The sequence below is a fragment of the Vibrio sp. 10N.239.311.G01 genome (assembly GCF_041465805.1).
GTDB classification, from domain to species: domain Bacteria; phylum Pseudomonadota; class Gammaproteobacteria; order Enterobacterales; family Vibrionaceae; genus Vibrio; species Vibrio crassostreae_C.
The window spans coordinates 1-57406 of the sequence record NZ_JBFSRM010000024.1 but is presented as its reverse complement, the minus strand read 5'-3'; the positions used below and the strand labels follow the sequence as shown (position 1 = coordinate 57406).

The window sequence follows — 57406 nt, the reverse complement described above, 5'->3', positions numbered from 1 at the left end:
ACTTCCAAATCGAAATCCATTACCGATAGCTGACGCTTGTAGTCGATGCGGCTCTTCATTGTGGTCACGCTGATCTTTTCATTCGAGAACAGTGAGGTGATGTCTTTCAACAAGCCATTACGTTCTAGCGCTTCAACACGCAGCGTTAGGATGTATGAACCGACAAAGCCATTACCCCAAACGGTATCAATGATACGTTCTGGCGCATGCACGCTTAGCTCGCCTAGCTGTTCACAGTCAGCGCGGTGCACTGAGATACCACGACCTTGAGTGATGTAACCTTTAATCACATCACCTGGGATTGGCTGACAGCAACGCGCTAGGTGCGTCATTAGGTTATCAACGCCCTCAACCACTACCGCATCTTTCTTCGGACGACTCTGTTGTGCCGGCTTGTTTTCCGACTCAAGCAGTTTCTCTAGCGCTTTCTTGTCTTCTTCTTCCGCCGTTGGCTTATTCACTAGCGCATTGATGTGATTAACCACTTGGTTAATACGCAAGTCGCCACTACCAATACCTGCATAGAGTTCGTCTGGCGTATTCACGTTAAAGCGTTTTAGTGCGTATTGATCAGCATCTTTTAGGGTTGCGCCTACTTTCGCTAGCTCAACTTCCAGGATATCACGACCCGCTTCTAGGTTTTTCTCACGGCTTTGTGCGCGGAACCAAGCGTTGATTTTCGCTCGAGCTCGACCAGAATGAACAAAACCTGTGGTTGGATTTAACCAGTCACGAGATGGGTTCGGCTCTTTCTGCGTGATGATCTCAACTTGATCGCCCATCGATAGTTTATGAGTGAACGGTACGATACGCCCCGCTACTTTGGCACCGATACAGCGGTGTCCGACCATCGAGTGGATGTGGTAGGCGAAATCCAACGGGGTTGCGCCCATTGGTAAGTCGACCACGTCACCACGTGGAGTAAATGCGTATACACGGTCATCGAAGACTTGGCTACGTACCTCATCCAGCATCTCGCCAGAGTCCGACATCTCTTCTTGCCAGTCGATAAGTTTACGCAACCAAGTGATTTTCTCATCGTAGCCACTACGGCCGCTTGAAGCTCCTTCTTTGTACTTCCAGTGCGCCGCCACACCAAGCTCAGAGTCTTCGTGCATTTGCTTAGTACGGATCTGAATCTCAATGGTCTTGCCTTCAGGGCCAAGTACTACGGTATGAATCGACTGGTAACCATTTGGCTTAGGGTTCGCCACATAGTCATCGAATTCACTTGGTAGATGTTTGTATTTGGTATGAACCACACCTAAGCCGGCATAGCAGTCTTGAAGCTGGTCGGCGATGATACGTACCGCTCGTACGTCAAAAAGCTCATCGAAGGCTAAGCCTTTCTTCTGCATTTTGCGCCAGATACTGTAGATGTGTTTTGGTCGACCGCTGACTTCAGCATTGATGCTTGAACGGTTCATTTCCGCCGTTAAGTCATCAACGAAGTCTTTAATGTATTGTTCACGTACGATACGACGTTCAGACAGCTGTTTCGCAATCTGCTTGTAGGTATCTGGTTGTTGGTAGCGGAATGCGTAATCTTCGATTTCCCACTTAAGTTGGCCGATACCTAAACGGTTAGCCAGTGGTGCATAGATGTTAGAACATTCTTTTGCTGCCGCACGACGCACAGCATCAGGTGCCTTTTTCACCTCAATAAGGTTACAGATTCGCTCCGCTAGCTTGATGACTACGCAACGGAAGTCATCAACCATTGCTAATAGCATGCGACGAACGTTATCGACTTGACCCGAGGCTGCACTGCCTTCAAGGGTCACGTTTAGCTGGCCCAAGGCCGCCATTTCTTCAACGCCGTCAATCAGCTTAACGATTTCTTTGCCGTAGCTTTCTTCGAAGGCTTCGCGTTCAAAAACACCACTTGATACCACTGGGAAGAGTTGTGCTGCGACTAATGTTGCACGATCCATCGACAGCGTGACCAAGATTTCAATCATCTCGCGTCCACGCCATAGCAAGAGTGATGCTTGCTCGTGATCTTTTAATAGCTCTTCACAGTGACGATAAACTTTGTTCAGTTTATTCGAGGTTTTTGCGTCTTGCTTTAATGACGCAATCCAACTTTCTAGCTCAAACTGTTCGCTTGGGTTTAAATGTGCGCTTCGTACCGCAACCATCGTGCCTTCCTAGTTATTCTGTTTTATACCCAATTCAATATGACTAACTGGTTCCAAGTTAGTTCGACCATATTGATATCAGCGCAGGTGTCCCTGCGCCTTTGTCATTCATTTTTAAGCCTTATTTACGGGCCTTTAAGCCTTGATAAAGAGAGCCATCGATTCTAGATGACTGGTGTGTGGGAACATGTCCAACATACCCAGTTTGGCTAATTGATAGCCTTGTTTTTCTAAGCTCTCAGAATCTCTAGCTAGAGTAGCAGGATTACACGAAACATAAACCACACGCTTCGCTCCTAACGCTGAAATTTGATCAACGATCCCACTCGCTCCCGCACGTGCCGGGTCAAGCAATACTTTATCGAATTTCTCTTTTGCCCAAGGCTGTGAAGATAAGTCTTCTTCAAGGTTAGCTTGGTAAAATTCTGTATTGCTTAACTGGTTTAACGCTGCATTAGATGCGGCTTGCTGAACCATTTCATCAACGCCTTCTACACCAACCACAAACGCCGATTGTTGCGCGATAGGCAGACTAAAGTTACCGAGACCACAAAACAGGTCTAGCACTCGCTCATCCGCTTGAGGCTCTAGCCACTCAATCGCTTGAGCCACCATCTGCTGATTCACTTTCTGGTTTACTTGGATAAAGTGGTTTGGCTCAAACGGTAACGTCACGCCAGTTTCGCTGTAAGAAGGTGTATCGCCGACTAAGCGAACCAACTTATCGGTTTCAGGCATCGAATACAGCGTAGCGCCTTCTTCTTTTGCTAACGCAATCAGCGCTTGCTCATCTTTTTCAACCAGAGGCTTAAGGTGACGTAGCACCATAACAGGGCCAGTATCGCCCAACACCAATTCAACGTGTCCTAAAGACGTAAGGCTGTTGAAAGTGTTCAGTAAATTTTTCAGTTTTGGCAGCAACACATTAAGGCGAGGATCAAGCACGGCACAGTCGGTGATGTTTTCAATCTGCTTACTCTGCTTCTTACGGAAACCGAATTGAAGCTGTTGTGTCTTCTTATCAACAAATAGGCTGATACGTGCGCGACGTCGATAACCGGTTTCATCACCGACAATAGGTTGTGCAACTTCAGTGTTCGCCGTTTGGTATTGGCTCATCAGGTGCGTCAGAGATTGCGATTTATGCTCAACCTGAGAAGAGTAACCTAGGTGTTGAAGGTGACAGCCACCACACTGATTAAAGTGCTTACAAAACGGCTTTAAACGCTGCTCGCTCGGCTTCAATAACTTGATGAGTTTAGCTCGCGAAAACTTACTTTTGCTCTCAGTAAGTTGAATAACCACCTGCTCACCGGGCAATGCGCCATCAATGAAAACCGGTTTATTCTTTTGATAAGCGATGCCAGCGCCATTGTGATCCATTCGTTCAACCAAAACCGATTGATGCTTGGTCTCGAGTTGAGTTTTCTTTTTTGGTTGGAAAAAACGTGCCATTGCTTGTGCCTAATGTATCTTTTAATAAGTAATTGGTATCCAGGACTCACTATTATGTCTTGGAATCATTGTCGAACGTCACGGCTTTGATTAAGCTTACCGTTCACTTAACCGCCATTGTGTGCGTTATTTTCCCATATCCAGACCTCGATGTAATTAAAGAACATGACCAGATATGGCTTAAGAGCCCGTGTAATTACCTTAACTCTAGCTCCAACCCTGATTATTGGGTTGCTATTGAGTGCATTTTTCTCATTTAACCGCTATCAAGACCTTGAAGGTCAAGTGGTTAACACTGGTACTAGCATCATTGAGCCACTTGCGATTGCGAGTGAATCAGGCATGAAGCTCGAAAGTCGAGAGTCTGTTCGTCAGCTTATTAGCTATGCGCATCGAAAGAATTCTAAGCTAGTGCGCAGTATCGCGGTGTTTGATGAGCGTCATGAGTTGTTTGTAACCTCAAACTTCCACCCCGATTTTGAAAGCCTGACCTACCCCAAAGATAAACCGATCCCGCATTTAAGCTCATCGAACCTTCTCGATAATACGCTGATCCTGCGGACACCTATCATCGCCGAAGGCCAGTACATCAATTCAGCCAACGGTCAGTCTCAAGCTAATCAAGCGATCGGCTACATTGCGATTGAATTAGATCTTTCATCACTTCGATTGCAGCAATATCAAGAAGTGTTCTCTGCATTCTTAGTGTTGATTCTCGGGCTTGGTTTATCGGGTGTGTTTGCGTTCCGCTTAATGCACGATGTCACTCAACCGATCACACACATGAAAAACATGGTCGACCGAATTCGTCGAGGTCACCTAGATGTGCGTATCGAAGGTAAGATGCATGGTGAGCTAGACTCGCTGAAAAACGGTATCAATGCGATGGCGGTATCGCTATCAGAGTATCACGTCGAGATGCAGCACAGTATCGACCAGGCCACATCAGATTTGCGTGAAACTCTTGAACAGCTTGAGATTCAAAACGTTGAGTTAGACATCGCGAAGAAACGCGCTCAAGAAGCGGCTCGTGTTAAGTCTGAGTTCTTAGCGAATATGTCTCACGAATTGAGAACGCCGCTGAACGGTGTGATTGGCTTTACTCGTCAAATGCTCAAGACTCACCTATCGAACAGTCAAACCGATTACCTGCAAACCATTGAACGCTCGGCAAACAACCTGCTTAGCATCATCAACGATATCTTGGACTTCTCGAAACTTGAAGCCGGTAAATTAGCCCTAGAGAACATCCCATTTGAATTCCAAGCTAGCCTTGAAGAGGTAGTAAACCTTCAAGCAACCAACGCTCATGAGAAAGGCCTAGAACTGACACTGAAGATCGACCCTAAAGTACCGCCAGGTGTGGTGGGCGATCCACTGCGTATTCAGCAGATCCTAACCAACCTTGTTGGTAACTCAATCAAGTTTACCGAACGCGGCAACATTGATATCAGCGTTGAGCTTCGCTCACAAAGTGAAGACAACATCGAGCTGCAATTCATGGTTCGCGATACGGGTATTGGTATTTCTGAGCGTCAACAAGCTCAGCTTTTCCAAGCTTTCAGCCAAGCCGATGCAAGTATCTCTCGTCGTTACGGCGGTACAGGCTTAGGTCTGGTTATCACCCAAAAACTGGTCAGCCAAATGGGCGGAGAGATCAGCCTAACCAGTCGTCTTCACCAAGGCTCTACCTTCTGGTTCACCTTGAGACTATCAACGACTGATATGCCGATGACAGAGCTGATTGAGACGCAGTGTCTGCAAGACAAACAACTGCTGCTTATCGAGCCAAACATGCAAGCGGCATCGATTACTCAGCAAATCCTAACCCAAGAAGGCTTAGTGGTAACGTATCGTTCGGTGATGCCAGATGAGACGACCTCGTATGACTACGTTCTGCTTAACCTAGCCGCCAACCAAGAGTATCAATTTGATACTGTGAGTGGTTGGGCGATCGGTGCGAAGAAGATTGCTCAAAACGTGATTATTGGTACACCAAGTACCGAGCTAGCGTTGGGTGAGCAACTAATGAAAGAGGTCGATGTTCAGTGCATCACCAAGCCTCTTTCTCGTAAGAAGTTGCTGCAAACTCTGGTATCGAATCAGGCACCTACCTTGATTGCACCAGCGATTGAAACGCATTCTGAAGAGAAGTTACCGCTTACTGTGATGGCAGTAGACGACAACCCAGCCAACCTTAAGTTGATTACCGCGCTGCTTAAAGAGCGTGTAGAAACCGTCATCAGTTGTACCAGTGGTCAGCAGGCGATAGACAAAGCGACAGAGACGCCATTTGATATCATCTTCATGGATATTCAAATGCCACAGATGGACGGTGTAACCGCTTGTCAGAACATCAAAAAACTGGCGAACAATGCGAATACACCTGTAATTGCCGTGACCGCACATGCAATGATTGGCGAACGAGATCGACTGCTTGAAGCGGGCATGGATGACTACCTAACCAAACCTATTGAAGAGCATGTTTTACAGCAGGTTCTGATTCATTGGAGCTCGACCTCTGAGGTTGAGCACATCGAAAAAATAGATCCAGACCACCCAGCGGTCTCTGCTGAAGTCGACAACGGTCCGGTGTCAGAAACTGAAGCCAGCGTGCACACAAACATCATCATTGATTGGCAAGCTGCGATGAAACAAGCCGCCAATAAAGAAGACCTCGCACGCGATATGCTGCAAATGCTCGTCGACTTTATTCCAGAGGTGTATGAGGCAGCAGACAAAGCGATAGAAGACAGTGACTATCCAGTTGAAGAGCTGATACACATCATTCACAAGATGCATGGCAGCAGCTCGTACAGCGGCGTACCAAGGCTAAAATCGGTATGTGCGACAATAGAGAAAGAGCTGCGTTCAGGTACTTCTGTTGAAGACATTGAACCTGAGCTTTTCGAGCTTCAGGATGAATTAGATAAGGTTCAAGCAACCGCGATTCACTACTTGAAACAGGCGAAGGCCTAGCGGGTACTTGTTACTCACTAGTATTCTTTAGAGGGTTTACCCGCCAATAAAAAAGCAGAGCTCATGAGCTCTGCTTTTTTCTGTCTAGAGCCAAGAGCACTAGATATAAAGTCGCGATAATCTGTTTACGATTCGAGTAACACCGTTGCCACAGCGTAGTGACGCTCATCCGAGATAGTCAGATGAATCGATGTTGTGCCATTCGCCTCTGCGATTTCACGCGCTTTCTTGTGTAAGCTCAATACTGGCTTACCATGCTCATCGTTTGAAATCTCAAAGTCGTGGAAGGTAACACCCAGCGCAATCCCCGTACCTAACGCCTTAGATGCAGCTTCTTTAGCAGCAAAACGTTTTGCAAGGTAACGGCCTTTTTGCTTCAACTGTTGGAATACTTCAAACTCAGAATCCGTCAAAATACGCTGAGCAAAAGCGTCGCCACTTCGCGACAGCGCCTTCTCGACACGTTCGATTTCTGCGATATCTGTACCTAATCCAACAACTGCCATGTTTCCTCTACTACTTAACTTCTGTCTAATGATTAACTGTACATCGCTTAGTGCCGACGACTTGCCGAACTAAGCGTTGTTACGTGCTGTTTCCATGATTGCTTTCATGTCTGCAACGGCTTTGTTTAAGCCATCAAACACTGCACGTCCCATGATCGAGTGACCGATGTTCAGCTCGTAGATCTCTGGAAGTGCCGCAATCGGTGCTACGTTGTGGTAAGTCAGACCATGACCCGCATTGACTGTGATACCTAAGTCATCTGCATAGCTTGCGCCTGCTGCGATCTTCTTAAGCTCGTCTTGTTGATCTTCTTCTGTCTTAGCATCAGCATAGTGACCCGTGTGCAGTTCAATGAACGGTGCGCCACACGCTTTTGCAGCATCGATTTGCTCACGGTCAGCATCGATAAACAGAGATACCTTGATACCTGCTGCAGACAGTTTTTGTGTCGCCGCTTTGATCTTCTCTAGTTGACCAACTACGTCCAAGCCACCTTCAGTGGTTAGCTCTTCACGTTTTTCAGGAACCAGACAAACAAACTCAGGATTAGTATCGAGTGCAATTTGAACCATCTCGTCCGTTACGGCCATCTCCAAGTTCATGCGAGTTTGAAGTGTTTCAGCCAGAATACGCACATCGCGATCAACGATGTGACGACGGTCTTCACGCAGGTGAATAGTAATGCCATCTGCACCAGCACGTTCAGCGATTTCAGCTGCGTGTACTGGATCTGGGTATTTAGTACCACGTGCATTACGTAGTGTTGCAATATGGTCGATATTAACGCCTAAAAGGATTGAGCTCATTTTCCAATACTCCGTGCTCTGGAGAGGGCTATTGTTGGCATAAATAGCTCTCTACTTTTTAATGGTTTGCCGCCAAGATACGGCTTTAAGGCTATGCGTGTAAAGCGTTTTGCCGCTTTTAACTGCTCTTTAGTGATAAACCTACGTTCGCTGATTGCAATAAGTTCATCGCCCATAAAAGTCAGGTTATCTCGACGTACTGAAGCGATGAAACCTATCTGCTCTCGATAGCGATAAGTCATGCTCGGATCAATCGCTTCGCCAGTGCCCGCGCAGTGTAAAAAGTCGACGCCGTAACCCATAGCAGATAATAGAGCCAGCTCAAAGCGACGCAGTGCTGGCTCAGGATTATCATTATGCGCCAGCTCTGTTAAAGCATGAAGATAGTCGTGAAAAAGTGCAGGCATCGGTACTTCCGCCATCAATACCCGACCGATAAGCTCGTTCACGTACATGCCTGAATACAGATTAATACCGGCGAGAGGGAGCCCCAAGCTGATGGGTTCAGCTTGGCGTAAGGTTTTCATCGAACCATTACCAGACCACTTAAGCAATAGCGGCGTAAAAGGTTGTAATGCACCTTTCAAATTGGAACGCTTGCTGCGAGCGCCTTTAGACATCAACGTCACCCGACCGAACTCTTCGCTGAAGACGTCCAAGATCAGGCTCGACTCACTGTATGGTCGACGGTGCAACACAAAGCATCGCTGTAACCCTTCGCTCAATCACTTACCCTTATTACAGATACAAAAAGAGAGAGTTCGCACTCTCTCTTGGATTTATCTTCAGTTCAACTTTCTTAATCTCAGAAAGTGACGTTCAATATATTATAGATCGTCGATGTAGCCTAACGAGCGAAGTGCACGCTCATCATCAGCCCAGCCAGATTTAACCTTGACCCAAGTCTCTAGGTAAACCTTACGGCCGAATAGCTCTTCCATATCGATACGTGCTTCACGACCAATCGTTTTGATCTTCTCGCCCGCTTTACCAATCACCATTTTCTTCTGGCCTGTACGCTCAACAAGAATCAGTGCATTGATGTGGAAGCCATCGTTATCTGGGTTGTAATCGAAACGTTCGATTTCAACCGTTACCGAGTAAGGTAGCTCGTCACCCGTAAAGCGCATCAGCTTTTCACGGATAATTTCAGAGGCCATAAAACGTTGCGAGCGATCAGTCACGTATTCTTCAGGGAAGTGGTGTGTCGCTTTAGGTAAATGTTCACGTACGTGCTTACGCAGTACATCAATATTTTTACCTTGCTTCGCTGAGATTGGCACTACATCAATGAAGTCCATCTTCTTAGAGACTTCCATCATGTGCTGCATCACGTTAGTACGGTCTTGAACGTTATCTACTTTGTTGATGCAAAGTACAACTGGGAAGTCAGTCTTCTTCAGTTTGTTCAGAACCATCTCATCGTCGTCAGTCCAGTGAGTACCATCGACAAGGAAGAATACTAGGTTTACATCACTCAATGAGCTGTTCGCCGCACGGTTCATCAAGCGGTTGATGGCACGCTTTTCTTCAATATGAAGTCCAGGAGTATCAACAAAGATCGCTTGGTAATCACCCTCAGTTTCAACGCCCATAATACGGTGACGTGTCGTCTGTGGTTTACGTGATGTAATAGAAATCTTCTGACCCAGAATATGGTTCAGAAGCGTCGACTTACCTACATTTGGGCGACCGACAATAGCGATGAAGCCACAGTGTTGGTTTTCCGGTAGGCCTGTTTTTTTGCTATCAGATGAAAAGAATGCATCGATATCGAAATCTTGGTTGTTATCAGACATTGCTTAGTTGCTCTAATGCTGTTTCAGCAGCCGCTTGTTCTGCCTTGCGGCGGCTAGTGCCTTTACCGATAACAGGTTTATCCACACCTGCCACTTCACACTCAACCGTAAACTCTTGGTTGTGTGCTTCACCTTTAATATTAGTCACTGTGTAGACAGGTAGAGGATTTCTTCGACCTTGCAAAAACTCTTGTAGGCGAGTTTTCGGATCTTTTTGAGATACTCCAGGCTGAATAGCATCTAGGCGAGATTGGTACCAGCTTAAAATAATGCCGCGAACCGTCTCGGTATCACTATCTAAATAGACAGCGCCGATGACCGCTTCAACCGCATCCGCTAGAATAGAATCACGACGGAAACCGCCACTCTTCAACTCACCTGGACCTAATTTTAAGTAATCTCCTAGTTCGAATTCACGACCTAGTTCTGCCAATGTATGACCACGTACTAATGTTGCGCGCATGCGGCTCATATCACCTTCGTTTACCTTAGGAAAACGGTGGTAAAGATCATCAGCGATAACAAAACTTAAAATTGAATCGCCCAGAAACTCAAGACGTTCGTTATGTTTACCTGCGGCGCTGCGGTGAGTCAGCGCCAAGTGGATAAGATCGGCATCATTAAACTGATAGCCAATCTTTCTCTCTAGTTTATCAATTGGAGAATTCATGCTCTCTCGATGTGTTATGTGATCGATTAATGAATCCCACCGATGCGATTAAAACGCACACCAGTAGGAATCCATGTTGGAAGTATACTGTCTGAACCGCGTTCGAATTCGAAGCTGATCCAAATAGCAACAGCCTTACCAACAAGGTTTGCTTCAGGGACAAAGCCCCAGTAACGGCTATCGGCACTGTTGTCACGGTTATCACCCATCACAAAGTACTGGCCTTCTGGAACGACCCATTCATTAACTCCATTGCGAGGCTGATATGCTTGCACACGATCACGACGTAATGGGTTAACTAAAATCTGGTGCTCTACGTCTCCAAGCTGTTCGTTCAGCTGAATCAGAGGCACACCATCTTGAATAAATTGACTTTCTTCAACGTTACTTAGTTTCACTGGTTCACAGCTACTTGTACCCTTCGCCTGAATACAGATCTCTTTACGACTGCTGTAGCGAATCGTATCACCTGGCATACCGACAACACGCTTAATGTAGTCAATGTTCGGCTGAGGTGGATACTTAAATACGATTGAGTCACCGCGTTCTGGCTTGCCTGTTTCTACCAATTGAGTGCGCCATACTGGGTCTTTTAGACCGTACGCGTACTTCTCTACCAAGATGAAATCACCAACCAAAAGGGTTGGCATCATCGAGCCAGAAGGGATTTGAAACGGTTCATAGATGAATGAACGCAAGATCAAAACAAATGCAATTACCGGGAAAATGGACACACTGTTCTCAACCCACCAAGGCTGAGCCGTAACTTTTGCGCTGGTTTCAGCGTCTAGGCCATTCGATTGTGCTTCAACGTCAGCAAGTTTTTGCTGGCGTTTCTTCGCCCACACAAACTTTTCCAACGCCCATACAATGCCGGTCACTAGAGTTACGATCACTAAAATAAGCGAAAATGTATTAGCCATTGATATCCCTTAAATTTCATTTCTTTAAAAATAACGAAAGTGAAAGAGTATAACCCTTTCACTCTGCTTAATATTTCTAATCTGTATCAATCATGCTGACTAAATGCTGGGGAGATTACGCAGGAAAAATCGTTTAGTTCGAGGCGCAAAGTGCAGTGACTAGCGGGCCTAATTGCAATCTTTGCAACAAAGAAATAAACGATTTTAACCAGTAATGTTCAGCAGATAGTTAGTGCGATTGATACCTAGTCTTTGCCAACATGAAGGATTGCAAGGAAAGCTTCTTGAGGCAGTTCAACGTTACCGATCTGCTTCATACGCTTCTTACCTTCTTTTTGTTTCTTAAGAAGTTTCTTCTTACGACTGATATCACCACCGTAACATTTTGCGATTACGTTCTTACGCAGTTGTTTCACTGTAGAACGAGCAATGATGTGGTTACCAATCGCTGCTTGAATCGCGATATCGAACATCTGACGAGGGATGAATTCTTTCATCTTCTCTACCAGTAGACGACCACGAGACTGAGCAATATCTTTGTGCGTAATGATAGCTAGTGCATCAACTGTTTCGCCATTCAGCAGTACGTCTACACGTACCATGTTTGATGGCTCGTAACGTTGGAAGTTGTAATCCAATGATGCATAGCCGCGAGACGTTGACTTCAGACGGTCGAAGAAGTCTAGAACTACTTCTGCCATAGGAAGATCGTACGTCACAGCAACTTGGTTACCGTGGTAGACCATGTCTACTTGTACGCCACGCTTCTCAACACACAGTGTGATTACGTTACCTAGGTAATCCGAAGGTACCAGAATATTACAGCGTGCAATTGGCTCACGAATTTCTTCTAGGTCATTAACCGCTGGCAGTTTAGCCGGGCTATCAACGTAAAGAACCGTTTTATCTGTTTTTACAACTTCATACACTACTGTTGGAGCAGTTGTGATTAGGTCTAGGTCGTATTCACGCTCTAGACGCTCTTGGATGATCTCCATGTGAAGCATTCCTAAGAAGCCACAACGGAAACCAAAACCAAGTGCTGCTGAACTTTCTGGTTCAAAGAACAGTGATGCATCGTTCAGGCTTAATTTGCCTAACGCGTCACGGAAGTTTTCGTAGTCATCAGATGATACAGGGAATAGACCAGCGTATACCTGAGGCTTCACTTTTTGGAAACCAGGTAGACGTTCAGTGCTGCCGCCTTTTGCAAGCGTCAACGTATCACCAACTGGTGCACCTAGGATGTCTTTAATACCACAAACAACCCAACCTACTTCGCCAGTATTTAGCTCTGTAGTATCGATTTGCTTAGGCGTGAAGATACCTAGACGGTCAACACCCCATACTTGGTCTGTCGACATTACTTTGATCTTATCGTTCTTCTTCAGCTTACCGTTTTTGATACGAACCAAAGAAACTACGCCAAGGTAGTTATCGAACCAAGAGTCAATGATCAACGCTTGTAGAGGCGCTTCAGGATCACCTTCCGGTGGCGGGATTGCCGTCACGATGTTTTCTAGAACATCATCAACACCCAAACCTGTTTTCGCAGAACAGCGAGTCGCTTCCATCGCATCGATGCCAACGATCTCTTCGATTTCTTCAGCAACACGTTCTGGTTCAGCAGCTGGTAGGTCAATCTTGTTCAAGATTGGCACTACTTCCAGTTCCATTTCGATTGCTGTGTAACAGTTTGCTAGAGTTTGTGCTTCAACCCCTTGGCCAGCATCCACTACAAGTAGTGCGCCTTCACAAGCCGCTAGAGAACGAGATACTTCGTAAGAGAAGTCTACGTGTCCAGGAGTGTCGATAAAGTTAAGTTGGTAAGTTTCACCATCTTTAGCTTTGTAATCTAAAGTCACACTCTGCGCTTTAATTGTAATACCACGCTCGCGTTCTATATCCATAGAATCGAGGACTTGAGCTGCCATCTCACGTTCACTTAATCCTCCACAAACTTGGATTAAGCGGTCAGAAAGGGTCGACTTACCGTGGTCGATGTGGGCGATAATCGAAAAATTACGAATGTGCTTCATAGGCTTGGTGTGACTAAACTCTTTGAATAGGGATAATAAGAAAGCCGCGACGCGTCCAATCTACAGTCAGCATTGGTGGCGGCATTTCAATCAAGTTGGCAGATTCTACCCAATTTAAGGGCAAGAAGCATCATAAATTAGACGAGAGACTCACCTAGGATTCGAATCAAGACGACTTCTTGCTTGGATTTGTCTTCCATGGGTTTGGCTAACCGCTTCGCTAAGGCAATCCCACCAGCAGTAAACAGTGCTGCACTTAAGATAACAATGCCCTCGCCGCCCTGGAGTAAGGGTTGTAACAAGAGTTGCCCAAAACCAGCACCAATCATCAACATAAAAAGTGGGATGAGATAAACAATCGCCGCCGACTGAAGTAGGCTTTTTTCTGGAAAGCCAATTTCTACGATTTGTCCAGCTTTGACTAAGCTTTTGGTTTTAAGCTGCCAAAACAAAGATTTATTGCCAACAGCCTTGGTCACAATACCCGTACCGCAGTTTTTTTGAGAAGAACAGCTGCTACAACTGGTTTGTTGTTCGCAGCTCAATTGAACAAAGTATTGCTTACCTTTTTGTTCAACCGAGCTAACGGTCGCCAGCGCGGTCATCATTGCGCTTGTACCGATTTATTAAATGTAACTGACTGAGCAATACGTTTTGCAGTTGCCGGCGGAATGTCACCAACCACAGAGATCTCTTTATCGCCAATCACTAAGCTGTGCAAGGTTCTACGCCCTTGACGCACCAGCTGCCCTTTCAATGAATGCTCATCTTTTTCCGCGATATAAACCGAAAAGTTAAACAGTCCATCACTGAAAAGCTGACTTTCAACCATTTTATCGGTCGCAGCCATTTGATAGCGGCTAAGCTCTTTTGATTTAAACCCTTCAGGAATCCACGACGCTTGCCAGTTAGTTTCACTCACTAAGCCTTCCGGTAATGATAAAACTTTCGGCAATTGAGCTTGGCTCAAGCCACCCATAGCCTCAGCAATCTTATCGTTCACCACGTAAGAGATAGTGCGGTACTGTTCAAGCACTTCGCCATCACGATCCAAAAGGTCGGCACGCAAAGGAAGATTCGTTTTTTCGTCTACCCAAACCACGTAAGAGTAGCGAAGGCCATCTTTCGGCACGACACGCAGCACTTGAGTGGTGCTACCTGCTTCACGAGAGCGACCAACTTTCACAAAGTCGTAGTACTGATTCAGAGATTCGATATCTCGATTAATCATCGGAATAACAGGCGCAACCATGCTGCCTGACTGAATCGTAAATGGCTCTGTACCCGGCTCGATGTAGCTAACTTCGTTGCCACGTCGAATGACTTCACGAACAGGGCCGCTTAGATAAACAAGGTGTGCAAGTTGTTGGTCGTCGTTAACCGCATGGCGATAAACAAGAGGCTCAATACTGCTCTTCTTTATCAAAATGTAGGAGAGTTCGTAATTTAGATGCTGACTGGCCTCGTTCATTTGATGCAACAAGTCCTTTGCAGTGGTTTCCTCTGCAAAGGCTGTTGGAGACATCAAGCTGAACAGTGTCAGTGCACTGACCAGGATTTTCTTCATTCAATGTCCGATTCTAGATGTGCATCTTGCATTGGCGATGCATCACTGTTTAATCTTAGCTGCAGCTCATAATCTTCTAACAATGCATGAACGCGTTTGCGCTGCTCTTGCAAGTTAGCTTCAGATGCTGGTTTCTCAACAGAGTCACGCGTTAAACTTACTGGTTCCGCAGAACCGGCAAATGGAATCGTCTGGAGTACAGGCAACTGCTCTGGTGCTGCAGGGTCGCTACCACCATATTGTTGAACACCTAATACAACGGCTAATGAAACACACGCTGCCACGGCAACTTGTCCAAACTGTTGTAACCACGCCGGAAGCTGACGCTTCGCTTGCTGAGGTTTAGGTTGCTCTTCAATTGGAGCAACAGTAGGTTCAACATTCACTTGGTGCAGGTTCGACATTGAACCATGTGCAGGCTCGTTCTCAAGCGCTGCCGCTACACTATTAGCAATGTTCCACTCTGGAGTTTCTGGCGAATCCCCACGCATAACATCACCAATTAAATGGTAACTCTGCCAAGTATCCATGCTTTCTTGATCAGATTCTAGATCTACAATGAGAGCTTTATCGATCGTTTCACCATCCATGAGTGCCGAAAGCTTTTCTTTATCAGCCATTATTTTCACCATAATTATTACAAGTTCTAGCGTTGCAAAAGAGGTTTGATTTTCTTTTCCACCGCTTCACGAGCTCGGAAAATACGCGAACGTACGGTTCCTACAGGGCAATCCATTACTTCTGCAATCTCTTCGTAGCTCAAACCTTCGAGCTCTCGCAACGTCATTGCAGTTTTTAAGTCTTCTGGTAGCGCTTCAATCGCTCCAAAAACAACTTGTTTCAATTCTTTAGACAGCGTTAAGTTCTCAGGGTTCGATATTTCTTTTAACGCGCTGCCTGTTTCGTAATATTCTGCATCTTCTGCATCTACATCGGTTGCTGGCGGCCTACGGCTTTGGGCAACGATATGATTTTTAGCGGTGTTCACGGCAATTCGGTATAACCATGTATAGAAGGCACTCTCGCCACGAAAGTTAGGTATCGCGCGGTAAGCTTTAATAAAAGCTTCTTGTGCTACATCAGGTACATCACCGGAATTATTCACGTATCGAGAGATAAGATTACAAACTTTGTTTTGATACTTAACCACTAGTAAGTTAAATGCCTGCTTATCTCCACTCTGAACTCGCTCAATCAACACTTGATCGGTTAGCTGCTCGTTCATTCGAGCGGGTACTCCTATTGTTATAACCCTCACCTTCACAGATATGGGTACTAATTATGCGAAATGTAGTATTGACACCACCGTCTACAAGAGCACTATTGTGACTAAGCCAAATACCGAAAGTTCCAACTTTCTTAAAATTATTTGCCATTATTGTTTCACAATGTGATGTAATAAAAATAGCTATCCCTATCAATTTGGGGAAACTTGAGCAAAAGCAATGGTATTGAGCAATTAAATATTTCTAGATAGCTGTCTATATATTGATTTTGCATAGCGTTTAAGGATGACTCTGGAGAGATTATAACAGTCTTAGCCAAACTCCTAAAACAAGACAAAGTCAATTGAGAGTGGACAACTCGACTATAGCCCGGGATTTAATAAGTTTTATGAACGCAAACCGTGAACATCAGTGTGATGTATTAGTGGTAGGAAGTGGTGCGGCAGGCTTGTCATTAGCCTTACGCGTAGCAGAACATGCAAAAGTAATTGTATTAAGCAAAGGACCACGCAGCGAAGGATCGACGTATTACGCACAAGGTGGTATCGCCGCGGTGTTCGATGAGTCGGACAGTATTGAGTCTCATGTAGAGGATACTCAAATCGCTGGGGCTGGGTTATGCGAAGAAGATACAGTTCAATTCATTGCTGAAAATGCGAAAGAGTGTGTGCAATGGCTGATTGATGGTGGTGTTCCATTTGATAAAGATGAGAACAGCACAGAAGGCCAACCAAAATATCACCTCACTCGTGAGGGTGGCCACAGTCACCGCAGAATTCTGCACGCTGCCGATGCAACTGGCATGGCGATGCAAACCTCACTACAAGATAACGTCAACAACCACCCAAATATCGAGATCTTCGAGCGCCACAATGCGCTGGATTTGATCACGGAAGATAAGATTGGTGGTTCAAAAGACAAGGTGATCGGTGCCTACATTTGGAACCGTAACCAAGAACATGTTGAAACCGTGCGCGCTAAGTTTGTTGTATTAGCAACAGGCGGCGCTTCAAAGGTTTACCAATACACCTCTAACCCAGATGTTTCTTCAGGTGATGGTATTGCTATCGCTTGGCGTGCGGGTTGTCGTGTGGCAAACCTTGAGTTCAACCAGTTCCACCCAACTTGTTTATTCCACCCAGAAGCGCGTAACTTCCTACTAACGGAAGCACTGCGTGGTGAAGGTGCTTACTTGCGTCGTCCAGATGGTTCTCGCTTTATGAAGGACTTCGATGAGCGCGGTGAACTGGCGCCACGTGATGTGGTTGCTCGTGCAATTGACTTCGAAATGAAGCGCTTGGGTGCCGACTGTATGTATGTTGATATCAGCCACAAGCCTGAAGAATTCATCACAGCGCACTTCCCGATGATCCATACTCGCTTGATGGACTTGGGCATCGACATGACCAAAGAGCCGATCCCTATCGTACCAGCCGCTCACTACACGTGTGGTGGTGTCATGGTGAATAAGCAGGGTCAAACCGACCTAACGAACTTGTATGCGATTGGCGAAGTGAGCTACACCGGCTTACACGGTGCAAACCGAATGGCTTCTAACTCACTGCTTGAGTGTGTGGTTTACGCATGGGCAGCAGCAAAAGATATCGTTGAGAACATCGACCAATCTCAACTGTGCGCTGAACTGCCAGCATGGGATGAAAGCCAGGTCACCAACAGTGATGAAGAAGTTATCATTCAACACAACTGGCACGAACTGCGCCTATTCATGTGGGATTACATGGGCATTGTTCGAACGGATAAACGACTAGAGCGAGCATTGCGTCGCATTCAGATGCTGCAACAAGAAACTCATGAGTACTACAGCTACTTCAAGGTTTCGAATAACCTATTAGAACTGCGTAACTTGCTACAAGTGGCAGAACTAATGGTTCGTTGTGCAATGCAACGTAAAGAGAGCCGCGGCCTCCACTACACGTTGGATTACCCTGAACTTGCAGAAGACAGTGGCCCAACGATTCTGACGCCAGAGAAACGCCAATCATAATAATTGGTTAAACGTGCTTAGCGAATTAGCCGTCAGCGGAAAATGATTAAACGAAAGGGAGCCGAGTGCTCCCTTTTCTTTTGTCTAACGCTTTCTTTTATCTAATACTTTCTTTCATCGAATAGTTTGGCTTCTCTAGCGCGCTCGTTGTAAGTTCGCCAGAAAATGGCGATATTCTCGCTCGCAACAGCTGTCCCGCCAAAGCAGTACCGAGTGCCCACATTCAAACTGCAATTTAACGAAGAACTGCGCCCAGATCTTATCAACGGACTTGAGTCGGTAAGTTCGGTCATTGAGTCGAATATCACCATCCTCTCTGTAATCAAAACGCCCATAGACACTATTTAGAATCACATGATTGTTTCTGAACAAGCGGATCATTAAAGCTAAGCAATAAAGGCTGGCGGCAAGTGGAATAGAAGACAGGACGATGAAAAACAAAAGGCACCCAAAAATAGTGCCTTTTGCAAATAATGCGGAATACGAAGGGTTAAGCTGAAGCTTAACGAACCTTGCTGAGGTTGTGTGCGACAATTTTATCAACCATTGATGCATGGCCTAGGTTTTCACTGCGTCCGTGGCCCATTACCCAAGTAAACAAATCTGGATCATCACACTCTAATAGAGAAACAAACTCGCGCTGTTCCTGCTCTTGCAATGAATCAAAACACTCTTCGAAAAATGGCATGATGACTACATCAAGTTCTAACATGCCGCGACGGCAACCCCATTTAATTCGTGCTTTCTGCTCTGCAGTGTACATTGGCTATCCTCACCTATAATTTTTCTTTCTCGGAGTGTAACAAGTCATACGCCCTGCAACTACTATGTGAGTCACAGTCCCTATCTAAGCTCACAAAAAAACCTAGGCTGACAAAGAAACAGAACCGGATTAACATAGAGCCAAATAAAATTCTTAGGAAAGATAAAATGGATTGGAAAAACATATTTCAGCCACTCGCTCATACGCAAAATGAATCGCTTCCAGAACTGATGATGACACACGTATCAGACTGGAGTGCAATTACCATGATAGGCGATGACAAAAAGTCGTACCTACAGGGTCAAGTAACGTGCGATGTCGTCACTCTTCCTAATGATGAATCCACATTAGGCGCGCACTGTGATGCAAAAGGAAAGGTATGGAGTATCTTTCGTTTGTTCCACCACAACGGTGGCTACGCACTCATGCAACCTAAATCAGCGATTGAAGTCGAGCTCGTTGAAATCAAGAAGTACGCGGTGTTCTCTAAGGTCGATATCGAGCAAACGTCTGACGTTGTTATCGGTGTGATGGGTTCGTCAGCTAATCAATACATTGATTCTATTTCAGAAAGCCAAGGTAATGTGCGTGCTATCTCTGGTGGTACAGCGGTTCAAGTTGCAGATAACCGCTGGGCTCTACTTGTGACAGAAGAAGCCGCTGAAGCCTTGGTATCAAACAGCGCTGCGGAGAAAGTATCAGAAACACTTTGGCAATATCATGAAATTCTTGATGCTCAGCCTAACCTATCGAAAGCAGAGCAAAACGAGCACATCCCTCAAGCGCTTAACCTGCAAGCGATTGGCGGTATCAGCTTTTCAAAAGGCTGTTACACAGGTCAAGAAACGGTTGCTCGTGCTAAGTACCGTGGCATGAACAAGCGTGAGATGCGCATTGTGTCGGGCACAACTGCGGACGTGCTGTCGTTAGAAAACCCTATTGAACTGGAACGTAGTGTGGGTGAGAACTGGCGTGGCGCAGGCCGACTATTAAACGTCTATCAATTTGCTGATAACCGAGCGATTGGTTTGATGGTACTGCCAAACAACCTTGATGACGATGTTCAGCTGCGACTGACCGCGCAGCCTGATCAAACATGGAATATCCTGCCACTGCCGTACAGCCTTGACGACGAGTAACCACGTGGAAACGCAGATTACACAATGGCTGGATCAACAGCAGGTGAATTATCGCCTGCTGATGCAAAGCAAGCCAACCACCAGCATTGAAGAAACTGCACAAGAGCGAGGCATCGACGCCTCTCAAATGGTGAAGTGCATCCTGCTCAAGGATATGGGCAACCAGTATGCGTTAGCCTGTACTGCTGGCGATCGCTCTGTCGACCCCAAGAAAGTACGCTCGGTACTGAATTGCCGTCGAATGACCTGCGTGTCGCTCGCTGATGTTGAAGCGATCACCGGTTTTAAAGTGGGTTGTGTTGGTCCGCTCGCTCTCAAGAGACACATGCCGATCATTTTTGATCCTTCCATTCAAAACAACTCGACCGTAACCATTAGCTCCGGCGACCGAATGGCTGGCGTTGCGCTGGATCTCAATGATCTTATGGCGCTATGTGCACCGACCGTCGCGGACATCAGTCGATGATCGTTTAGATCATGCTTCGCAAACTTCATTTTAATATTTCATTGAGTACATTTTTAGTGTGAACCTCGTCATAAGAAGAACACACCATCAATAAATAGTTACTCAAAATAAAAGCATAAGTAGTCACAAAGTTAAATTTGCGTTATTGTAAATTTACTGACTAGCTATTAAGCAAATCAGTGCAAGTGAATCCACTGAGTAACATCAGTATCCACTTTTGTGTAATGCATCTGTGACTATTCGCCCGTTTTAGACGGGCTTTTTTTTGTCCGAAATTTACAATTTGATTACACAAACAAAAAAATCCCGCCTATTCTTATACTTGTAACATTATCACTGCTTAATACTGAACAGAAAAGTTCACGGCAGTTCACTACTCAGTATTATTTTGGGGAGGAGCTCACGTAAAAATAGATATTTACTGAAGAAAGTGCTTAGAACAGCACAAATATCTAATTAACGTCAACGCTACTGCATATAACTCCATGCTTATCACAATTATTATCTCGGAGTTTTTCTATAATATGCAGGCTAGGTAAATATAAGGATAATTAAGAATGAGACTGTTTAAGCGCTATACACCGAGTATGATTGCTAAACATGTAAGTCGACTTTTCAAAGGACGAATCTACATTTACGGCGTAGGAAAATTTGAGTTTGATAACGGTAAGCTAGTGCTACCAGACCGAGCAGAAAAACGTCACTTTCAAACAGTGAAAGAAATAAATAGTGAAATCATGAAACTGCGCTGCGCGTACGCATGACCTGATTATCTACAGAATTAAAAACAAAAAGGGTTGGCATTATGCCAACCCTTTTTTCGTACCAATTTTCGTATCAATGATGATTCGATATACCACCAGAACACTATGTCATTATCGATAAGTCACTGGACGCTTAGCTAAGTCAGGAAGATTGCCAGACAAACCCAGTGCGCGCTTCATGATCTCATCTTTCGCACCCGGTAATTGGCCCGCAAGCTTCATACCAATGCCACGAATCAGCTTCTTAGCTGGGTTATCGCCTTCAAACAGATCTTTAAAGCCCTGCATTGAAGCAATCATTTTCGCCGCCTCTGCTTTTCTCCAGCGCTCGTAGCCGCGAAGATTACGCTTGGTGCCAATGTCTTCACCCGCAGACCATAGCTTTAACAGCTCTTGCGCTAGGCTTGCTGCGTCTAATAGGCCAAGGTTCACGCCCTGCCCTGCTAATGGGTGAATGGTATGAGCAGCATCACCAACCAAAGCCACACGCTCTACCGCAAAGTCACGCGCATAACGCATGCGCAGTGGGAAGGCAAAACGGTCACCAACCACTTCACATAAGCCCAGCTTTGCATCGAACTCAGCTGTTAACTGCTTGTTGAATTCAGCATCCGACATTGATACGAGGTTCTCGGCACGATTTGGTTCCGTAGACCAAACAATCGAGCTCATGTTGCTTGGTTGCATTGGTAGGAATGCCAATGGGCCTTGAGGCGTGAAGATTTGACGAGCAACGCTGTGGTGCGGCTCTGTGGTTTTGATGTTCGCGACAATCGCACTGTGTCCGTAATCCCAATGTGTTAATGGGATATCTTGCTGCTTACGAACCCAAGAGTTTGCGCCGTCTGCTCCAACAACTAACTTAGCTGTCAGTGCTTGACCATTGTCCAATGTTAACCAAGCTTCACTTTCACCAATCGCCATCGTTTTACACGTTGCGGGCATATACAGGCTGACGTTGTCTTGTTTCTTAACCTGATCAAGCAGCGCTAATTGAATCACACGGTTTTCAACGATATGACCAAGATTAGGCTGAGCCAAGCGTGTCGAGTCAAACTCAATACGAGCGAAACTGTCTTGTTCCCACACTTCCATCGCTTGATACGGTGCAGCGCGTCTTTGTTCGATACCTTGCCATGCACCTAGGTTACGAAGAATCACTTCACTAGAACGACTCAACGCGGATACACGCACATCAGGCAACTCACTCAGCCCTTCACTAGGCGCTCTGCCTTCAATGACAGCGATTCTTAGGTCACTGTCTTTTAGGGCAGCAGCAAGCGCTAGGCCAACCATGCCACCACCAACAATCGCGATATCAACACTTTGCATCATTATTTATTACCTTATCTTTCTACTAGGCCAAGCGTATGACGCAAAAGTGGACCTTTAAGTGGTGGAAGGTTATCTATTACGGCTAACCCAAGATTACGCCCAATGCGAGCGGTCATATAATCGTTTGAGAACAGGTGAACTAGGCTTGAAGTCAACGTGATCGTTGCGTCTCGGTCTTGTTCTCTACGCTTTCTAAAGTTAACAAGACCGGTATAACGACCCACGTCATCCAATTGAGAACACAGCTCTTCAGCTAATGAAGCGACGTCACGAATACCGAGGTTAAAACCTTGCCCGGCAATCGGGTGAAGAGTTTGAGCTGCATTACCTATAATCGCGAATCGATGAGAAATATTTTGTTGGCGGTGGCGAAGAATCAATGGGTAGTTAGCACGCTTGCCTACCTTCTTTAATCGGCCAAGTCGCCAACCAAAGTCATTCTGCAACTGCTCAAGAAATTCGTCATCGTTTAAAGCCATAACTTGATGTGCTTGTTCCGGTGACAAACACCAAACCAGCGACAAACGGTTGTCATTCATCGGTAATAGAGCGACGGGCCCATGATGAGTAAAACGCTCAAATGCTCGACCTTGATGGGGTTCACTCGCCACAATATTAGCAATCACAGCGACTTGCTCAAAGTCATGTTCACTCAATGGTATATTCAGTTGCTGGCAACAGGTTGAGATAGCACCATCAGCAGCAACCAATAATTTGGTTGTGACTGTCTTTCCACTTGTCAGTTCAATGGTAGTTAGTGCTTCATCACGTACCACGTTACTGACAGACTCAGGGCAAAGCATCGTAATTGTGGCTTCTGATTCAAGCTTTTGCTGATAGATTCGCCCCACATCCGCCAATTCAACCACATAGCCAAGTGCATCTACCGCAAGCTCTTCACTGTAGATATCTGTCATTCCGGCATGCCCGCGATCCGAAACATGGATATCTTTAATCGGGGTCGCGACCGGAGCGATAGATTGCCATAAGCGCAAAGAATCCAGGATCTGCACTGTGCCATAGGACAAAGCAATCGAACGAGAATCAAACCCTGGATGAGCTTGATGGTTAACCTGATAAGGCTCCACTACCGCAATCGACAAGGAACCTTGACTTAATTGGTTCAGAGCAAGAGCTAACGTAGCCCCTGCCATTGCACCACCAGCAATTACAACATCATACTGAGCCATCATAACCTCAAACCGACAAACGGATTAATGAATGGTTGGAGCCACATCTTCAGATGGGCGAGCACCGAATTCAGCATGAATTGTCAATGCACACGCTTTTACGTGCTCAATAACATGCTCTAGCAACTGTGCTTGCTCTTCTAGATCATCTTCTTCGTCGATACCGAGCTTTGCCATCTCTTCAAGATCAGCTAATGCTTCTTTAGTACCGTCAGACGCTTTGTTTAATTGAGCGCCAACCAGACCTAAACCAGAAATAAAGTGGTTAATCCAGTCAGAAACGCCATCCGCCAAATCAAACAAGCTTGCACTTGCATCTTCATCAGGCAGCAACATAGATAGTTCCATACCTGAACCTGTGATTTCACTGGTCGTTACTTTTAGTGTCGCTTCCGCTAATGTCAAAGCACGATCTGGCCATCCCATACCTTCGTTGGTGTAATCAAAGATAAGTGGTTGCCAGCTTTTATCTGTTAGGTTTAAGCCTCCGCTCAACATACCCGTTAATAAACCATGCATCTCAGCAGGGGTTACGGCTAGACTTGCCGATTGAAGTTCAGTCGCAACCGTTAGGTAGTCAGGTAAAGTAGTTTCGCTCATCAGATAGCTCGCTCAGTTATTCTTTATATCGATAGTTTAATCGTACCACTTCACCCCAATTCTGGTAAGCATCGATCCTGAGCAATTGAAGGATGACTGACTACCAATTGTTCAATTTGCTGAATTACTGTGTGCTCAAGCTCTCATTTACAAACAGTCACTCTGAAAAGCTTGAATCTTAATAGCGGTTTACCTATAGTTTCTCCCTCAGAGGAGATTGCTTCCTCATCGGTACTTGCACTTTTTCTTTTAAAAAAAATGATAAAGAGCAGCAGCCTTAAAAATAGCGCGTTAAAGAGTTCATCCATCATGAGTAATCAAGCGGTAGACGTTGAAATATTAGGAAAACTGACTCGAGTGAATTGTCCCCCAGGGCAAGAAGAGTCATTGATTGCAGCGGCGGCCGATCTTGATAATCGATTGAAAGAGATGGCTGAACGTACTAAGGTAACCAATGAAGTGAAGCTGCTGACTATCGCAGCTCTGAATATTTGCTACGAATTACAAACCAAGAAGTTTGAAGCAAATGATGAACAAAACGCACTGACCGAGCGAATGGAACAGCTCACGACATCACTTTCAGATGTCCTCAGTAAAGTTAAGCACGGACAGCAATAGCGTACACAAAATTTACCCTGGAGTGTTTGTCAGAGGATTCACGTCCCCGAGCCGATAAGCAATCCCTAAGGGTTAGTACTTGAGTGCTATTGAGCATGCTCGGCCCGACCGAGAAGCCTACGGTAATCATTGCTGATCCGCCTTGAACTCGCTGGTTCAAGGGCCATCTATTCTCAACGGCACTTTGGGGTATCCCTTCTTATGAAGACGCTCACACGCAGCGAATTTCGCAAACAGATCCGTATCAAACGCAATGCCTTATCTGGCGACCAACAAACTCAATCCGGTATCGACTTAGTTAAGCAGTGCATGCAGCTTGATGAAATTCAGTCTGCTCAGCATATTGCCCTCTATATCTCTATCGATGGCGAACTCGATACTCAGCCTTTAATCGAATGGTTATGGGCGCAAGGTAAGCAAACTTATTTACCAGTATTGCACCCCTTCTCTGCCGGGCACCTGCTGTTTTTACACTACTCGCCAACCACACCGACGGTCTTGAATAAGTACGGTATTGTCGAACCTCAGCTCAATCAAATGCTGGTTAAACCTTGTCAGCAACTCGACCTTATTCTTACGCCCCTTGTCGGCTTTGACTCCCATGGCCATCGTTTAGGTATGGGCGGCGGATATTACGATCGCACCTTGGCAAAGTGGTTCGAGACGGGCGAAGGTGCAGCTCCTATTGGTTTGGCTCATGATTGCCAACATGTTGATACGCTACCGATTGAAGAATGGGACATTCCGTTACCTAAAATCGTGACTCCGAGTAAAACTTGGCAATGGGAAAACAACCATTAAAGCGCTATAATCGCGCCGCAAACGTTAACCTCGATATATAAACGTTAACTTCAATACGCGAACGATTAATTCAAAGCGCAAGACCTTATTCAGGAGAATGGCATGACTCAAGATGAAATGAAAAAAGCAGCTGGCTGGGCAGCACTTCAATATGTTGAAGAAGGCAGCATTGTAGGTGTAGGTACTGGCTCTACAGTAAATCACTTCATCGACGCACTTGGCACAATGAAAGACAAAATCAAAGGTGCGGTTTCAAGCTCTGTAGCCTCTACTGAAAAACTAGAAGCACTAGAAATCAAAGTATTTGAGTGCAACGACGTATTCAAACTAGACATCTATGTTGATGGCGCAGACGAGATTAACGCTTCACGCGATATGATCAAAGGCGGCGGCGCTGCTTTGACTCGTGAAAAAATCGTAGCGGCTATCTCTGATAAGTTTGTGTGTATTGTTGACGGCACTAAAGCAGTTGATGTGTTGGGTAAATTCCCACTGCCTGTTGAAGTAATCCCAATGGCACGTTCATACGTGGCACGTGAGTTGGTTAAGCTTGGTGGTGACCCAGTTTACCGCGAAGGCTGCACAACCGATAACGGCAACGTGATCCTAGATGTGTACGGCATGGCGATCGAAAACCCGAAACAACTAGAAGATATCATCAATGGTATAGCTGGTGTGGTGACGGTTGGTCTGTTCGCTCACCGTGGTGCTGATGTGGTTATCACCGGCACGCCTGAAGGTGCAAAAATCGAAGAATAAATAATAGAAGATTGAGTTTTTCTGTTACTTCATTACATACGGTGCCCTAGGGCGCCGTTTTTTTTGCTTTATTGCTGTAAAATTATGTCTTATTCCGTAATTTTCTTACCCAAAACATTTTTTTTTTGTTACTTTATTGTTCAGAAGACGCACAGGGAAAACGTTTGTCTCCTAACAAAGTGGTGAATTTGTTCCCCTTTCAGCCATTTTGTAGCACGTGCGCCGCATTTGCCCAACCTTTCCATTTTAAGGACGAGAACAATGGCCAAAGTTTCACTGGAAAAAGAAAAAATTAAAATTCTACTTCTAGAAGGTCTTCACCCTTCTTCTGTAGAAGTACTGCAAGCCGCTGGTTACACAAACATTGAGTACCACAAAGGCTCGCTACCGGAAGATGAACTTCTTGAAGCAGTAAAAGATGCTCATTTCATTGGTATTCGTTCTCGCACTAATATCTCCCAAGAAGTTATTGATGCAGCTGAAAAGCTGGTTGCCGTCGGTTGTTTCTGTATTGGTACTAACCAAGTCAACCTTCAAGCAGCAGCAAAACGCGGTATCCCTGTGTTCAACGCACCGTTCTCAAACACTCGAAGCGTTGCTGAGCTCGTTCTTGGTCAGGTTCTATTGCTACTACGTGGCATTCCAGAAAAGAACGCGCTTGCACACCGTGGCATCTGGAAAAAGAGTGCCGACAACTCTTACGAAGCCCGTGGTAAGCGTTTAGGTATTATTGGCTACGGTCACATCGGTACTCAACTGGGTATTATTGCTGAAAACCTTGGCATGCGTGTTTACTTCTACGACATTGAAAACAAACTGTCTCTGGGTAACGCAACGCAAGTTCATACCATGACGGAATTACTGAACAAGTGTGACGTAATCTCTTTGCATGTACCTGAAACCAACGAAACAAAAGACATGATGGGTAAAGAAGAGTTCGAGCGCATGAAGCCTGGTTCTATCTTTATCAACGCAGCTCGTGGCACGGTAGTCGATATTCCTGCTCTGTGTGGCGCTCTGGAGTCTGGACACCTTGCAGGTGCGGCTATTGATGTTTTCCCAACAGAACCAAAAACCAATGCAGACCCGTTTGAGTCTCCATTAATGCAGTTCGATAACGTGATCCTAACGCCTCACGTGGGTGGTTCAACTCAAGAAGCACAAGAGAACATTGGTGTTGAAGTTGCTGGTAAGCTAGCGAAATACTCTGATAACGGCTCTACGCTATCAAGTGTTAACTTCCCTGAGGTATCACTACCACTGCATACTGGAACGTCTCGTTTATTACACATTCACGAAAACCGCCCAGGCATCCTAACTCAGATCAACACCATCTTCGCTGAGGAAGGGATCAACATCGCGGGTCAATACCTACAGACTGCGGCTGATATGGGTTATGTCGTTATCGATGTAGAAGCCGATCGCTCTGAAGAAGCACTGCTTAAACTGAAAGAGATCGAAGGCACAATCCGTGCTCGTCTTCTTCACTAATCATCGCACTCAAAATGCATAAAAAAGGCTCTCATCATGAGAGCCTTTTTAGCATTTGGCCTATCGTAGGTAATTAGGTCGTCATGATCCAAAACCTTCTATAGCACTGTCATTACTCTTCGATCTGGTAGATCACATTCACGCGATCACGAATGGTGATTGTTGAGTCTTCATAAGAGTTCGATTCTGTTCTTGCATCCATCGCCATTGAACGCATGAGTACTGGCTGAGAAGATTGGGCGTTGTAATCCACGCGCCATACATCACCTAACTCGCGCTCAAAACCACTCGCCAATGATTTAGCTTTTGATGTCGCATCTTTAATGGCTTCTAAGCGCGCTTGCTCTTGATACTTAGCTTGGTCGCGAACTTGCAGTTGGATGTTGTCGATCTGATTAATGCCTTCTCCAATCGCAATATCCATGTACTCATTAAGATTAGCTAGCTCAGTCACTTGAACGGTCACATTACGTGAGGCGCGGTAGCCAACCAGTTCCGGTTTGCCATCTTTCGGGTAATGATATTGAGGAGATAAATACAGGTTAGAGCTGTGTACACTCGCCTCATCAACACCAGCTTGATGTAGCTTGTTTAGAAAGCCTGTCACGACTTTATCAACGGTATTTTTAGCCTGTTCAGCAGTCATCGTCGATTCCACGACTCTCACAGAGAATGTCGCCATATCAGGTGTAGCGATCACTTCACCATAGCCTGTCGTTGAAATATGAGGAAAGGATGGAGAGTCAGCCAATGATGGAAAACTCACAGCACTCAACGCCGCAGTAAGAGTAAGAGACGTTGCTAACATCTTTGGTACAAGCTTCATTAGGTATGACCTATGCTAAACAAATGTCCTTTCATCATAGAGCAATTTATCGTTTAGCCAATCCAGAGCACACACTTCTAACAGAACTTTGACGCTGAAAAAACCAACAGTTTACTGAGGTAAGTGATTGTGAGCAAAACTCAATATTGCTTGGGATACCTCTTTTAATACTCCGCTCTCAAGCTGCCAATGGTGCCAATAGATGCGATAAGAGAGCAGAGAGCCAGGGGTAATATCAATCAGAGCACCAGACTCGAGCTCATCGATAATCTGTAATCGGGGGATCAAGCAATAGGCTACACCCGATAATGCCAAGCGCACAAATGCTTCTGAACTGCCGACTGTATGATTGATCACACTGTCTCTCGGGACGTTAAAATGATCATGCAGAAACTTCTTATGCAGATCATCGTATTGATCATAGGAAACCGCAGGTGCTTTGCTTAAGGTGGCGTAGTTTACGCCCTCTGCAAAGTAACGCTGATGAAAGTCAGGGCTAGCCACGCACACATAATCCATCCTACCGAGATAGTCAGCACTGCAGCCAGGAATCGCTTGAGACTCCAAACTGATTGCACCGGCCACCTCGCCACTTTTAATCTTTTCAATGGTTCTCGACTCACCATGAATCGCGAGGTTCAACTCGACTTGGCGAGACTTAATCACATCCGACAAAGCTGGTAGCAACCATGTCGCCAAACTATCAGCGTTGGTGGCTATGGATATCGATAGTGGTTGATTACCCTCTTCATTCATCAACTCAGGCACAAGCTCGTGCTCTAACAAACGAACACGGCGATATAAGCCCAGTAGTTTTTTACCCGCAGGCGTTGGCCTAGGCGGGCTTTCTCTCACCAAGGCTGGCTGAGCCAACCACTTTTCCAGCTGTTTGATGCGTTGAGATACCGCCGACTGGGAGATATATAACTGCTCAGCAGCCCTTTCGAAACTACGTTGTTTTACTACAGCATCCAGTGCTTCAATCCATTTATAATCCAATCCGCGCATCAATTTGCTTCCTTTTTAAGCTAACTCATCACCACATTAGCAACTCTAATAATGGATTAAAATCATTAATTATACTTATTTAAAGGGTCAGAGTATCTTCGCCATATAGCACGTAAATATCGTTAAATAAGTGGAGGTTAAAATGAGTTTTTGGGTTTTATTACAAGGTTTTGGTCTAGGGGCAAGTATGATTATCCCTATTGGCGCTCAGAATGCGTACGTCCTAAATCAAGGGATAAAACGCAATCATCATTTAACGACAGCAACGATTTGTAGCCTGCTCGATACTCTGTTTATCTCATTAGGCATTTTTGGCGGCGGAGCGATCTTGTCGCAAAATGAATTACTGCTTACCTCAGTGACACTAGGTGGCATCGCTTTTCTGACTGTGTATGGTTTGCTCTCACTACGCAGTGCATTCAAAGTGCGCACCAGTGATGAGTCGAAAGGTGAGATATTAGCGCGTGGCAAGCGCACCGTTATTTTAGGGGCATTGGCAGTAACAGTATTAAACCCACATCTCTATTTGGATACCGTGGTAATTCTTGGATCCATTGGTGGGCAATTTGAAGGCAACGACAGAATTGCATTTGCTATGGGGACTATATTGGCTTCGTTCGTCTGGTTCTATTCTTTGTCATTAGGCGCTGCAAAACTAGGCCCGACGCTATCTAAACCTAAGGTTAAGAAAGGCATTGATATCGCAGTCGCAACCATGATGTTCGCCATAGCAACGGTGCTTACCGATGGACTTATTGAGCAATACTGGTAAATCTATTTAGCTTCATGAAACCAACAAAAAAGGCGGATAACCTAAGTTATCCGCCTTTCCTTATAAAAGCTTATAGTTATAAAAACTAACTAGGAATTAAGCTTCTACTTTATTCATGTGTACATCCATTTGCGGGAATGGAATTTCGATACCCTCGTTATCCAAGCCTTCTTTGATTGCTTGCATCAGGTCGAAATAAACATTCCAGTAGTCAGCAGTGCTAACCCATGGACGAACAACGAAGTTAACTGAAGAATCAGCAAGCGTATGAACACCAACTTGAACGCCAGGTTCTTTCAGTACACGCTCATCAGATTCACAGATCTTAGTCAGTAGCGCTTTTGCCTTCTGAAGATCAGCGTTGTAAGAAACACCAATCATTAGATCAATACGGCGCGTCGCATGACGAGAATAGTTTGTGATTGGGCTGCCGATAACGCTACCGTTAGGTACTACAACCATTTTGTTGTCTGGCGTTGTTAGAACCGTTTGGAAGATTTGAATAGAATCAACTGAACCTGCCACACCACCAATTTCCACATAGTCACCAGACTTAAATGGACGGAATGCAACGATAAGTACACCAGCAGCAAAGTTAGATAGTGAGCCTTGTAGTGCAAGACCAACGGCTAAACCAGCCGCACCAATAACAGCAACTACAGATGCCGTTTGAACACCTAAACGACCAAGTGCAGCAATTAAAACAATCACAAACAACAAGTAACGAACTAAACCATGGACGAACTCCACAACTGCTTGGTCCATTTTCTTCTTCTGAAGAACCTTAGACACGCTATTCGCTACTGCTTTAACAATAAGGTTACCAATAAATAGAATTATCAGTGCTGAAATGATATTTACGCCATATTGGATAAATAAATCTGAATTATTTGTTAACCACTGCTCTGCTTGAGACAAACCATCCACAAGTGGAGTCTCAATCGCTGTCGAACTATCAGCCATAATGTGCATCCTCTATATAATATGCTATGGGCTAAACTGCCTTAAGCCTCATTTACTCTGCAATATAATAAACAGTGTAATTACCGTTAAGTCATTGTGTTAAAAGTAAATTAAAGCCAAGTCCTTTTTATAAACTGAACCAAGTTCAGTTTTTCGGCACGATATCCTATCTTTGACAGATTGCAAAGTCATATTTATGTAAGCTTTTGAATTATTAAAACTTACCGATAAACACAAATACCGATAACTAAAAGACTACGAAATTTATTCACCGCACGCTAGGTTTTTCACATATTTAGTACAAGTTTTTATCAGATATAAAAAAACCCGCTCAATGAGCGGGTTTTTAAAACTTAAAGAGTACTTAATTCAAAGAATTATAGTACGTCTACAGCGTTAAGGTCAGCAAATGCTTTCTCTAGACGAGCAACCATTGAAGCTTGACCAGCACGTAGCCATACGCGTGGATCGTAGTACTTCTTGTTTGGAGCAGCTTCGCCAGTTGGGTTGCCGATTTGACCTTGTAGGAAATCGAAGTTGTCAGCAGAGTACTGACGGATACCGTCCCAAGTTGCCCACTGTGTATCAGTATCGATGTTCATTTTGATAACACCGTAGCCGATAGACTCTTGGATTTCTGCTTCAGAAGAACCAGAACCACCGTGGAATACGAAGTTTAGAGCGTTAGGTGCGATACCGAACTTCTCTGCACAGTATGCTTGAGAGTCACGTAGGATAGTTGGAGTAAGTACAACGTTACCAGCTTGGTAAACACCGTGTACGTTACCGAAAGATGCAGCGATAGTGAAACGTGGGCTAACAGCCATTAGTTTCTCGTAAGCGTATGCTACGTCTTCTGGAGAAGTGTAAAGCTCAGATGCGTCCATATCAGAGTTATCAACGCCGTCTTCTTCACCACCAGTACAACCAAGTTCGATCTCGATTGTCATGTTCATTTTAGCCATGCGCTCTAGGTACTTAGCACATGTTTCGATGTTCTCTTCTAGAGACTCTTCAGAAAGGTCTAGCATGTGAGAAGAGAATAGAGGCTTACCAGTTTGTGCGAAGAACTCTTCACCAGCGTCTAGTAGACCGTCGATCCATGGAAGAAGTTTCTTAGCAGCGTGGTCAGTGTGCAGGATAACTGGAACACCGTAAGCTTCAGCTACAGCGTGTACGTATTTTGCACCAGCTACAGCGCCAAGAACTTGTGCGCCTTGACCTTCAAGTTTAACGCCTTTACCTGCGAAGAATGCAGCGCCGCCGTTAGAGAACTGAACAACTACTGGAGCTTTAACTTTAGCAGCTGCTTCTAGTACTGCGTTTACAGAGTCAGTACCAACAACGTTTACAGCAGGAAGAGCAAATTTGTTTTCTTTTGCTACTTCAAATACTTTCTGTACGTCATCGCCAGAAATCACACCAGGTTTTACAAAATCGAAGATCTTAGACATGGAAATAGTCCTATTTATTCTATCGTTTTAAGATTAAAAAACTTAAGTTTAAAAACTTGCAATCGTTTGCTCACAACTTATGCCATTCTAGCAAAAAAGTGTGATATGCAGCAAACGTTAAAAGGCGAGATTCACATCTCGCCTTTCTAAATCAATTATGCTTTAGCACGCTCTTCAAGCATTGCTACTGCAGGAAGTACTTTACCTTCAACGAATTCAAGGAAAGCGCCACCGCCAGTAGAGATGTAAGAAACGTCAGCTTTGATACCGAACTTATCGATAGCTGCTAGCGTGTCACCACCACCTGCTACAGAGAAACCTGCAGACTCAGCGATTGCTTTAGAGATACCAGCTGTACCCGCTTCGAAGTTCTTGAATTCGAATACGCCTACAGGGCCGTTCCAAAGGATTGTTTTCGCGTTGCCGATGATTTCAGCTAGTGCCGCAGTTGAATCTGGACCAAGGTCGAAGATCATGTCGTCGTCTTGAACTTCAGAAACGTGCTTGATTTCAGCTTCTGCGTTTTCGTCGAATGCTTTAGCACATGCAACGTCAGTTGCTACTGGGATAGCACACTCTTTCATTAGCTTTTGAGCCGTTTCAACTAGGTCAGCTTCGTATAGAGACTTACCTACGTTGTGGCCTTCAGCAGCGATGAATGTGTTCGCGATACCACCACCAACAACAAGCTGGTCAGCAATTTTAGAAAGAGATTCTAGAACGGTTAGTTTAGTAGAAACTTTAGAACCACCAACGATAGCCACTAGTGGGCGAGCTGGGTTGTCCATTGCTTTACCAAGCGCTTCAAGCTCAGCAGCTAGAAGAGGGCCAGCACATGCTACAGGAGCGTAAGTACCAACGCCGTGTGTAGAAGCTTGAGCACGGTGAGCTGTACCGAATGCATCCATTACAAAGATGTCACATAGTGCAGCGTATTGCTTAGAAAGTGCTTCTTCGTTCTTCTTCTCGCCTTTGTTGAAACGAACGTTTTCAAGAACAACAAGTTCACCAGCGTTTAGCTCTAGGCCGTTTACGTAATCTTTAGCTAGTTTAACTTCGCAGTCTAGTGCGTCGTTTAGGTAGTTAACTACAGGAGCTAGAGAGAACTCTTCGTTGTATTCGCCTTCAGTAGGACGACCAAGGTGAGAAGTAACCATTACCTTTGCGCCAGCTTCTAGGCAAAGTTTGATAGTTGGTAGAGATGCAAGGATACGTGCATCTGAAGTTACTTTACCGTCTTTTACTGGTACGTTTAGGTCAGCACGGATAAATACGCGTTTACCTGCAAGTTCCAGGTCAGTCATCTTGATCACAGACATGATTTGTCCTCTCAAATTTAAATAAATATAAAGTTTTGGAAACTCAGCAACCCTGCTAAGCCTATAAATTATTCAACTGGTAATTCTTTCACTACTAATAATATGTGGACTCTTAGTATTTATTTCAAGCTAAAAAATAAATAATCCGCACATTTGCTTCTAGGTCTTACTTCTTGCCTTCAGAAGCTTGCATTGCAAGAACCGTATCCAGCATTCGGTTCGCAAAGCCCCATTCATTGTCACACCACACTAGCATTTTAACTAAGTGGCCGTTGCTCACTCGAGTTTGTGAACCATCAACGATTGCGCTATGGGGATCGTGATTAAAGTCGATGGAAACCAGCGGCGCTTCAGTATAGTCAACTATATTGTGTAATGTACACTGGGATGCATTAACAATGGTTTGATTTACGTCATTAACTTTCACATTTGCATTAATTGTGACACTTAAATCCATCGCTGTTACGTTTACCGTCGGCACACGCACAGATATAGCTTCAAATTTGTTGGAAAATTTCGGGAAGATTCTTTCAATACCTTTATGCAACTTGGTATCGACAGGAATGATCGATTGGCTTGCCGCTCGAGTACGACGCAAATCGCTGTGGTACGCATCGATAACTTGTTGATCATTCATTGAAGAGTGAATAGTTGTAATAGTACCGGACTCAATGCCAAAGGCGTCATCAAGAACCTTAATGATAGGAACAATACAGTTGGTGGTGCATGAACCATTGGAAACGATTCGGTGGCCCGCTTCAATGGTATCGTGATTCACACCATAGATAATGGTGTTATCGAGGTCATTGGCACCAGGGTGAGAAAACAGTACCTTTTTTGCCCCAGCAGCAATGTGCGCTAGGCCGTCATCTCGGCAACCATAAACACCGGTACAGTCGAGAACAATATCCACTTCTAGGTCACGCCAAGGCAACAGCTCAATATCAGCAAGATGTAAGATACGAATGGTATCGAACTCACCTTTATCTTCCGCACCAATGCCGTGATGGACATAGATGTGCTCTTGATCGTTGGAGATTTTCTTGCCGAAGCGGCCGTGACTAGTGTCGTACTGCAATAGATGAGCCATAGCGTCAGGCTGAGCAAGCTCATTAACAGCTACTACTTTGATTTGTTGGCTTTTGCCACTTTCATAGACAGCGCGTAATACATTACGCCCTATTCTTCCAAATCCGTTTATCGCGACTTTTAGCATATTTCCGTACATCTAACCAAAATTTCGTGCAACAGATGATAACTGAATCCTACCCAAAAGGCATTACTTGAATAACCCCGTTTAGTTAGGACAGGTTAATCTGTTGCTTGTAGAGATAAGCCTAGAAGAAACAAATCCCAGATACAAAAAACCGAGCTCAGCGCTCGGTTTTTCCTTCATTTAACTGTTAGCACAGGCCATCAGTCAATGATTAAGCAAGAAGCTCTTTCGCTGTGTTTACTACGTTTTCAGTAGTGAAACCGAACATCTTGAATAGCTCACCTGCTGGTGCAGATTCGCCGAACGTTGTCATACCGATGATCTTGCCACCGAAGCCAACGTATTTGTACCAGAAGTCAGCGATGCCAGCTTCTACTGCGATACGCGCTGTAACATCAGATGGAAGTACAGACTCACGGTATTCAGCGTCTTGCTTGTCGAATGCGTCAGTTGCAGGCATAGATACTACGCGTACAGCTTTACCTTCAGCGGTTAGTTGTGCAGCAGCTTCAACTGCAAGCTCAACTTCAGAACCAGTTGCAATGATGATTAGCTCTGGCTTGCCTTCACAATCTTTCAGGATGTAACCACCCTTAGCGATGTTAGCAACTTGCTCAGCATTACGATCTTGTTGTGCAAGGTTTTGACGAGAGAAGATTAGAGATGAAGGACCATCTTTACGCTCAATAGCCAGTTTCCAAGCCACTGCAGATTCAACTTGGTCACATGGACGCCATGTGCTCATGTTTGGAGTCAGACGTAGAGAAGCGATCTGCTCAACCGGTTGGTGAGTAGGGCCATCTTCGCCTAAGCCGATAGAATCGTGCGTGTAAACTTGGATGTTCTGAACTTTCATCAGAGCAGCCATACGCATTGCGTTACGCGCGTATTCCATGAACATTAGGAACGTTGCGCCGTATGGCACGAAACCACCGTGCAGAGCGATACCGTTCATGATAGCCGTCATACCGAATTCACGTACACCGTAATGGATGTAGTTACCAGAAAAGTCAGTTGCTTCAAGAGACTTAGAACCAGACCACATAGTCAGGTTAGAAGGCGCAAGGTCAGCAGAGCCGCCCATGAATTCTGGAAGCATTTGACCAAACGCTTCTAGTGCGTTTTGAGATGCTTTACGTGAAGCGATGTTTGCTGGGTTAGCTTGAAGATCAGCAATGATTGCGTTTGCTTTCTCTTCCCACTCAGCGGGTAGCTCGCCGTTAGTACGACGTTTGAATTCAGCTGCTAGCTCTGGGTAAGCCGCTGCGTATGCGTCAAACTTCGCGTTCCACGCTGCTTCTTTCGCTGCGCCTGCTTCTTTCGCATTCCACTCAGCTGCGATATCTGCTGGGATTTCGAAAGGACCGTGTTCCCAACCCAATGCTGCTTTAGTTGCTGTGATTTCATCAGCGCCTAGTGGAGCACCGTGACAGTCATGCGTACCCGCTTTGTTTGGAGAACCAAAACCGATGATAGTTTTAGTACAGATAAGCGTTGGACGAGGATCCGCTTTAGCCGCTTCAATCGCTGCGTTGATAGCATCAGAGTCGTGACCATCTACTGCTGGGATTACGTGCCAACCGTATGCTTCAAAACGCTTAGGTGTATCGTCAGAGAACCAACCTTCAACTTCACCATCGATAGAGATGCCGTTGTCATCCCAGAAAGCAACCAGCTTACCAAGACCTAGCGTACCTGCTAGAGAACATGCTTCGTGAGAGATACCTTCCATCAGACAGCCATCACCCATGAATGCATAAGTGTAGTGGTCTACGATGTCGTGGCCTTCTTTGTTGAACTGTGCCGCCAGTGCTTTCTCAGCCATTGCCATACCAACAGCGTTAGTGATGCCTTGACCTAGAGGACCAGTCGTTGTTTCGATACCAGGAGCGTAACCGTACTCAGGGTGACCTGGAGTCTTAGAGTGCAGTTGACGGAAGTTTTTCAGGTCTTCAATTGAAAGCTCGTAACCTGCAAGGTGAAGCAGAGAATAAATCAACATTGAACCATGGCCGTTAGACAGGATAAAACGGTCGCGGTCAGCCCATTCTGGGTTTGCTGGGTTGTGGTTCAAGTGGCCACGCCAAAGAACCTCAGCGATGTCAGCCATGCCCATAGGTGCGCCTGGGTGGCCTGAATTTGCTTGTTGAACACCGTCCATGCTAAGTGCGCGGATTGCATTGGCTAGATCTTTACGAGAAGGCATGTCTGCTCCTGGATACATAAGCGATTTAAAAAAGAGATAATTGCTAAAGTTTTCATTTTTATTAGCGCGGGTATTCTCTCAAACGACTATTGCGACTGCAAACGTTTTACTGGCATTTTAACGGTCATTTTTCGCAATTTTCGAACATTTACATCACTTGGCAGTGGCTTATCTCGATCGATACGCAAACGATTAGTTATGACATATCATAAAAAAGAGCTTGTAATTCGACCGCTGGAATTTAGAATAGCCGTCTAGATGTAGAAACACCTACAAAATATACTGTATTTAATGGCGGCGCTTCCTAGCTTGCGACGCCATAAACTATTTACACCAAAAACTAAAAGTGGAGCTCTCATGGCTAAGCACCTATTCACTTCTGAATCTGTTTCAGAAGGCCATCCAGATAAAATTGCAGACCAAATCTCTGATGCTGTTCTTGATGCCATCTTGGAACAAGATCCAAAAGCACGTGTTGCTTGTGAGACTTACGTTAAAACCGGCATGGTTATGGTTGGCGGTGAAGTAACAACGTCTGCATGGGTTGATATCGAAGAAATCACTCGTGAAACAGTACGTGAAATTGGTTACGTTCATTCTGACATGGGCTTTGACGCTGACTCTTGTGCTGTTTTAAACACAATTGGTAAGCAGTCTCCAGACATCAACCAAGGTGTTGATAAAGAAGACCCTAAAGAGCAAGGCGCAGGCGACCAAGGCATCATGTTTGGTTACGCGACTAACGAAACTACTATCCTAATGCCAGCTCCAATTACTTACTCTCACCTTCTTGTTAAGAAGCAAGCTGAAGTACGTAAGAGCGGTAAGCTTGACTTCCTTCGCCCAGATGCGAAATCTCAAGTTACTTTCCAATACGACCAAGGTAAGATCGTTGGTATCGATGCTGTTGTTCTTTCTACTCAACACTGTGATTCAGTAACAACGCCTGACCTACGCGAAGCAGTAATGGAAGAGATCATCAAGCCAGTACTTCCTGCTGAGTGGATCAACAAAGATACTAACTTCTTCATCAACCCAACAGGCCGTTTCGTAATCGGTGGCCCAATGGGTGACTGTGGTTTAACTGGTCGTAAGATCATCGTTGATACCTACGGCGGCGCAGCTCGTCACGGTGGCGGTGCATTCTCAGGTAAAGATCCATCAAAAGTTGACCGTTCTGCAGCTTACGCAGCACGTTACGTTGCGAAAAACATCGTTGCTGCTGGTATGGCTGACCGTTGTGAGATTCAACTGTCTTACGCTATCGGTGTTGCTGATCCAACATCTATCATGGTTGAAACGTTTGGTACTGAAAAAGTAGCTCACGAAATTATCATTGAAGCAGTTCGTCAAAACTTCGACCTACGTCCATACGGTCTTCAAGAGATGTTGAACCTTCTTCAGCCTATCTACAAGCAGACTGCTGCATACGGCCACTTCGGTCGTGAAGAGTTCCCTTGGGAAGCGACTGACAAAGCAGCAATCCTTGCGGACTTCGCTGGCCTAAAATAATTTAGCCACTGCGATTTGTTTCTTTAAAGCCCTTACTTCTTAGTAAGGGCTTTATTTTTATGTACTTACCTTACTTTCACTCGCCATTCTCTTCTCTAATGCCCTTCTTTACCGTTAACCACTTAGTATAAAAAACCGCTGATAATTTGTGTTTTCTAACACTACTGACAATAGTTAAGGTAACTCCTAAGAGATCAAGCTCACATTTAACTTAAATTAATTCAGCCTGATAACGCTCGTTAAATGCACGCTAGAACAAAAACTGGGATGACAAAGAGCAATTTAGCTCAACACCATAACTCTCACACAAGCCACATCGATGAGCCTTATGGAATTATAACTAGGACGTTATTTAACTAGGGGGATCTATGCCTCGTACCGCGCACCCATCCGAACTGAACGATAAAAAACACAAGGTCAGCGATAAGGATTACGCTCGCACCATTCCTTGTAACCAAATCAGTATTTCCGCACCCTTTCATTGGTTGTCGCTTGCTCTGCATGACTTAGTAAGAATGCCATTAATCAGCGCATTCTACGGTTTGTGCTTTATGGGAGCGGCAATCGCCATTGTTCAGCTTGTCCAATGGCAAGGAACACACTTGGTCGTAATGCCAAGCCTGATCGTGTACATGCTAATAGGGCCGTTTCTTGCTCTGGGCTTGTATGACGCAGCTTGGGAAAGAGAAAAAGGCCACAACGCAAGCCTACTGCACTCGATGAAAGCCATCACTCGCAACTCCACCCACCAATGGGCCTTTGCGATCGTATTGATGGTTGCGATGATATTCTGGATGCGTATCGCTGCGTTATTGCACGCGCTCTACCCTTCAGTGCAAGGCGCACCACTGGCTGAGTTCGCTCCCTTCTTAATTACGGGTTCTGTGATTGGTTTTGTTATCGCAAGCCTCATATTTAGCATCTCAGCATTTTCAATTCCGTTAATGATGGAGAGACGCGTTGATGTGATGAGTGCGATTTTCACTAGCTTTAATGCCGTGAAATCGAACATCCCTGCAATGGTGGTTTGGGCGAGTATTATTTGTGCCGGTATTTTGGTGGGTTTTGCCACCTACGGCATCGGAATGATCGTCACCATGCCGCTACTTGGCTATGCTACATGGCACGCTTATCACGAGATCATTAAGAAAAAACATCACGTGTAAAGCATCGCTAGATCAACAAGCAATGTTATGATTAGGCCTTGGTTTAAACGCTGAGGCCTTTTATTTGGAGTTAACAACGTTTGTCTTACACCCCGCAACAACACCGAGCAAATAAGAAATTGGCCGAATGCCTAGCTATCGCAAATCAACATTTCTCTCGTGAATTTCCACACCCAACTATCACCTTCAAGTTAAGAGGCAAAGCGGCGGGAAAGGCCTACCTTCAGCTCAACGAAATTAAGCTCAACCACGTACTATTTTCTGAAAATGAAGATGCCTTCATCAACGAGGTTGTGCCACATGAACTCGCACACCTGATCACGCATCAGGTTTTCGGACGTGTTAGGCCTCACGGAAACGAGTGGAAATACGTGATGGAAAAAGTATTCAACGTGCCAGCCAGAACAACTCACAGCTTTGAAATCGCGTCAGTTCAAGGGAAAACCTTTGAATATCGATGTGAGTGCACCACTTACCCATTATCAATCAGACGACACAACAAAGTACTTCGGAATCAATCGACCTACCGCTGCCAATTGTGCCAGCAAACCTTAGCTTTCACGGGAACTCAACTAAGCTAGTGACAGGTTGATTTACTCGGTAGAACAAATCTAATAGAGAGATCTAACATTTGAGTGCTAGACTGATGTTTATCATACTTTTATCAGTCTTTTTCTATGCAAAAACTCACCTTCAAAGCATTTGGCCTACCTGTATCTTTTTACTTAACAATAGTATTTGGCCTACTGGTAACCCAAAGCGTTCTCGCCGCACCACCGAGCTCATTTTCCAAAGCAAAAAGAGAAGCGGTGAAGATTTACCTCGACCATCCGACTTCATTTTATTGCGGCTGTGACATTACTTGGAAGGACAAAAAGAAAGGCATTCCCGACCTTGATGGCTGTGGCTATCAAGTCCGAAAACAACAAAAGCGGGCGAGTCGAATTGAGTGGGAACACGTGGTTCCAGCTTGGCAATTCGGCCACCAGCGTCAGTGCTGGCAAGATGGCGGGCGCAAGAACTGCACTCGCAATGACAAAGTATTCAAGTCCATGGAAGCCGATCTCCACAACCTAACGCCAGCTATCGGTGAAGTAAATGGTGACCGTTCGAACTACAACTTCAGCCAGTGGAATGGAATGGATGGCGTGAGCTATGGTCAGTGCGAAATGCAGGTCAACTTCAAGCAGCGTAAAGTTATGCCGCCAGACAGAGCAAAAGGCTCTATCGCGCGTACTTACCTTTACATGAGCCAAGAGTATGGTTTCAAACTATCTAAGCAACAAACCAACCTAATGATGGCGTGGAACAAGCAATTTCCTGTCGACAAGTGGGAATGTACTCGTGATGAGCGAATCTATGCCATCCAAGGTAATCACAACCCATTTGTTTACCCTGCTTGTAAATAACGTCGCTCGTACAATCAACATTCCTAACTATCTCAAACAAGAGTTTCAGAATTGCCCCTGAAACTCTTGCTCTACCCTTGTTTTTTCAACTAAAAGCATCCATGTTAGGCAGAGACAAAATACCCAAATGAACATATTTATAGGTTTACCAGCATGAGAATCCCTCGTATTCATCACCCAGAACGCATTCATCAGTTAGGTTCACTCGCTTTAGGCGAAGATGCCGCGGGTCATGTTGGTCGTGTCCTTCGCATGAAAGAAGGCCAAGAAGTCCTTCTATTTGATGGCAGTGGCGCTGAATTCCCTGCGACGATAGCCGAAGTATCAAAGAAAAATGTCACCGTTAATGTTTCTGAACGCATCGAACGCAGCAGCGAATCTCCGTTAGACTTACATTTAGGCCAAGTGATTTCACGTGGCGACAAAATGGAGTTCACGATTCAGAAATCGGTTGAGCTTGGTGTGAACACCATTACCCCTTTAATTTCAGAGCGCTGTGGCGTTAAGCTTGATACAAAACGCTTCGAGAAAAAACTCGCACAGTGGCAAAAGATTGCTATCGCGGCGTGTGAACAGTGTGGCCGCAATACGGTTCCAGTCATTCGCCCTATCATGCAACTTGAAGAGTGGTGTAGCGAACCGAGTGAAGCATTAAAGCTGAACTTACACCCTCGTGCAAAATACTCAATTAATACCCTTCCAGAACCTATCAGTAAGGTACGCCTATTGATCGGCCCTGAAGGTGGCTTGTCGGCTGAAGAAATCGGCATGACAGAACAATACAAATTTGAAGAGACGCTACTCGGCCCACGTGTACTTCGTACCGAAACAGCAGCTCTAACCGCAATTACTGCCTTACAAGTCCGTTTTGGCGATCTAGGCTAGGAGAAAAAAATGATCAAACTTGGCATCGTAATGGATCCAATTTCATCCATTAACATCAAAAAAGACTCTAGCTTTGCCATGATGCTTGAAGCTCAGCGTCGTGGTTACGAAATCCATTACATGGAAATGGATGATCTACATTTAGATCAAGGCGTAGCCATTGCTGACACTAAGGTTGTTGAACTAAAAGAAGATCCAAACGGTTGGTACGAGTTCAAATCAGAACAGACTATCGCGCTATCCGATTTAGATGCGGTACTGATGCGTAAAGATCCTCCGTTTGATACTGAGTACATCTACGCGACTTACATTCTTGAGCGTGCTGAAGAGAACGGTGCACTGATCGTCAACAAACCACAAAGCCTACGTGACTGTAACGAGAAGCTGTTCACAGCATGGTTCCCTGAACTGACGCCAATCACCATCGTGACTCGTAAAGCTGAAAAGATTAAAGCGTTCCGAGAAGAACACGGTGACGTGATTCTAAAACCACTTGATGGTATGGGCGGCGCGTCTATCTTCCGAGTGAAAGAGGGCGATCCAAACGTATCAGTGATCATTGAAACACTGACTAACCACGGCCAAAACTACGCAATGGCACAAACCTTTGTTCCGGACATCAGCAATGGTGATAAGCGTATTCTTGTGGTTGACGGTGAACCAATGCCTTACTGTCTAGCGCGTATTCCTGCAAAAGGGGAAACTCGAGGTAACCTTGCTGCTGGCGGTACAGGTGAAGCTCGTCCTCTAAGTGAAACAGACTGGGCTATCGCAAGAGCAGTTGCTCCTGCACTGAAAGAGAAAGGCTTAATCTTTGTTGGGCTTGATGTTATCGGCGACAAGCTGACTGAAATTAACGTGACTAGCCCTACTTGTATCCGTGAAATTGAAGCCGCTTTTGATATTTCAGTTACAGGTAAATTAATGGATGCAATTGAGCGTCGCGTTAACGCTAAATAGCCTAAACTAAAGAAAGCCTTAGCTATTCGAAAACACAGAAATATCTAGGCAAAGAACAATGAGCGGCTTTACGCCGCTCTTTTTCCTTTACTGGGAACACACTGGCAGGAGGCTCTATGAATTTAACGAACCACTTTCTGGTTGCTATGCCCGGAATGAAAGACCCATACTTTCAAAATTCGGTGATTTACCTTTGTGAGCACAATGACGAAGGCGCGATGGGTTTGATGATCAACGCCCCTATTGATGTCACTGTCGGTAGCATGCTTAAGCAAGTTGAGGTTGATTCTGATCAGCCAAAACCCAACCAAGCAAGTCTTGATAAGCCTGTATTGAATGGTGGACCGGTCGCAGAAGACCGTGGGTTTATTTTGCACAAACCTAAAGGCAGCTATCAATCCAGTATCAGCATGACGGATCAAATCTCAGTGACAACCTCAAAAGATATCTTGATGGTGTTAGGTACAGAAGATGAACCGATGAATTATCTAGTCGCACTTGGTTATGCAGGGTGGGAACCCGGGCAACTGGAAACCGAACTGACCGAGAACTCATGGTTAACTGTTGAAGCCGATCCGAAGGTCATCTTCGATACACCGATTTCTGACCGCTGGAAAGTCGCCGTGCAGATGTTAGGCATTAATGCGGCTCAGCTTTCAGCAGACGCTGGCCACGCCTAGCCCGACTCAGATCAATAAAATAAACAGACACTCTCAAACACAGATTAATTTGGAAACCCCATGTCACGAACAATTATGGCATTTGACTACGGTACAAAAAGTATCGGCAGTGCGATAGGACAAGAAATCACAGGTACAGCTAGCCCTTTAAAAGCCTTTAAGGCGAAAGATGGCATCCCGAACTGGGATGACATCGAAAAGCAAATCAAGGAGTGGCAGCCGAATCTTATCGTGGTTGGTCTTCCTACCGACCTTCATGGTAAAGATCTAGCCGCGATTACACCAAGGGCGAAGAAGTTTGCCAATCGCCTAAAAGGGCGCTTTGGTGTCGATGTTGAACTGCATGATGAAAGACTTTCTACGACAGAAGCAAGGGCCGACCTTTTTGAAATGGGCGGCTATAAAGCACTAAGCAAAGGTAATGTCGATAACCAATCCGCAGTTGTGATTCTAGAAAGTTGGTTTGAAGCACAATATTCTTAGTTAAAACTAAGTGATTAACATTTGAGCTAATTTATGATCCCACACGAATTTCACGCCGTAGTGTCAGTGCAATTCATAATAAGGACGTGGGAGTTCATATGAAAATTTTTCTAGTCATCTTCGCTTCTCTAGCAATCACAGCATGTAGCTCTATGAGCGGAGGCTCAGCAGGTTATACCGGTGAACAATATCCGACAAAAATCAAATTAGAGAAGGAACGAGGATATTCTGGTAACAACAATAGTTACGGCAACCACTAATATATCCAGACCAAAAAAAACCGCCTTCACAGCGGTTTTTTAGTATTCAGCATCAATCTAACCCATATCAATCTTCACGCCAGCCAAAGCACCGGTTCCGTAGTCATCATCACCACGTCTGGTTTTTAGCATTAAGCGTAAGTCATTCGCGGAATCGGCACTGTGGAATGCGTCTTCTTCACTGATCTTGCCTGCAAGCACCAAGTCATACAACGCTTGGTCAAAGGTCTGCATACCTATCTCTTTCGATTTAGCCATGGTTGCTTTCAGTTCGTGCAGTTCACCACGACGAATCAAGTCAGAAACACGAGGGCTATTCAGCAGAATCTCGAATACACCATGACGCCCGCTGCCATTCTTGTCGCGAATGAGTTGCTGAGCGACGACACCACGCAGGTTCATCGATAGGTCAAACAAGAACTGTTCTTTCTGCTCTTTCGGCACCAAATGAAGAATACGCTCTAGCGCTTGGTTAGCGTTATTGGCGTGCAAGGTTGCCATACACAAGTGACCTGTTTCAGCAAAGGTCATCGCGTATTCCATGGTCTCACGGCTACGGATTTCGCCAATCAAGATCATGTCTGGTGCTTGGCGTAGCGAGTTCTTAAGCGCGACTTCGTAACTCTCGGTGTCGAGCCCGACCTCACGCTGCGTCACGATGCACTTTTTATGTTCGTGCACAAATTCAATAGGGTCTTCAACCGTCAAGATATGTCCCGAGCGATTGGTGTTGCGATAGCCTGTCATTGCAGCCATTGAGGTCGATTTACCAGAGCCTGTCGCACCAACCACCAGCACAAGTCCGCGCTTAGCTATTGATAGGTCCTGTAGTACATCAGGAAGCTTTAGTTGCTCAAAGGTTGGGATGTTAGTCTCGATACGTCGAATGACCGCTCCAGGTAGCTCTCGCTGAAAGAATGCACTGACACGAAAACGACCAAAGTCACGCACAATCGCAAAATTAGCCTCACGCGTTTGCTGATATTCATCACGTCGGTCTTGTTCCATCATCGCATCAAGTAATTGAGCAACTTGAGCCGCATTCAGCTTCTCTCCTTGAGGGCGTAATTCACCATCCACACGAAAAAGGATTGGCGCATAAACCGTGATATAAAGATCCGATGCCTTTTGAGAAAGCATTCCCTCAAGGATTTGATTCAATTCCATTGTGTCCACCTTGATTAAAACATTGAGGTTTCAATTTCGATCTTTTTCTCGACCTCTTCCGAATCAACCAAGCCCTGCGCCATCAGCTGCTTCGCATTTTGTTCCATGGTCTGCATGCCGTGCGCTGCGCCCGTTTGAATGATCGAGTACATCTGCGCAACCTTATCTTCACGAATCAAGTTTCTGATCGCAGGTGTTGCCATCATGATTTCATGACACGCCACACGACCACCACCAACACGCTTTAGCAGCTTCTGGGCTATCACCGAGCGCAGTGATTCAGACAACATCGAACGAACCATATCTTTATCGCTACCTGGGAACACATCGATAATACGGTCGATCGTTTTAGCCGCAGAACTGGTGTGCAGAGTACCAAAGACCAAGTGACCCGTTTCTGCTGCGGTTAACGCTAAGCTAATCGTCTCTTGGTCACGAAGTTCACCAACCAGAATCACGTCTGGGTCTTCACGTAAGGCACTGCGCAGTGCCGCTTTAAAACTGTGGGTATCACGGTGAACTTCACGCTGGTTGACTAGGCATTTATTATTGGTGTGAACGAATTCAATCGGGTCTTCAATCGTCAGAATATGCTTATTGTGGTTGCGATTTACGTAATCAACCATCGCCGCAAGAGTCGTTGATTTACCAGAGCCAGTTGGACCAGTGACGAGCACTAACCCTTTTTCGTAGTTAGCAATCCTTTCGAAGATCTCAGGTGCACCTAACTGATCTAAAGTCGGGATTTCGACAGGGATAGTTCGAAAGACAGCTGAGCAGCCACGGGCTTGGTTAAACGCATTAACACGAAAGCGACCAACATTGGGTAATTCAAAAGAGAAGTCGACTTCCAGTTTTTCTTCAAACTCGCCGCGTTGTGAATCGCTCATGATCTCAAAAACCAAACGATGCACATCAGCATGACTCAAAGCTGGGATTCCAAGCTTCCTTACTTCACCATCTATACGTACCATTGGAGATACACCCGCAGAAAGATGTAGATCTGACGCGTTATGCTTTACACTAAAATCTAGTAACTCAGTGATATCCATTTATTTTCCCTTAAGTAAAGTCAGCTATGAGTAGTATTCAACAAAATATCGAACAAATCACCTCACAGATTCGTAGTGCTGAGCAAAAGTGCGGACGAGCTCCAGAGTCCGTGCAACTTTTAGCCGTCAGCAAAACTAAACCTATTGATGCGATTCTAGAAGCCGCACTCGGAGGCCAAGTTGCCTTTGGTGAAAACTATGTTCAAGAAGGTGTAGATAAAGTAAAACACTTTTCAGAACAACATTCTAACCTAAATTTAGAGTGGCATTTTATTGGTCCAATTCAATCCAATAAAACCCGCCCAATCGCGGAAAGCTTTCAATGGGTGCATTCCGTCGATCGCGATAAGATCGCACAAAGGCTTAATGATCAACGACCAAGCGAACTTCCACCTTTGCAAGTGTTGATTCAGGTAAACACCAGTGGTGAAGAGTCCAAATCTGGAACCTCAGAAGAGACAGTTTTTGCACTCGCGGAGTTGATTTCATCGCTCCCCAACCTCACCTTAAGAGGATTGATGTCGATTCCTGCAAACGTATCTGACTATCAATCTCAGCTTAATGCATTTTCTCAACTGGCAGAGCTTAAAGACAAGCTAGCCGCGAAGTATTCAGACATTGATACCCTTTCGATGGGGATGAGTGGTGATATGGATGCAGCAGTTGAGGCTGGCAGCACCATGGTTCGTATTGGAACAGCTATTTTCGGCGCTCGTGATTACGCGAAATAGCCGTAGTAAGTAACGACAAGTACAAGTATTGATACCGCTTCGCCTTATCCGCGCAGCGACACGCTCAGGATTTTATATATGGTACATAAGAACATCGCCTTTATTGGGGCGGGAAACATGGTTCGCTCAATTGTAGCTGGCTTAGTTGCTAGTGGTTACCCAGCGCAAAAGATTACTGCGACAGCACCTTCAGAAACCAGAAGGCTGCCGTTAGAACAAGAATACGGCATCAATACCACCAGCGATAATATTGCAGCAGCAGAGCAAGCAGACGTTGTTGTGTTATCCGTGAAGCCACAAATGATGGCTGATGTATGTAAACCCTTACAAGATATCGACTTCAGCAACAAACTGGTTATCTCAATTGCCGCGGGTATTAATGCGAATCGACTTAATGAGATGTTAAACTGCCAACTGAACCTTGTTCGTGTGATGCCAAACACGCCATCACTGCTTGGTAAAGGGATGAGTGGTCTTTATGCCGATGCAACTGTCAGCCAAGATGATAAAGACTTTGCTTCTCAGCTGATGCAAGCTGTTGGTGAAGTAAGTTGGGTTGAACAAGAGTCTGGAATCAACAACATCATTGCGGCGGCGGGGAGTGCTCCAGCTTACTTCTTCCTGTTTATGGAAGCGATGCAAGTTGAGGCAATCAACCAAGGCTTCGACCAAGAAACCGCTCGTAAATTAGTGCAACAGTCTGCATTAGGCGCGGCAGAGATGGTGGTAGCGAATCCAAATACTGAATTATCGACACTGCGTGAACAAGTGACTTCAAAAGGCGGAACAACTGCAGAAGCATTGCGCACGTTCAATGAACATCAACTATCAGACATCGTAGCCAAAGCCATGCAAGCGGCGGTCGCTCGAGCTGAAGAGATGGAAAAACTGTTTTAAGCATTTTGTCGCTCGGGTTATATCTAAGCGGCAAGTAAATCCGAAAAAGGAAACAATATGAACTCGATGAGCTTTCTGATCTCGACCGTTTTTGATCTTTACATCATGGTTGTGATCTTGCGTATCTGGCTACAAGCATCACGTGCAGATTTCTACAACCCATTCTCACAATTCATCGTAAAAGCGACACAACCAGTTGTTGCCCCACTGCGCCGAGTTATTCCATCAATCGGCAGCCTAGATCTTGCGACGGTTATTTTTGCTTATGTGCTATGTGTGCTTAAGTTCGTTGCTCTCAACCTGATTATCTCTGGCGGCGCAGCTGTATTCGATATCAGCTTCCTGATCTTTGGTGCACTATCTCTGCTAAAAGCGGCGGGTGGTTTGATCTTCTGGGTTCTGCTAATCCGTGCAATCCTTAGCTGGGTTAGCCAAGGCCGTAGCCCAATCGAGTACGTGTTCCATCAACTGACTGAGCCAATGCTAATGCCTATCCGCCGTATCCTTCCGGACATGGGTGGTTTCGACCTAAGCGTACTGGTTCTGTTCATTGTTCTGCAATTTGCGAACTTCCTAGTGGGCGACATGATTGGCCCTATTTGGTATCAGCTATAATTCAAGTACAAACATCAGGTACTTTGACGATGCCAAAAGCGGTTTGGGCCGAGGAAAACGATATTCTTCTTAGGCTCTATATCCAACCCAAAGCAAGCCGAGACAAAATTGTCGGCTTGCACGGTCAGGAACTGAAAATTGCCATTACTGCACCACCGGTTGATGGCAAAGCCAATGCCCATTTAGCGAAATACCTTGCGAAACAGTTTAAGGTCGCAAAAGGGCAAATTAAGATAGAAAAGGGAGCTCTCGGTAGGCACAAGCAAGTTCGAATATGCTCGCCAAGCCAAATCCCAACTGAAGTCAAAGCCATCCTATGATGGCTTTTTGCTATTTATTGGAGTCATTATGCGTTTATGGATAACAGCACTACTCACCGCTCTTGTTGCCTTACCAAGCTCAGCAGGGCAATTTAAGAACATTAAGGATGTCGAGGTTCATTACTCGGCTTTTAATTCCACGTTCTTAACTTCGCAAGTCGCTAAGCAATACAAACTTAAGCGAAATGGATACTCAGCAATCCTCAACATCAGCGTGTTAGACAAGGCTTCTCTAGGCAAGCCTGCGACAACGGCTAAAATTACGGGAACAGCGAAGAACCTCGTTGGAAACACCCGTACTTTGAAGTTTCGAGAAATCAAAGAAGGCGATGCGATTTATTACCTTGCTGAGTTCCCCGTAACTCACGAAGAAAACATCACCTTCGACATCGATGTGAACGCAGGCCTAAAAGGCACTGGTCCACTGCGTTTCACACAGAAATTCTATATAGAAGAGTAAGCTCAAACCTTACTTTTCATTTATTAACTTATTTAGAGCTACATTCCCATGAGTAAGATTGTTTTAGCAACAGGCAACCAAGGTAAAGTTCGCGAGATGGCAGATATTCTGTCTGAGTTTGGTTTTGACGTTGTCGCGCAAAGTGAATTTAACGTTTCAGAAGTCGCTGAAACAGGAACGACTTTCATTGAAAATGCCATCATCAAAGCTCGCCACGCAGCGAAAGAAACAGGGCTGCCAGCCATTGCTGACGACTCAGGTTTAGAGGTTGATTACTTAAATGGTGCGCCAGGTATCTATTCAGCGCGTTACTCAGGTGAAGGGGCAACCGATAAGCAGAACATCAAAAAACTATTAGATGCGATGCAAGGTGTCGAAACTGAAAAGCGTACTGCGCGTTTCCACTGTGTGTTGGTGCTAATGCGTCACGAGAATGATCCAACACCTCTAGTGTGTCACGGTAAATGGGAAGGTCGTATTCTTACTGAAGAACACGGTGAGAATGGCTTTGGCTACGATCCTGTGTTCTTTGTACCAGAAGATAACTGCGCCTCAGCAGAGCTTGAATCTTCGCGTAAGAAACAACTATCACACCGTGGTAAAGCGCTTGCGTCACTATTCAAGACTCTCAAGGAGCAAGCTCTGTAATGCACAATGCAGCGCTAATACCACCCGCACTTAGCCTCTATGTACACATCCCATGGTGTGTACAAAAGTGTCCGTATTGTGATTTTAACTCTCACGCTCTGAAAGCCGAGATCCCTGAAAAAGAGTACATCGATGCACTGCTTGAAGATCTCGATACTGATATCGAAAAATATCAGCTCAATGGTATGCCTCGCCCACTGCATTCGATCTTTATTGGTGGCGGTACCCCAAGCCTGTTTTCTCCTGAAGGAATTGGCCGATTGTTACAAGGCATTGAACAGCGCATCCCGTTCAAACCTGAAATAGAAATCACCATGGAAGCCAACCCGGGAACTATCGAAGCTGAGCGTTTTGCAGGTTACCAAAAGGCAGGCATTACTCGAATCTCGGTGGGTGTGCAAAGTTTTGAGCAAGAGAAACTGGAAAGACTTGGGCGTATTCATGGTCAAGATGAAGCGGTAAATGCTGCTCATTTAGCGCATAAGATTGGATTGAATAGTTTCAATTTAGACTTAATGCACGGCTTACCCGAACAGAGTATTGAACAAGCGTTGGCTGATTTGGATAAAGCGATAGAACTCGACCCTCCGCACTTATCTTGGTATCAGCTAACAATAGAACCTAACACCATGTTCTATTACAAAACACCAACGCTGCCTGATGATGATGACCTTTGGGATATCTTCGACCTAGGCCATAAGAAGCTCGCAGACGCAGGGTATGTGCAGTACGAAATTTCAGGCTACAGCAAGCCGGGATATCAGTGCCAACATAACCTCAACTACTGGCGCTTTGGTGACTATCTAGGTATTGGCTGTGGCTCTCATGGCAAGCTGAGCTTTACAGATGGACGCATTGTTCGTACCACTAAGGTTAAGCACCCTAGAGGCTATCTAGCTGCGTACCAAAACATGGTAAAACCTTATCTATCAGATGAATTTGAAGTGCCGAATGAAGACCGCCCTTTTGAATTTTTCATGAACCGCTTTAGGTTAATGGAAGCATGTCCAAAGCAGGATTTCATTGATACGACAGGGCTTGGTTTTGACTCGATTCAAAAAACGATTGAATGGGCAAAAGAGCTAGGCTACTTGAAGGAAACCGACACTCACTGGCAGATCACTGAAAAAGGAAAGCTGTTTCTCAATGATCTGTTAGAAGCCTTTATGGCAGAAGAAGACGAGTAGTTCGAGATTCGAGATTCGAGATTCGAGATTCGAGATTCGAGATTCGAGAAGCATTGCGTAAGGGTTGGCTTTAGGGTCAACCCTTTTTGTTTTATAGCCCTCTCTCGGTGCGAAGCGTTCTATAGGACAACGTCCGTGCTCGAATCTTTCTCTTAGAAAATAGAACGACCAATTCGCTCTGAAAGCAACTCTAGAGCCTTAGTACCTGCGAGCGAGTTGCCAGAAGGATCAAGCTCTGGAGACCACACCGCAATCGTCATTTCGCCAGGAACGATAGCAATAATACCGCCACCAACGCCCGATTTTCCTGGCATACCAACACGGTAGGCAAACTCACCAGCCCCATCGTACAAGCCACACGTCGCAAGCAAAGCATTCAACTGCTTGGTTTGAACTGGCGTGATGATCTCTTTCTTGGTTTGAACCGACACGCCTTTGTTTGCTAAATAGCTAAAGGTTTTTGCCAAATCCACACACGTCATTTTAAGCGCACAAGCGTGGAAGTAGTTATTCAGAACTGGGATAACATCATTCTCAAAATTACCAAATGAACGCATCAAATAAGCAATGGCAGCATTACGATCGCTGTGCATCATTTCTGAAGCCGCTACCACCTTGTCATACACAATATGAGTATCACCCGATAACTGACGCACAAACTCTAACAAGCGGTGCCTAGGCGCAGACAAGCGGCTTTGTAGTAGGTCTGCAACGACAATTGCCCCCGCATTGATGAACGGGTTGCGGGGAATACCATACTCCATCTCAAGCTGAATCATCGAGTTAAAGGCTTGACCAGAAGGCTCTTTGCCTACTCTTTGCCAAATCTCTTCAGGCTTATATAGCACCATAGCTAGCGTCAGGCTCAAGGCTTTAGAAATAGATTGCACAGAAAATGCTTCTTCAGCATCGCCTGCTTTAATCACCTCACCTTCATTGGTGTATACCGCGATCGCCAGTTTCTGGTTCGATACGCGAGCCAGTGCAGGGATATAATCAGCGACCTTTCCCTGTCCAATTAAAGGACGAACTTCGTCTAAGATCTCGGCCAAAATAGCTTGAGTTGGTTTCATGTGCGCTTACTTCTATATTGTTATTTTTGTAGGGGTGTAACATATACCAATCGTAGTAAATAACTGTTCACTCTAGCTTGTTAAAATGCTCGATAACTGCGTTAGAATTTTTGATTGTAGAGTAACTACTTATCGAAAAATGCTGCCTTGTTCTCAAGCCTTTTTCCTACGCTATTTCTGATCACTTACTTACTGTGATTGGTATTACTTTCTGTCGTTAAGCCTTTACTGAAATAAAAGCCTAAGGACAAAAAAGCCAACATTACAATAATGTTGGCTTTAATCAATCCCATAAAGTGTAGGGGTTAAACCCTAAGTCGGATTACCCTTCACTTAATTTGATTCGAAGTTACTTAGTACGCTTGAACTTAATGTCCCAAACACCATGACCTAAACGGTGGCCACGAGCTTCAAACTTAGTTAGCGGGCGCTCATCCGGACGAGGGATGTAATCACCATCTTCGGCGATGTTTTCGAAGCCTGGAGCTACGTTCATCACTTCAATCATATGTTCTGCGTAGTTTTCCCAGTCTGTTGCCATGTGGAAAACACCAGTATCAAGTTGAAGCTTGCCGCGAACCATCTCTGCAAACTCAGCCTTAACGATACGACGTTTATGGTGACGAGCTTTGTGCCATGGGTCAGGGAAGAACAGTTGCAGAGTATGCAGGCTGCTATCTGGGATCATGTGTTCAAATACTTCTACAGCATCGTGACACATTACACGCAGGTTAGTTACGCCAGCATCGCGAGCTGTACCTAAACACGCACCAACACCCGGGCTATGAACTTCAATACCTAAGAAGTTTTTCTCAGGTGCGTTCTTTGCCATTTCAACCAGTGATGCACCCATACCGAAGCCAATCTCTAGTACAACCGGGTTATCGTTGCCAAATACTTCTTTCCAGTTAAGAAGCTCTGGGTTGTAGTCGATACCCATTGTTGGCCAACATTCATTCATCGCGTTCTCTTGGCCTTTTGTTAAGCGGCCTTCGCGGCGAACAAAACTACGGATCTTACGAACCAGTTTGCCGTCTTCAGTATATTCGTTAGTGGTCACTTCACTCATTGATTTTTGCCTGCACATTGATTAATCAAAGCGGGGATTATCCAAAGAATTGCCTTCGGTGCAAGTCTTTCCGTGGATAAATTCCCACACAATTTGTCTGTTTTACATCCAACGTTAAGTGTGGTGCAATTTCGCTTCTAATAATAGCAAAGCATAGAGCATGTCGTGACTCCTTTCGCAACCGCCATATTAAAGTGGTATGACGCCTACGGGCGTAAAGAATTACCTTGGCAACAAAACAAAACCGCCTACACCGTTTGGCTATCTGAAATCATGCTTCAGCAGACTCAGGTCACCACGGTGATTCCATACTACCAACGCTTCTTGGAACGTTTTCCAACAGTTATCGATCTAGCGAACGCCGAACAAGATGAGGTACTCCACTTATGGACAGGGCTTGGTTATTACGCACGAGCTCGCAATCTACATAAAGCAGCCAAGATCGTTGCTGAGCAATATGGTGGTGAATTTCCGCTGTCTATCGAAGAGATGAACGCGCTACCGGGGATTGGTCGCTCAACAGCAGCAGCCGTCTTATCATCGGTTCATAAACTTCCTCATGCGATTCTTGATGGCAATGTAAAACGAACGCTTGCGAGAAGTTTTGCCGTTGAAGGTTGGCCGGGGCAAAAGAAAGTCGAAAACCAGCTTTGGGAACACGCCGAAGCACATACTCCGAACAAAGATGTCGATAAGTACAACCAAGCAATGATGGACATGGGTGCCATGGTTTGTACCCGTAGCAAGCCTAAGTGCACCTTGTGCCCGATTGAAAGCATGTGTGAGGCCAAGAAGCTCGATAGACAGCTCGACTTCCCTGGCAAAAAGCCTAAGAAAGAAAAGCCAGTAAAAGACACATGGTTTGTGATTCTGTATCACGACAACCAAGTGTGGCTCGAACAGCGCCCTCAATCTGGTATCTGGGGCGGATTGTTTTGTTTCCCTCAAAATGAAAACGCAGAGATCGAACATCAACTAGATCTTCGTTCGATCAAAGACACTCAAACCAATTCGATCAAGACCATGATTGCGTTTAGACACACTTTCAGCCACTACCACTTAGATATCACGCCAGTATTAGTGAAATTAGATAAACAACCAGATTTGATAATGGAAGGGGCTAAAGGTCTCTGGTATAACTTATCAAAACCGGAAGAAATTGGCCTAGCCGCTCCTGTAAAGCAGCTTATTGAGAGCCTACCCTTTGAACTGAACGACGACGTTTGAATCAACGAACGCGATAAGAGGAACCACTATGAGCCGCACTGTATTTTGTGCTCGCCTTCAAAAAGATGCTGAAGGCCTAGATTTTCAACTTTACCCAGGTGACTTAGGTAAGCGTATCTTTGACAACGTGTCTAAAGAAGCTTGGGGACAATGGCAAAGCAAGCAAACTATGCTTATCAATGAAAAGAAGCTAAACATGATGGATCCTGAGCATCGTAAACTTCTTGAAACTGAGATGGTTAACTTCCTTTTTGAAGGTAAAGATGTCGTAATTGATGGCTATACTCCACCAAGCGAATAAGACATTTATTTAAGCAATTTTTAATGACATCATGGTTAACGCTGCGATGTCATTTTTGTATGAGGAACTATGAAAAAGCTAAGTTACTTCCTAACAGCCATGTTATTAACTGGCTGCAGCCGTGAATTTGTCGAAAGCATTTATGATGTCAATTACGAGCCAACCAACCGGTTTGTGAAGAATTTAGCTGAGCTACCCGGACAATTTGAAAAAGATACCGGGGCGCTAGATTCATTAATAGATAGCTTTTCAGGCAACATTCAAAAACGTTGGGGTAGCAGTGAAATCAAGATAGCAGGTAAGAGTAACTATGTGAAATACATAGATAATTACTTAAGTCGTTCAGAAGTGAATTTTAGCCAAGGCCTGATAACGGTGGAAACGGTTTCCTCTACCGAACCGAAAAAACACCTCAAAAATGCGATCATGACGACCCTTTTGACGCCAGATGATCCGGCGCATGTCGATCTATTCTCTTCTAAAAGCATCAAGCTAGAAGGCAAACCTTTCCTCTATAATCAGGTCGTAGACCAAGAAAAAAAGCCCATTCAATGGACTTGGCGAGCGAACCAGTTTGCGGATTACCTGATCGCGAATAACCTAAAAACCAAAGAAGTCGACTTTAAAAAAGCCTACTACGTTGAAATCCCAATGGTGGCCGACCACGCTAGCCAGCGTAGTTATCAATATGCCGACATCGTTCGACGAGCGTCTCAGCGTTATGACATCCCTGAAGATTTAATCTACGCTATCATCAAGACAGAGAGTAGCTTCAACCCGTACGCCGTAAGCTGGGCTAATGCTTATGGTCTTATGCAGGTGGTACCTAAAACCGCTGGTCGAGATGTATTTGAACACGTCAAAAAGAAACCTGGTGAACCAAGCCCTGAGTACTTATTCAATCCAGAAAACAACATTGATGCTGGCACCGCATACTTTTACATCCTTAAAAATCGTTATTTGAAAGACGTAAAAAACCCATTAACGCTTGAATACAGTATGATTTCAGCCTATAACGGCGGTACTGGTGGCGTACTCAATACCTTCAGTAAGGACAGAAAGCGAGCAATGCAAGACTTAAACTCGCTGCAACCGAGCCAAGCCTACTGGGCGCTTACCAAGAAGCATCCAAATAAAGAGTCGCGCCGATACCTCGAAAAAGTAACGCAATTCAAAAAAGAATTTAACCAAGGTAAAACATAACCCTCACTTTTGAATAAAAAAACAACGAACGAACGGTTTTTTTAGTTATTTTCAAAAAAGGAGTTGACGGTTATGCAGAAAATCCGTTTAATAGCGCTCCGTTGCCCGGATAGCTCAGTCGGTAGAGCAGAGGATTGAAAATCCTCGTGTCGGTGGTTCGATTCCGCCTCCGGGCACCACAATTTGATTTGTTGGTGTCAACACTCTTTAACAGGGAGTAACAACACGGACAAAAGCATAAAGAATTTAGTGTGCCGACTTAGCTCAGTAGGTAGAGCAACTGACTTGTAATCA

The 57406-nt window shown here is 45.1% G+C and carries 58 protein-coding genes, 1 tRNA gene and 1 other RNA gene (1 of these 60 cut by a window edge); 31 read left to right on the top strand and 29 right to left on the bottom strand.

Annotated elements, in window-relative coordinates; genetic code table 11:
• Both relA and rlmD read right to left on the bottom strand, forming a co-directional pair.
• A protein-coding gene (gene relA, locus AB6D06_RS17525) for a GTP diphosphokinase (RefSeq protein ID WP_372051307.1) crosses the window boundary here: on the bottom strand, window positions 1–2141 show its 5' portion. It extends 82 nt beyond the left edge of the window; 2141 of the gene's 2223 nt are visible here — the first part of the coding sequence; it begins with the start codon at window positions 2139–2141; the stop codon falls past the left edge of the window.
• A 135-nt stretch (window positions 2142–2276) separates the two neighbouring features.
• Window positions 2277–3596 carry a 23S rRNA (uracil(1939)-C(5))-methyltransferase RlmD gene (gene rlmD / locus AB6D06_RS17520; protein WP_017068695.1) on the bottom strand — a complete coding sequence of 440 codons (1320 nt, stop codon included), beginning with the start codon at window positions 3594–3596 and terminating at the stop codon, window positions 2277–2279.
• A 165-nt stretch (window positions 3597–3761) separates the two neighbouring features.
• On the opposite strand from rlmD, the gene barA reads away from it, so the two are divergent.
• The gene (gene barA, locus AB6D06_RS17515; RefSeq protein WP_017067822.1) at window positions 3762–6575 is read left to right on the top strand and encodes a two-component sensor histidine kinase BarA; all 2814 of its coding nucleotides are present in this window, start codon (window positions 3762–3764) and stop codon (window positions 6573–6575) included.
• A gap of 125 nt (window positions 6576–6700) precedes the next feature.
• On the opposite strand, the gene acpS is transcribed toward barA, so the two are convergent.
• The 11 genes from acpS to rpoE form a co-directional block, all read right to left on the bottom strand.
• Window positions 6701–7081: a holo-ACP synthase gene (acpS, locus tag AB6D06_RS17510; RefSeq protein WP_017059039.1), complete on the bottom strand. Its 381-nt coding sequence runs from the start codon at window positions 7079–7081 to the stop codon at window positions 6701–6703.
• A gap of 69 nt (window positions 7082–7150) precedes the next feature.
• Window positions 7151–7888, bottom strand: a complete 738-nt coding sequence (gene pdxJ, locus AB6D06_RS17505) for a pyridoxine 5'-phosphate synthase (protein ID WP_017059040.1) — start codon at window positions 7886–7888, stop codon at window positions 7151–7153.
• Window positions 7885–8613 (bottom strand): DNA repair protein RecO, encoded by a 729-nt coding sequence (recO, locus tag AB6D06_RS17500; protein WP_372111172.1) that lies wholly within the window; start codon window positions 8611–8613, stop codon window positions 7885–7887. The genes pdxJ and recO overlap by 4 nt, the downstream gene beginning before the upstream one ends.
• Before the next feature lie 102 nt (window positions 8614–8715).
• The gene (gene era / locus AB6D06_RS17495) at window positions 8716–9687 is read right to left on the bottom strand and encodes a GTPase Era (protein WP_017059042.1); all 972 of its coding nucleotides are present in this window, start codon (window positions 9685–9687) and stop codon (window positions 8716–8718) included.
• On the bottom strand, window positions 9680–10357 hold the full coding sequence (gene rnc / locus AB6D06_RS17490) for a ribonuclease III (protein WP_017066012.1): 678 nt from the start codon (window positions 10355–10357) through the stop codon (window positions 9680–9682). The genes era and rnc overlap by 8 nt, the downstream gene beginning before the upstream one ends.
• A gap of 26 nt (window positions 10358–10383) precedes the next feature.
• Window positions 10384–11280, bottom strand: a complete 897-nt coding sequence (lepB, locus tag AB6D06_RS17485) for a signal peptidase I (RefSeq protein ID WP_010435756.1) — start codon at window positions 11278–11280, stop codon at window positions 10384–10386.
• A gap of 245 nt (window positions 11281–11525) precedes the next feature.
• The gene (lepA, locus tag AB6D06_RS17480) at window positions 11526–13319 is read right to left on the bottom strand and encodes a translation elongation factor 4 (RefSeq protein WP_017059045.1); all 1794 of its coding nucleotides are present in this window, start codon (window positions 13317–13319) and stop codon (window positions 11526–11528) included.
• A 137-nt stretch (window positions 13320–13456) separates the two neighbouring features.
• Entirely contained in the window at window positions 13457–13927 is a 471-nt protein-coding gene (locus AB6D06_RS17475) for a SoxR reducing system RseC family protein (RefSeq protein ID WP_017059046.1), read from the bottom strand.
• Complete coding sequence (gene rseB, locus AB6D06_RS17470; RefSeq protein ID WP_065584110.1) at window positions 13924–14886, bottom strand: sigma-E factor regulatory protein RseB; 963 nt, start codon at window positions 14884–14886, stop codon at window positions 13924–13926. The genes AB6D06_RS17475 and rseB overlap by 4 nt, the downstream gene beginning before the upstream one ends.
• On the bottom strand, window positions 14883–15506 hold the full coding sequence (locus AB6D06_RS17465) for a sigma-E factor negative regulatory protein (RefSeq protein WP_017063205.1): 624 nt from the start codon (window positions 15504–15506) through the stop codon (window positions 14883–14885). The genes rseB and AB6D06_RS17465 overlap by 4 nt, the downstream gene beginning before the upstream one ends.
• A gap of 26 nt (window positions 15507–15532) precedes the next feature.
• Window positions 15533–16111, bottom strand: coding sequence for an RNA polymerase sigma factor RpoE (gene rpoE / locus AB6D06_RS17460; RefSeq protein WP_008223963.1), 579 nt, complete (start codon window positions 16109–16111; stop codon window positions 15533–15535).
• A 389-nt stretch (window positions 16112–16500) separates the two neighbouring features.
• Between rpoE and nadB the strand changes: the two genes are divergently transcribed.
• Window positions 16501–18117, top strand: coding sequence for an L-aspartate oxidase (gene nadB / locus AB6D06_RS17455; RefSeq protein WP_017059049.1), 1617 nt, complete (start codon window positions 16501–16503; stop codon window positions 18115–18117).
• A 135-nt stretch (window positions 18118–18252) separates the two neighbouring features.
• Here the strand turns inward: nadB and AB6D06_RS17450 are convergent, their stop codons facing one another.
• Window positions 18253–18672 carry a protein YgfX gene (locus AB6D06_RS17450; RefSeq protein WP_324295273.1) on the bottom strand — a complete coding sequence of 140 codons (420 nt, stop codon included), beginning with the start codon at window positions 18670–18672 and terminating at the stop codon, window positions 18253–18255.
• Window positions 18620–18880, bottom strand: a complete 261-nt coding sequence (locus AB6D06_RS17445; RefSeq protein ID WP_004735374.1) for a succinate dehydrogenase assembly factor 2 — start codon at window positions 18878–18880, stop codon at window positions 18620–18622. The genes AB6D06_RS17450 and AB6D06_RS17445 overlap by 53 nt, the downstream gene beginning before the upstream one ends.
• Before the next feature lie 167 nt (window positions 18881–19047).
• On the opposite strand from AB6D06_RS17445, the gene ygfZ reads away from it, so the two are divergent.
• The 3 genes from ygfZ to AB6D06_RS17430 all read left to right on the top strand — a co-directional run bounded on the left by ygfZ (window position 19048) and on the right by AB6D06_RS17430 (window position 21249).
• On the top strand, window positions 19048–20019 hold the full coding sequence (gene ygfZ / locus AB6D06_RS17440; RefSeq protein ID WP_102398276.1) for a tRNA-modifying protein YgfZ: 972 nt from the start codon (window positions 19048–19050) through the stop codon (window positions 20017–20019).
• Window positions 20020–20023: 4 nt separating this feature from the next.
• Window positions 20024–20485: an aminoacyl-tRNA deacylase gene (locus AB6D06_RS17435; protein ID WP_029235114.1), complete on the top strand. Its 462-nt coding sequence runs from the start codon at window positions 20024–20026 to the stop codon at window positions 20483–20485.
• A gap of 557 nt (window positions 20486–21042) precedes the next feature.
• Window positions 21043–21249, top strand: a complete 207-nt coding sequence (locus AB6D06_RS17430) for a DUF1107 domain-containing protein (RefSeq protein ID WP_009847660.1) — start codon at window positions 21043–21045, stop codon at window positions 21247–21249.
• 111 nt (window positions 21250–21360) lie between these two features.
• Here AB6D06_RS17430 and AB6D06_RS17425 read toward each other — a convergent pair whose 3' ends face one another.
• The 3 genes from AB6D06_RS17425 to AB6D06_RS17415 are packed head-to-tail and all read right to left on the bottom strand — an operon-like array spanning window position 21361 to window position 24374.
• Window positions 21361–22584, bottom strand: coding sequence for an FAD-dependent 2-octaprenylphenol hydroxylase (locus AB6D06_RS17425; RefSeq protein ID WP_017070456.1), 1224 nt, complete (start codon window positions 22582–22584; stop codon window positions 21361–21363).
• An 11-nt stretch (window positions 22585–22595) separates the two neighbouring features.
• Window positions 22596–23774: a 2-octaprenyl-6-methoxyphenyl hydroxylase gene (gene ubiH, locus AB6D06_RS17420; RefSeq protein ID WP_372100779.1), complete on the bottom strand. Its 1179-nt coding sequence runs from the start codon at window positions 23772–23774 to the stop codon at window positions 22596–22598.
• 24 nt (window positions 23775–23798) lie between these two features.
• Entirely contained in the window at window positions 23799–24374 is a 576-nt protein-coding gene (locus AB6D06_RS17415) for a YecA family protein (protein WP_010435718.1), read from the bottom strand.
• 309 nt (window positions 24375–24683) lie between these two features.
• Between AB6D06_RS17415 and zapA the strand changes: the two genes are divergently transcribed.
• From zapA to serA, 5 genes are all read left to right on the top strand, one after another.
• The gene (zapA, locus tag AB6D06_RS17410) at window positions 24684–24992 is read left to right on the top strand and encodes a cell division protein ZapA (RefSeq protein WP_004735366.1); all 309 of its coding nucleotides are present in this window, start codon (window positions 24684–24686) and stop codon (window positions 24990–24992) included.
• Between the two features lie 11 nt (window positions 24993–25003).
• Window positions 25004–25187, top strand: a non-coding RNA gene (ssrS, locus tag AB6D06_RS17405) — 6S RNA.
• 6 nt (window positions 25188–25193) lie between these two features.
• Window positions 25194–25793, top strand: coding sequence for a 5-formyltetrahydrofolate cyclo-ligase (locus tag AB6D06_RS17400; protein WP_017059056.1), 600 nt, complete (start codon window positions 25194–25196; stop codon window positions 25791–25793).
• Window positions 25794–25895: 102 nt separating this feature from the next.
• Window positions 25896–26552 (top strand): ribose-5-phosphate isomerase RpiA, encoded by a 657-nt coding sequence (rpiA, locus tag AB6D06_RS17395; protein ID WP_048605825.1) that lies wholly within the window; start codon window positions 25896–25898, stop codon window positions 26550–26552.
• 261 nt (window positions 26553–26813) lie between these two features.
• Window positions 26814–28043 (top strand): phosphoglycerate dehydrogenase, encoded by a 1230-nt coding sequence (gene serA, locus AB6D06_RS17390; RefSeq protein ID WP_017059058.1) that lies wholly within the window; start codon window positions 26814–26816, stop codon window positions 28041–28043.
• 112 nt (window positions 28044–28155) lie between these two features.
• Here serA and AB6D06_RS17385 read toward each other — a convergent pair whose 3' ends face one another.
• On the bottom strand, window positions 28156–28869 hold the full coding sequence (locus AB6D06_RS17385) for an oxidative stress defense protein (RefSeq protein ID WP_017059059.1): 714 nt from the start codon (window positions 28867–28869) through the stop codon (window positions 28156–28158).
• Window positions 28870–28980: 111 nt separating this feature from the next.
• On the bottom strand, window positions 28981–29877 hold the full coding sequence (locus tag AB6D06_RS17380) for a LysR family transcriptional regulator ArgP (protein WP_017066018.1): 897 nt from the start codon (window positions 29875–29877) through the stop codon (window positions 28981–28983).
• A 142-nt stretch (window positions 29878–30019) separates the two neighbouring features.
• Here AB6D06_RS17380 and AB6D06_RS17375 point away from each other — a divergent pair, with 142 nt between their 5' ends.
• A complete protein-coding gene (locus tag AB6D06_RS17375) occupies window positions 30020–30649 on the top strand; it encodes a LysE/ArgO family amino acid transporter (protein WP_017059061.1) in 630 nt (209 codons plus the stop codon).
• Between the two features lie 96 nt (window positions 30650–30745).
• Here the strand turns inward: AB6D06_RS17375 and mscS are convergent, their stop codons facing one another.
• The 5 genes from mscS to tkt all read right to left on the bottom strand — a co-directional run bounded on the left by mscS (window position 30746) and on the right by tkt (window position 37807).
• Window positions 30746–31612 (bottom strand): small-conductance mechanosensitive channel MscS, encoded by an 867-nt coding sequence (gene mscS / locus AB6D06_RS17370; protein WP_017066019.1) that lies wholly within the window; start codon window positions 31610–31612, stop codon window positions 30746–30748.
• A gap of 377 nt (window positions 31613–31989) precedes the next feature.
• Window positions 31990–33066 carry a class II fructose-bisphosphate aldolase gene (fbaA, locus tag AB6D06_RS17365; protein ID WP_010435694.1) on the bottom strand — a complete coding sequence of 359 codons (1077 nt, stop codon included), beginning with the start codon at window positions 33064–33066 and terminating at the stop codon, window positions 31990–31992.
• A 155-nt stretch (window positions 33067–33221) separates the two neighbouring features.
• Window positions 33222–34385, bottom strand: a complete 1164-nt coding sequence (locus tag AB6D06_RS17360) for a phosphoglycerate kinase (RefSeq protein ID WP_017059064.1) — start codon at window positions 34383–34385, stop codon at window positions 33222–33224.
• A 166-nt stretch (window positions 34386–34551) separates the two neighbouring features.
• Window positions 34552–35601, bottom strand: coding sequence for an erythrose-4-phosphate dehydrogenase (epd, locus tag AB6D06_RS17355; RefSeq protein ID WP_017066020.1), 1050 nt, complete (start codon window positions 35599–35601; stop codon window positions 34552–34554).
• Between the two features lie 211 nt (window positions 35602–35812).
• Complete coding sequence (gene tkt, locus AB6D06_RS17350) at window positions 35813–37807, bottom strand: transketolase (RefSeq protein ID WP_048605833.1); 1995 nt, start codon at window positions 37805–37807, stop codon at window positions 35813–35815.
• Window positions 37808–38164: 357 nt separating this feature from the next.
• Here tkt and metK point away from each other — a divergent pair, with 357 nt between their 5' ends.
• From metK to AB6D06_RS17305, 9 genes are all read left to right on the top strand, one after another.
• The gene (gene metK / locus AB6D06_RS17345) at window positions 38165–39319 is read left to right on the top strand and encodes a methionine adenosyltransferase (RefSeq protein WP_372100767.1); all 1155 of its coding nucleotides are present in this window, start codon (window positions 38165–38167) and stop codon (window positions 39317–39319) included.
• A gap of 368 nt (window positions 39320–39687) precedes the next feature.
• Window positions 39688–40485: a DUF2189 domain-containing protein gene (locus AB6D06_RS17340; protein WP_017062235.1), complete on the top strand. Its 798-nt coding sequence runs from the start codon at window positions 39688–39690 to the stop codon at window positions 40483–40485.
• An 80-nt stretch (window positions 40486–40565) separates the two neighbouring features.
• Window positions 40566–41066 (top strand): SprT family zinc-dependent metalloprotease, encoded by a 501-nt coding sequence (locus AB6D06_RS17335; RefSeq protein ID WP_017062236.1) that lies wholly within the window; start codon window positions 40566–40568, stop codon window positions 41064–41066.
• Window positions 41067–41162: 96 nt separating this feature from the next.
• Entirely contained in the window at window positions 41163–41894 is a 732-nt protein-coding gene (locus AB6D06_RS17330) for an endonuclease (protein WP_017062237.1), read from the top strand.
• A 153-nt stretch (window positions 41895–42047) separates the two neighbouring features.
• A complete protein-coding gene (rsmE, locus tag AB6D06_RS17325) occupies window positions 42048–42779 on the top strand; it encodes a 16S rRNA (uracil(1498)-N(3))-methyltransferase (protein WP_017062238.1) in 732 nt (243 codons plus the stop codon).
• Between the two features lie 9 nt (window positions 42780–42788).
• Entirely contained in the window at window positions 42789–43739 is a 951-nt protein-coding gene (gene gshB, locus AB6D06_RS17320; protein ID WP_017077777.1) for a glutathione synthase, read from the top strand.
• Between the two features lie 116 nt (window positions 43740–43855).
• The gene (locus AB6D06_RS17315) at window positions 43856–44419 is read left to right on the top strand and encodes a YqgE/AlgH family protein (protein WP_017095267.1); all 564 of its coding nucleotides are present in this window, start codon (window positions 43856–43858) and stop codon (window positions 44417–44419) included.
• Between the two features lie 60 nt (window positions 44420–44479).
• The gene (gene ruvX / locus AB6D06_RS17310; RefSeq protein WP_004735480.1) at window positions 44480–44902 is read left to right on the top strand and encodes a Holliday junction resolvase RuvX; all 423 of its coding nucleotides are present in this window, start codon (window positions 44480–44482) and stop codon (window positions 44900–44902) included.
• Window positions 44903–45000: 98 nt separating this feature from the next.
• On the top strand, window positions 45001–45162 hold the full coding sequence (locus tag AB6D06_RS17305; RefSeq protein WP_017090793.1) for a hypothetical protein: 162 nt from the start codon (window positions 45001–45003) through the stop codon (window positions 45160–45162).
• 57 nt (window positions 45163–45219) lie between these two features.
• Here AB6D06_RS17305 and AB6D06_RS17300 read toward each other — a convergent pair whose 3' ends face one another.
• Both AB6D06_RS17300 and AB6D06_RS17295 read right to left on the bottom strand, forming a co-directional pair.
• On the bottom strand, window positions 45220–46329 hold the full coding sequence (locus AB6D06_RS17300) for a PilT/PilU family type 4a pilus ATPase (protein WP_372111158.1): 1110 nt from the start codon (window positions 46327–46329) through the stop codon (window positions 45220–45222).
• A 14-nt stretch (window positions 46330–46343) separates the two neighbouring features.
• Window positions 46344–47381 (bottom strand): type IV pilus twitching motility protein PilT, encoded by a 1038-nt coding sequence (locus AB6D06_RS17295; protein ID WP_017062242.1) that lies wholly within the window; start codon window positions 47379–47381, stop codon window positions 46344–46346.
• A gap of 26 nt (window positions 47382–47407) precedes the next feature.
• Between AB6D06_RS17295 and AB6D06_RS17290 the strand changes: the two genes are divergently transcribed.
• The 7 genes from AB6D06_RS17290 (at window position 47408) to hemW (ending at window position 52239) form a co-directional block, all read left to right on the top strand.
• On the top strand, window positions 47408–48112 hold the full coding sequence (locus tag AB6D06_RS17290; protein WP_017062243.1) for a YggS family pyridoxal phosphate-dependent enzyme: 705 nt from the start codon (window positions 47408–47410) through the stop codon (window positions 48110–48112).
• 78 nt (window positions 48113–48190) lie between these two features.
• The gene (gene proC, locus AB6D06_RS17285; protein WP_017062244.1) at window positions 48191–49009 is read left to right on the top strand and encodes a pyrroline-5-carboxylate reductase; all 819 of its coding nucleotides are present in this window, start codon (window positions 48191–48193) and stop codon (window positions 49007–49009) included.
• Window positions 49010–49066: 57 nt separating this feature from the next.
• Window positions 49067–49624 (top strand): YggT family protein, encoded by a 558-nt coding sequence (locus tag AB6D06_RS17280; protein ID WP_372111155.1) that lies wholly within the window; start codon window positions 49067–49069, stop codon window positions 49622–49624.
• A gap of 29 nt (window positions 49625–49653) precedes the next feature.
• Window positions 49654–49944 (top strand): DUF167 family protein YggU, encoded by a 291-nt coding sequence (gene yggU / locus AB6D06_RS17275; RefSeq protein ID WP_372100774.1) that lies wholly within the window; start codon window positions 49654–49656, stop codon window positions 49942–49944.
• A gap of 28 nt (window positions 49945–49972) precedes the next feature.
• Window positions 49973–50404 carry a DUF4426 domain-containing protein gene (locus AB6D06_RS17270; protein ID WP_017062246.1) on the top strand — a complete coding sequence of 144 codons (432 nt, stop codon included), beginning with the start codon at window positions 49973–49975 and terminating at the stop codon, window positions 50402–50404.
• A 48-nt stretch (window positions 50405–50452) separates the two neighbouring features.
• Window positions 50453–51052, top strand: coding sequence for an XTP/dITP diphosphatase (locus AB6D06_RS17265; RefSeq protein ID WP_017062247.1), 600 nt, complete (start codon window positions 50453–50455; stop codon window positions 51050–51052).
• The gene (gene hemW, locus AB6D06_RS17260; protein ID WP_017067796.1) at window positions 51052–52239 is read left to right on the top strand and encodes a radical SAM family heme chaperone HemW; all 1188 of its coding nucleotides are present in this window, start codon (window positions 51052–51054) and stop codon (window positions 52237–52239) included. Before AB6D06_RS17265 ends, hemW begins: the two co-directional genes overlap by 1 nt.
• A gap of 152 nt (window positions 52240–52391) precedes the next feature.
• Here the strand turns inward: hemW and glsB are convergent, their stop codons facing one another.
• Together glsB and trmB are read right to left on the bottom strand one after the other, a co-directional pair.
• Window positions 52392–53312 (bottom strand): glutaminase B, encoded by a 921-nt coding sequence (gene glsB / locus AB6D06_RS17255; RefSeq protein ID WP_017062249.1) that lies wholly within the window; start codon window positions 53310–53312, stop codon window positions 52392–52394.
• 349 nt (window positions 53313–53661) lie between these two features.
• Window positions 53662–54381 (bottom strand): tRNA (guanosine(46)-N7)-methyltransferase TrmB, encoded by a 720-nt coding sequence (trmB, locus tag AB6D06_RS17250; protein WP_017062250.1) that lies wholly within the window; start codon window positions 54379–54381, stop codon window positions 53662–53664.
• Window positions 54382–54546: 165 nt separating this feature from the next.
• On the opposite strand from trmB, the gene mutY reads away from it, so the two are divergent.
• The 4 genes from mutY (at window position 54547) to AB6D06_RS17230 (ending at window position 57291) form a co-directional block, all read left to right on the top strand.
• Window positions 54547–55608, top strand: coding sequence for an A/G-specific adenine glycosylase (gene mutY / locus AB6D06_RS17245; RefSeq protein WP_372084262.1), 1062 nt, complete (start codon window positions 54547–54549; stop codon window positions 55606–55608).
• Window positions 55609–55636: 28 nt separating this feature from the next.
• Entirely contained in the window at window positions 55637–55909 is a 273-nt protein-coding gene (locus AB6D06_RS17240; RefSeq protein WP_010435637.1) for an oxidative damage protection protein, read from the top strand.
• 69 nt (window positions 55910–55978) lie between these two features.
• Window positions 55979–57112, top strand: coding sequence for a membrane-bound lytic murein transglycosylase MltC (gene mltC / locus AB6D06_RS17235; RefSeq protein ID WP_017063191.1), 1134 nt, complete (start codon window positions 55979–55981; stop codon window positions 57110–57112).
• 103 nt (window positions 57113–57215) lie between these two features.
• A tRNA-Phe gene (locus AB6D06_RS17230) sits at window positions 57216–57291 on the top strand.
• Window positions 57292–57406: the final 115 nt, after the last annotated feature.

Excerpts from the sequence above, each read along its gene's own strand:
- AB6D06_RS17265 (WP_017062247.1), top strand. The coding sequence starts at position 50,453 with ATGAGTAAGATTGTTTTAGCAACAGGCAACCAAGGTAAAGTTCGCGAG.
- glsB (WP_017062249.1), bottom strand. The coding sequence starts at position 53,312 with ATGAAACCAACTCAAGCTATTTTGGCCGAGATCTTAGACGAAGTTCGT.
- AB6D06_RS17240 (WP_010435637.1), top strand. The coding sequence starts at position 55,637 with ATGAGCCGCACTGTATTTTGTGCTCGCCTTCAAAAAGATGCTGAAGGC.
- AB6D06_RS17430 (WP_009847660.1), top strand. The coding sequence starts at position 21,043 with ATGAGACTGTTTAAGCGCTATACACCGAGTATGATTGCTAAACATGTA.
- AB6D06_RS17450 (WP_324295273.1), bottom strand. The coding sequence starts at position 18,672 with ATGCATCAATGGTTGATAAAATTGTCGCACACAACCTCAGCAAGGTTC.
- rpoE (WP_008223963.1), bottom strand. The coding sequence starts at position 16,111 with ATGAACGAGCAGCTAACCGATCAAGTGTTGATTGAGCGAGTTCAGAGT.
- AB6D06_RS17425 (WP_017070456.1), bottom strand. The coding sequence starts at position 22,584 with ATGATGCAAAGTGTTGATATCGCGATTGTTGGTGGTGGCATGGTTGGC.
- lepA (WP_017059045.1), bottom strand. The coding sequence starts at position 13,319 with ATGAAGCACATTCGTAATTTTTCGATTATCGCCCACATCGACCACGGT.
- rpiA (WP_048605825.1), top strand. The coding sequence starts at position 25,896 with ATGACTCAAGATGAAATGAAAAAAGCAGCTGGCTGGGCAGCACTTCAA.
- AB6D06_RS17315 (WP_017095267.1), top strand. The coding sequence starts at position 43,856 with ATGAATTTAACGAACCACTTTCTGGTTGCTATGCCCGGAATGAAAGAC.
- rlmD (WP_017068695.1), bottom strand. The coding sequence starts at position 3,596 with ATGGCACGTTTTTTCCAACCAAAAAAGAAAACTCAACTCGAGACCAAG.
- trmB (WP_017062250.1), bottom strand. The coding sequence starts at position 54,381 with ATGAGTGAAGTGACCACTAACGAATATACTGAAGACGGCAAACTGGTT.
- ygfZ (WP_102398276.1), top strand. The coding sequence starts at position 19,048 with ATGGATTGGAAAAACATATTTCAGCCACTCGCTCATACGCAAAATGAA.
- AB6D06_RS17295 (WP_017062242.1), bottom strand. The coding sequence starts at position 47,381 with ATGGATATCACTGAGTTACTAGATTTTAGTGTAAAGCATAACGCGTCA.
- AB6D06_RS17375 (WP_017059061.1), top strand. The coding sequence starts at position 30,020 with ATGAGTTTTTGGGTTTTATTACAAGGTTTTGGTCTAGGGGCAAGTATG.
- ruvX (WP_004735480.1), top strand. The coding sequence starts at position 44,480 with ATGTCACGAACAATTATGGCATTTGACTACGGTACAAAAAGTATCGGC.
- AB6D06_RS17380 (WP_017066018.1), bottom strand. The coding sequence starts at position 29,877 with ATGCGCGGATTGGATTATAAATGGATTGAAGCACTGGATGCTGTAGTA.
- fbaA (WP_010435694.1), bottom strand. The coding sequence starts at position 33,066 with ATGTCTAAGATCTTCGATTTTGTAAAACCTGGTGTGATTTCTGGCGAT.
- serA (WP_017059058.1), top strand. The coding sequence starts at position 26,814 with ATGGCCAAAGTTTCACTGGAAAAAGAAAAAATTAAAATTCTACTTCTA.
- mltC (WP_017063191.1), top strand. The coding sequence starts at position 55,979 with ATGAAAAAGCTAAGTTACTTCCTAACAGCCATGTTATTAACTGGCTGC.
- rseB (WP_065584110.1), bottom strand. The coding sequence starts at position 14,886 with ATGAAGAAAATCCTGGTCAGTGCACTGACACTGTTCAGCTTGATGTCT.
- ubiH (WP_372100779.1), bottom strand. The coding sequence starts at position 23,774 with ATGGCTCAGTATGATGTTGTAATTGCTGGTGGTGCAATGGCAGGGGCT.
- acpS (WP_017059039.1), bottom strand. The coding sequence starts at position 7,081 with ATGGCAGTTGTTGGATTAGGTACAGATATCGCAGAAATCGAACGTGTC.
- AB6D06_RS17465 (WP_017063205.1), bottom strand. The coding sequence starts at position 15,506 with ATGGCTGATAAAGAAAAGCTTTCGGCACTCATGGATGGTGAAACGATC.
- AB6D06_RS17360 (WP_017059064.1), bottom strand. The coding sequence starts at position 34,385 with ATGTCTGTGATCAAGATGACTGACCTGGAACTTGCAGGTAAACGCGTA.
- AB6D06_RS17385 (WP_017059059.1), bottom strand. The coding sequence starts at position 28,869 with ATGAAGCTTGTACCAAAGATGTTAGCAACGTCTCTTACTCTTACTGCG.
- rnc (WP_017066012.1), bottom strand. The coding sequence starts at position 10,357 with ATGAATTCTCCAATTGATAAACTAGAGAGAAAGATTGGCTATCAGTTT.
- AB6D06_RS17445 (WP_004735374.1), bottom strand. The coding sequence starts at position 18,880 with ATGTACACTGCAGAGCAGAAAGCACGAATTAAATGGGGTTGCCGTCGC.
- nadB (WP_017059049.1), top strand. The coding sequence starts at position 16,501 with ATGAACGCAAACCGTGAACATCAGTGTGATGTATTAGTGGTAGGAAGT.
- tkt (WP_048605833.1), bottom strand. The coding sequence starts at position 37,807 with ATGCCTTCTCGTAAAGATCTAGCCAATGCAATCCGCGCACTTAGCATG.
- AB6D06_RS17270 (WP_017062246.1), top strand. The coding sequence starts at position 49,973 with ATGCGTTTATGGATAACAGCACTACTCACCGCTCTTGTTGCCTTACCA.
- lepB (WP_010435756.1), bottom strand. The coding sequence starts at position 11,280 with ATGGCTAATACATTTTCGCTTATTTTAGTGATCGTAACTCTAGTGACC.
- AB6D06_RS17340 (WP_017062235.1), top strand. The coding sequence starts at position 39,688 with ATGCCTCGTACCGCGCACCCATCCGAACTGAACGATAAAAAACACAAG.
- rsmE (WP_017062238.1), top strand. The coding sequence starts at position 42,048 with ATGAGAATCCCTCGTATTCATCACCCAGAACGCATTCATCAGTTAGGT.
- AB6D06_RS17475 (WP_017059046.1), bottom strand. The coding sequence starts at position 13,927 with ATGATGACCGCGCTGGCGACCGTTAGCTCGGTTGAACAAAAAGGTAAG.
- proC (WP_017062244.1), top strand. The coding sequence starts at position 48,191 with ATGGTACATAAGAACATCGCCTTTATTGGGGCGGGAAACATGGTTCGC.
- zapA (WP_004735366.1), top strand. The coding sequence starts at position 24,684 with ATGAGTAATCAAGCGGTAGACGTTGAAATATTAGGAAAACTGACTCGA.
- hemW (WP_017067796.1), top strand. The coding sequence starts at position 51,052 with ATGCACAATGCAGCGCTAATACCACCCGCACTTAGCCTCTATGTACAC.
- pdxJ (WP_017059040.1), bottom strand. The coding sequence starts at position 7,888 with ATGAGCTCAATCCTTTTAGGCGTTAATATCGACCATATTGCAACACTA.
- AB6D06_RS17415 (WP_010435718.1), bottom strand. The coding sequence starts at position 24,374 with ATGAGCGAAACTACTTTACCTGACTACCTAACGGTTGCGACTGAACTT.
- AB6D06_RS17280 (WP_372111155.1), top strand. The coding sequence starts at position 49,067 with ATGAACTCGATGAGCTTTCTGATCTCGACCGTTTTTGATCTTTACATC.
- AB6D06_RS17290 (WP_017062243.1), top strand. The coding sequence starts at position 47,408 with ATGAGTAGTATTCAACAAAATATCGAACAAATCACCTCACAGATTCGT.
- metK (WP_372100767.1), top strand. The coding sequence starts at position 38,165 with ATGGCTAAGCACCTATTCACTTCTGAATCTGTTTCAGAAGGCCATCCA.
- mscS (WP_017066019.1), bottom strand. The coding sequence starts at position 31,612 with ATGGCTGATAGTTCGACAGCGATTGAGACTCCACTTGTGGATGGTTTG.
- AB6D06_RS17330 (WP_017062237.1), top strand. The coding sequence starts at position 41,163 with ATGCAAAAACTCACCTTCAAAGCATTTGGCCTACCTGTATCTTTTTAC.
- yggU (WP_372100774.1), top strand. The coding sequence starts at position 49,654 with ATGCCAAAAGCGGTTTGGGCCGAGGAAAACGATATTCTTCTTAGGCTC.
- gshB (WP_017077777.1), top strand. The coding sequence starts at position 42,789 with ATGATCAAACTTGGCATCGTAATGGATCCAATTTCATCCATTAACATC.
- AB6D06_RS17305 (WP_017090793.1), top strand. The coding sequence starts at position 45,001 with ATGAAAATTTTTCTAGTCATCTTCGCTTCTCTAGCAATCACAGCATGT.
- epd (WP_017066020.1), bottom strand. The coding sequence starts at position 35,601 with ATGCTAAAAGTCGCGATAAACGGATTTGGAAGAATAGGGCGTAATGTA.
- era (WP_017059042.1), bottom strand. The coding sequence starts at position 9,687 with ATGTCTGATAACAACCAAGATTTCGATATCGATGCATTCTTTTCATCT.
- AB6D06_RS17400 (WP_017059056.1), top strand. The coding sequence starts at position 25,194 with ATGAAGACGCTCACACGCAGCGAATTTCGCAAACAGATCCGTATCAAA.
- barA (WP_017067822.1), top strand. The coding sequence starts at position 3,762 with ATGACCAGATATGGCTTAAGAGCCCGTGTAATTACCTTAACTCTAGCT.
- AB6D06_RS17300 (WP_372111158.1), bottom strand. The coding sequence starts at position 46,329 with ATGGAATTGAATCAAATCCTTGAGGGAATGCTTTCTCAAAAGGCATCG.